The following is a 50022-nucleotide window of genomic DNA, read 5'->3' on the forward strand; positions in this document are numbered from 1 at the left end:
ATTCTTCAATCCGAACGTAACCAACACCTTCAACCTCGGTGGTGGTGGTACCTGCAATCTTCGCCTCGGTTATGTGTTCACAGTTCCTGCGAACACAAACATCGCTGGTGATGCATATGTTGGTCAAATTCTCACCAATGCTTACTACACTGGTCTATAATATTTAACCTAGAAACGTAAGTGAGGGGATTTGCGGGTTTGACATGACTCGAAATGTATCCCGTCAAGTCCCCTTTTTATTTTTATGTTTCCGAATGTGGCTGAATTAAGGAATGATAATCATTTGACTACGAAGATGAGAACAAGGTTTTTTTATTTTGTAATAATTGCAGCATTATTCATCATACCGATATGTGAAGTTGATGCTGGTGTTGTAGTACGTCCACAATATTTATTTATTGATGCACCATCGAAATCCGGTGTATTAACAATAAGTAATTCCGGGGATCAAACAATGGAAGTATCCATTGAACTAAAATATGGTTATCATTCAACAGACGATACAGGGAAAATATTAATTTTAATGCCTGACCAATTGCAGGCAGACGACCGTTCGATGGTTAATTGGATCCGTGCTTATCCATCGAGATTTATACTAGGTCCATCAGAGTCTCAAGGTGTAAGAATATTTGCTAACCCACCCAGTGGTATGCCACCGGGCGAGTATTGGGCAAAAATGATTGTTACACCCAAAATATCTAAATCAATACAGCAAAAAAATCGAAGAGGTCCTGCTATTGAAATGATTACAGTTGTTACCGTACCTCTTCATTATCGCGTAAAACCAGTAGTTGCCGGAATTGAGCTTGTTGGAATAAAAGATATTAACCGCGAAAGTGGTTTGGTTAAAACGCAGGCAAATTTTAAACGTGTTGGAAATTCTTCTTTCTGGGGTACATTGCAATGCAGAGTTCTTAATAGCTCTGGTAGGGTTGTTGGGACGTTGGATAGAAATCTTGTTATTTACAAAGACCTCAAAATGAATCTTGAAATACCAACCGATTTTACAGGAGGGGGACCATATACGCTTGAATTAACGGCAGTAACAAAGCGCACAGATATTCGCGCAGATTTATTGGTGAATGCAGAACCACAACGTTGGACATTTCCTATAACACTACAATGACCAAAATCTGGATACTTATAATCATTTTGTGTTTGCTTACTTGTTCATTCGGTACGAGTTTATATGCCGGAGGTGAAGGAGCAACAAGTTCTTCGAATGAAGAGTCTATTCCTGTCGAATTACGATTAAAGGGCGCGGGGAGTGTCGAATTGTTTATTCTCCGTAAAGATGGTCGTACATATCTTCCGGTAATCGAACTCTTTAAATTCTTACGCATTAATTTAAATGTATCGGCTGACAGGCGTCAAGTTAATGGTTTTTTTCTTAGTAAAGACACTGCCTATACGTTAGATTTTGATAATCGCATATCTACAATTCGCGGAAGAAGGATTTCTATAACAGATGAACTCTTTATTATTTCTACTCAGGATATTTATTTAGATACTGAGTTACTTTATGAAATCTTTGGCATAAAATCCGATTATAATGCGCGTCGTTTAGTTGTTACGATTACAAGTTCCAGGGAAATGCCTGTCGTAACAATATCGAAAAGACAAAAAAACCGTGAAAGAATGTTCCAAACCCAGGAAATGCCGACCGCTGGGTTAAGTTTAGATCGCTCTCCTTTTTTCTTTGGCGGAGCGAGAGTAGATTATCGGTTTAATACGATTGTTGGACAGCATCGAAAACCACTTCATCACTATCAAATAGGATTTGGAACGCATATTATTGGCGGGGATTTACAAGGGAAGTTCCAAGGAGTGCATAATAAAAAAGTTACCGAAAATAATTTTACAGGATTTATACGGTGGCCTTTTTTTGACGGTGAAATTGTTCGTCAAGTAATTGTAGGTGACTTGCAACCGGATTTGGAGCCTTTGTACATTGGAAGTATAAGAGGTATCGAAGTAACAAATCGTCCTGCGCCAAGACGTTTAACGCTGGCATCAGAACTTTTTTCTATTGATGCACCTGCATCGCAGGAAGTTGAACTCTATCAAGGTGGTAGACTTTTATCTTACTATCCCGGTTCGACCGATGGTCAATATAAATTTCAATTAGGTATCCCTTATGGCAATTCCGATATTGAAGTCCGTGCTTATGATGATTGGGGCGGACTGGAAATTCAACGATATCGGTTTAATGTTTCACAGTTAATGGTGCCACCCGGAGAATTCCAGTATAGTATAAAGGGGGGAGAATTACGTCGTTACAAAAAAGATTTTTATGCAAAAGGTAGAGTTGATTATGGTGCATCATCATCATTGACTGTTGGACTTGATGCTCAATATGTTGATATCCGGGATGATGGTCAACAATTTTACCCGGCAATAACTGCGGAAGCAGCATTGCGAGTTACTCCCGGTATTTTAGGTGAATTTGCTTTTTCTCCTCTGCTTGCTTCAAAGTTTTTATTGAACGGTTCATTTCCTTCGCAAGCATATATTACGTTCGCCCATTACTGGTATAAACGAACTTCACCTCTTAACTTAAGTAGGGCGATTGAACAAACGAGTTTATCTGTCAATGTTCCGTTTTATTTTAATACTTACGGTGTTGTGTTTAATGCACAAGCAGAGCAAAGCATTTATGAGGCTCTTCGTCGCCGTGCAATACTACCCCGACTTGAAGGTTATACTCAAGGATTGCGCTTGTCCATCAGTATGAATATCGGAAGGATTAATTATTCTAGTGACAGATTTTCTGATTTTTGGACAACACGGTTAAGTTCTTCCGTACGAGCCCCTTTGAGTTTTATTGTTTCGGCTGCAATCCAGTATGACCATAAAGCAAAAAAATTGCAAAATGTGCAGTTGACTGCAAGTCGTGGAATAGGGAAGAATTTGCTTGTGATAGGGTCGTACAATCGTTCGTTTTTACCGTCGTTTGTATCAGCATTCATACAGTTGTCCTATGATTTGCCGTTCTTACGTATTGATGTTCGTGGAATGCGTGTCGATGGAGAATTCCAGTATAACCAAGTGTTAAGTGGAAGTGCGCTAACTTCAAGTACTCTGACCGATTTCTTCTTTGATAATCGGTTGCGTCTTGGAAGATCTGCAATTCATTTTCGCCCATTCATTGACCAAAATTCTAATGGATTATTAGATGGTTCAGAAAGATATATTCCTGATGTTTCAGTGAAAACATATGGTCCTCAAGTTACTGGTATCGGCTACAAAACAAAGAGCGGTCTCATGATTCCTAATGCTGAGGCTTACCAAAATTACATTGGTTATTTACCAAAACAATCGTATGAAGACCCACACTGGATTCCGAGATTTGGTGCAGTATCTGTGATGCCCGACCCCAATATTTTGAAGGTGGCAGACTTGCCAATCGTTGTCGGTGGTATTATCAATGGAAAAGTGACACAAACCGTTGCCGGAATTTCAGGACAGGCAACTGAAGGAGTCACTGTCACAATCAGCGATGGTACATTCAGTATGAAAACAAAAACGTTTTCAACCGGTGAGTTTAGTTTTATTGGTGTGCCTCCCGGTCGGTACGTCATTTCCATCGCTCGTGATGAATTAACTGCCGCGGGTCTGCGTCCAATTCAATCAGAGGTAAATATTGAAGTTCGGGCTAGACCTGAAGGTGACATTGTTGAAAATGTTAACTTTGAAGTGGTTGAACGCTAAGAACCTACAATCATGAGTTTATCATCACATGTTATCTCTCGATATGTTACGAGGGGGAATTTATTTTTTATTCTTGCGTTGTGGTTTTTCATTGCGCTATCTACTTTGTTTGCACAAAATATTTCCAAACAAAGTGAAAAGCAGATTGAAATTATCAGTAATGCAGTTGATGAAAACCAATCGGTAATTTTTGAAAGTCAATACGATTCGGATTCTTTCGAGGAGCAAAGTTCCCGTCTTGTTTCCCCGAACGATTTATGGTTTTGGTTAAATCCATATCCACAGGGGAATGCGTTGTATGGACTTTCGATAACACCCTCAGGTAATATTCTCGCAGTTGGGCAATTTGGTTCTGCCGTTGGTTCTACCGACGCCGGAACAACATGGTCATTTCTTCCCGCCTCATTAGTATCACAAAACAGACTGACGTGCATAGAAATGATTGATGACAATATCGGTTTTGCAGGTGGACTGTATGGTACTATTCTCACAACTAATGACGGAGGCGCAAGTTGGTCAAAATTGCCAACCACGTTCAGTCATTCAGTGAACAATCTTAGCTTTTTAGATGCAAACACAGGATGGATTGTCGGAAACGCAGGTATGGTAGGACAAACCAACGATGGAGGTGCATCATGGTCCCTTCAATCACTTTCTATTACGAAAACTTTACGTGATATTGATTTTGTATCACCGGGAAATGAAGGTTGGCTCGTCGGTGATGCTGGTGAAATTTATTATTCGAATGATGGGGGTGGTACATGGACGTTACAAACATCGAATACATCCAACACACTATCCACAGTTTTTTTTCTTGACGCGAATACAGGATGGGCGGCAGGTAAAAGCGGAACCGTATGTCGGACTGTTGATGGCGGTACAACCTGGAATGTTGTAAATTCATTTCCGCAGTGGGTAACAGAAATATTTTTTATTGATGCTAACACGGGGTGGGTTGTTACAAGTAACGGAAAAATTTACCGTTCAAATAATGGCGGCGCAACATGGGTAACACAAAGTTCGGGCGTTTCATCATATGAGTGGCTGTCGAGTATTAAGTTTCTTGATGTGAATAATGGCTTTGCTGTTGGACTGAGCGGTAGTATTTTGAAAACAACGAATGGAGGAACTGCATGGACAAAAGCATCGCGCGGTTTTAATGCGGATATCTGGTCAATGCATTTTCCGGATACATCTTCCGGTTGGACGGTTGGCGCGTCCGGTTCTGTGTACAGAACGACAAATGGCGGACGTAACTGGACGAGTAAATCAATTACGCTTTCCGGGTATTTGCGCGATGTATTTGCATTTGACACTTCCAATGTTGTTGTTGTTGGAGATAGAGGAAAAATATACCAGTCAGTGAACGGCGGAGGAGTCTGGCTTTCACGAATTGCTGGTACAAATGCAAATATTAATGGAGTGTATTTTACCGATGCTTCAACCGGATGGGCGGTAGGTTCCAGAGGTACGATTTTAAAGACGACAAATGGTGGAACGAGTTGGGTATCTCAGTTATCCGGAATTCCGGCAACTCTGAACGATGTGTATTTTACAGATGCAAACACAGGTTGGGTGTGTGGATTTACGGGAATCATTCTCGGCACAACCGACGGCGGAGACGTTTGGACAGCGTTACCTTCACTTACTGGTAAACCACTATACGGGTTATCTTTTGCAGATGCTAATCTTGGAATTGCGGTAGGTGAGCGCGGGACTATTCGTCGAACAACCGATGGTGGGTTTAACTGGGATTCAGTTGCTTCTGGTGTAGCGGCATTACTCTATTCAGTGAAGATGACAGACCTTTCGAATGGTTGGGCAGTTGGAACAAAAGGAACAATACTCTTTACCAACGATGGCGGGTTGTCATGGTCAAATCAGTTTGCACCGACGACGCAACAACTTCGTGCAATCAGCGCTGTGGATAGCACTATTGTGTGGGCTGGCGGGAAAGCCGGGGTTGTGTTACGTTTCGGGACAGGCACGCTTTTGAACACTTCAACCTCAGCAATTACAAATTTAGAATCACGAAATTATCCCAATCCTTTTAATCCTTCAACTTCTGTTATTTTTGATTTACCTGAAAATGAATTTATTACTGTAAAAGTATTTGATATCCTTGGGCGAGAGGTACATACTTTGATACAAAACAAGGAACTTGAACGAGGAAACCATTCACTTAGTTTTACCGGTGATGATTTACCGTCAGGTCCTTACTTCTATAGAATAATTTCATTATCCGGAAAATATTTTGCCACTGGAAAAATGTTACTCCTAAAGTAACACCACAAGTCATCTAACCGCTCTGACGGCGATTGCATTGCCGTATTCATTATCATTTTATTTTTGCAATCAGGTTCTATAATTCATAATTATTTATAGAGAATATTTAAAAGTAATTCAATGAAAAAATCAATAGCGACCATTATTATTTTCTTATTTCTATTTGTCGTGCAAAGCCTTATTGCACAAGAACCTGATTCTGCTGATAAATCAAACCAAACTCAGGAAAATCCTATTGAAAAAATCAGTGAGAATACGTACCGTATTGGAAAACTGATTCTCAATAGTCTTGATGGTACTGTGAAACTCAATGGTACATTCAATATGGAAAAAGGAATAATTGAATTACTCGCGTGTGCGACAGGCGGCAAAACGCATGAGAGTGTCATTGTCCTCGATGTCGTTCCATATCATCTTCAAGTTGCAATGATTTTGCTGGGACTGAAATACAAGGGGGGTGTTGAATATCAGGGGGACCCAAGTACGCCCCAGGGCGACTCGGTAGAAATTTGGGTAACATGGAAGCATGAGAATAACGATATAACGGTTCGTGCTGAGGATTTAATTTGGGATGTCAAACAGTCAACTTCTATGGAACATACGCCATGGGTTTTTGTCGGGTCAAAAATGGTCGAAGGAAGATTTATGGCAGACCAGGAAAAATCGTTGATTACGACATTCCACGACCCATTCACAATTTTTGATAATCCTTTACAGGGTGGTTCGAATGACGAACTGTACACAGTGAACGAAAAACTTGTCCCGAAAAAAGGAACTCCGGTTACACTTACAATCAAAACCTTATCTAAAAAGTAGTCACCTGACTATTTTTGGGAATAATATTCTCAAATGAAAATTTGAGTTGCTCTTTCTCTCAGTTTTGCAGTCAACAAAAATATCACTACTCACAACATTTATTTAGGATTTATATGAAAACAAAATCTTATCTCTTAATATTTCTCTTGACTACACAAACAGTTCTCAGCGCTTACGATGCAAAAGAGTTGTTCTTTCGTCCAATCAATTCACAAACTTCTGTTCTCTTTCAAGAAATGACTGAAGGAAACTCAGATGTGCGTTTGGATTCTGATTCAGACAAAGTGTTTCCCCTTCCGCAAATGGTTATTACAGCAACCCGTACTTCACAAAACAGTTTTGAAATCCCCCGTGAAATCGTAACGGTTCAGCAAGAGCAATTTGAAAAGAGAGCCACGCGTTTTACACCCGATGCGCTGTCCGAATCGCCCTCCATTACTGTGCAGAAAACAAACTACGGCGCCGGCGCTCCGATAATTCGCGGGATGATAGGAAATCAGGTGCTATTATTAGTAGATGGAATCAGATTGAATAACTCCACATTTCGTTTTGGTCCGAATCAATACTTAAATACAGTCAGTCCGTTTCTTATTGATAGAATCGAAATTGTGGAAGGTCCCGGTTCGGTGTTATTTGGGAGTGATGCGTTAGGCGGAACAGTGAACCTCATTACGCGAGATATAAAAAATCAGTCTGTTTCTGGTGTGCGTTTACTGACCACGCTCTCAACTGCTGACCAGAGTGGTGTAAGTCGGTTAGATTATACAACGCATGTTGGAAATATCAGTATGAATCTCGGAGGCGGCTATCGAAAGCATGAGGATTTGCGGAGTGGTCAGGGAGTTCAACCAGCCACAGGTTTTTCCGGTTATGAAGGAGATGTGAAGTTACGATATTCTGTAAACGAACAGGATGAATTGAATGCCTCATATCAGTTTACACAATATGAGGATGTTCCGAGAACGGATAAAATTGCATCGGGCGATGATAAAAAATATATGTTCAATCCTCAGCGAAGGGAACTATCGTATCTTTCGTATGATGCGTACGGCATAACAGAGTTTGTTCAACTGATGAGAGTTACGTTGAGTTATAACCGTCAGGTGGAGGGGCGTGAAGAAATCACCACGAAGAAACCAACAATGGAAACACGAGACATGGATGAGATTCAAACAGTAGGGGCTTCAGTCGAACTTCATTCATCCTTGAATGAGCAGAATTTACTGACATATGGTTTGGAATGGTATTCAGATTACGTTTCCAGTCGAAGAGATACGGTGAATTTAGCAACGAATTTTTCCGGTTCGGTGAAATCTCAGTTCCCGGATGGAACACGATACAGAACATTCGGCGCATTTCTTCAAAATCAATTTTCATACAACCCATTTTCCGTTATTGCTGGTGTCCGATATAGTGCGTTCAAGTTCCAGGGAACACTAGGTGTACCGTTTGGGGAGACAGTGAGCACTCCGAGCGATGTAACATTCAGTCTCAACGGTCTTTATAAAGTAGTGGAAAATCATCTCAATTTTATTGCAGGAATTTCTCAAGGATTTCGCGCACCCAATGTTGATGATATTGCCGTATTCGGAAAATCAGGTTCGGGCGCGGGTGCACGGTTTGATACGCCGAGTCCTGAATTACATCCGGAAAAAAGTATCAATATCGAATCCGGGTTGAAATATCAGGATGAAAAATCGAACGCAACTCTGTTTTTCTATACATCAAATTATACAGACCTCATCGTTCCTAAACCCGGGATATATAACGGCGATGATTCATTATCCGGCTTGCGTGTGTATCAAAGACAGAATGTCGGTGAAGCGAAAATTCAGGGCATTAATTTTTCCGGGAGGTATAGACTTACACCCACCCTATCACTCCGTTCCGAACTAAGTTGGACGGAAGGAACCAATACTTCAGATAATGAACCGCTTTCAAGGATTCCGCCGTTTCGAGGAATCATTGGATTGACTTTCCAAGAAGAGAAATATTGGTTCGAGTACCAGAATTTATTTGCAACCGAGCAAACACATCTCTCGACTAATGATAAAAAGGATTTTCGTATCGGTCCAAACGGTACAGCCGGATATTGGATTGTGAATCTCCGAGGGGGATATTCTTTTTCCGAGCAATTATCGGCAAACATGATGTTGGAAAATGTCTTAGACCGGCATTATAAAATACACGGCTCTGGAGTTTATTCGCCGGGACGAAATGTTATTTTGAGTTTAAAAATTGGTTTGTGACTTCTGTAACACGGAGATAAATCAAATTATTGTATTTTTTGACAGATTTTTCGTGCTTGCTTGCATTGAGACATCAACAACGCTATTATGAAAACATTACAACAAAACATCCTTTTTCTATTTCTGGTTTACCTTTGTCTTTCTGTGACATCACAAGCGCAGGGGCAAATTGATATATCCTTGAGAAAAGAGGCTGAACATTCAATTGACTTCGGATTGAAGTGGTTCGAGAAGAATCAGGCAGAAGACGGTTCATGGTCTCATTATCCGGCAATTACTGCGCTTGCGGTTTCAACATTTCTCAACAGCCCGCAAGGGTACAGCGAAGTAAATAATACCTCCGTAGCGAGAGGGATAGATTTTATTCTTCAATGCCAAAAACCAAATGGTGGAATTTATATTGATGACCTTGCAGGATATAATACTGCAATTTGTTTGATGGCGTTATCGGAGACAAAAAATCAGAAATACACAGATGCAATTCAGAAGGCGCGCGACTTTTTACTTTCACTTCAATACAGCGAAGCAAGCGGAGTTACCGCCGAGGATGCTCGCTTCGGTGGTATCGGATATAAAGACAAAGAACGGCCTGATTTATCAAACCTACAGTGGGCGATTGAAGCAATGAAGGAATCGGAAAATTATAAAAAAGTCAGTGAAGCAAGCGGTAAGGAACAGGAATATTCCGGGACGAAAACAAATCTCGCAGTTAGCGCTCAGTTGTTTTGGGATAATGCAATTGTCTTTATTGAGCGATGTCAGAATTTCAAAACGAACAAACAATCATGGGCAGGGGATGACGGTGGATTCATTTACAGTCCGAGTGAAAGCAAGGCAGGCTCATACACCTCATACGGAAGTATGACCTACGCCGGTATGAAGAGTTTTATTTATTCCGGATTGGAAAAAGAGGACGAACGAGTTCAGGCAGTCTTTACATGGATTCAAAAAAATTATACTGTTGAAAAAAATCCTGAGATGGGTGAGCAAGGGCTGTTTTATTATTATCAAACAATGGCAAAAGCGCTTGATGTGTATGGCGATGATGTCATCACCGATTCATCGGGCAAACAGCGCAACTGGCGAAAAGAGATGATTGAAAAGATTATCAGCATTCAGGACGGCGAGGGTTTTTGGGTAAACAAAAACAATCGTTGGTGGGAAAATAAAAAGGAATTAGCAACAGCGTATGCTTTGTTAGCGCTTGAACATGCGCTGAAATAAATGGAGTTTTTAAATTTAGAACTTAAATAAATATTACTCATTCAAAACAATAGAGGAGAATCTCTTATGAAACAAGTGATACTTCGTTCATTAACAGCATTCATTTGTGTGGTGTCAATGTTGACAGGAACAAATATCTTGTTTGCTCAAAATCAAAATAGCATTCTACAGCAAGGACAAGATTTATTAAACAATTATGAACCTCCAAAGATGGTGACTCCGGTGGAAACTATGACACCGGAAGAATCGTGGAGAGAAAAGATGGTACAACAACAAAGTCTGATGTCGTCTATTCGATATGCATCAACGGTGTTGGCATATAGTACCCAGTACAGCGGGACGAGTTGGTCGGCGGCACGAGCATTAGGTGCGCCAGATGTATATCCAAATTACGGTGATAATAGCTATGCATGGGCTTCTGGCAGCCCTGACGGACAACGAGAATATCTTGAATTCTTGTTCAACAATCCTGCACCCGTATCAAGCATTGCAATTTGGGAAACGTATAACCCCGGTGCTGTTGATACAATCTACGTTAAAAATCCCAGCACTTCTTTGTGGGAAGTTGTTTGGTCGGGCAGTGCGGTAAGTGCGGGTAGTTCGTCAAGAATATTCAGTGTGAATTTTACATCAACAGCATACAATGTTTCAGAAGTACGAATCGCAATCAATTCTCCGGCAGTGGGCGGCTATAATGAGATAGATGCAGTAGGAATTTCATCCTCAGCAATTAATCAATTGCGCGTGAACACTATGCCAAGTTATACAACAAGTACAACCTATGGTAATGCGTTGGCTGGTCAACAGATAATGGTTTGGGGTAATGCGAACGGAGGGACGGGGCCATACTCTTACGTTCTTGATTTTGGAGATGGCACGAATACTACCGGAAGTGTTTCTTCACCGAATAATCGGATGATTGGGGCGAATCATACCTATGCCACTGCCGGAAACAAAATGATGAAATTGACGGTCACCGATGCATTAGGCGCTGTGAGTTCCGATTCATCCGTAATCCGAGTGTATGCCGCGGCAACCACCACAATCAGTGTTAACATGGCGATTGAAAAAGGATTGTTGTATCTCTATCAGAACCAGTATAGTGATGGTCATTGGGCTGATAATTCAAATGTAAAAGCATCTACCGGCGCGGCATTACTCTGTTTTGAGGAGAATGGTCACAAGCCGACAAACGATTTCGACCGTGATATTTATGCAGAATATGTACGTTTAGGTTTGAATTATCTTCTCTCGGGAGCTTCACAGTACAATATCTATGCACAAACTGCTGGTAATCCCGACACAGATGGTGATGGAAAAGGCGCATATCTGGAAGGTTCCAGTCATGCAACGTATGTGAATGGTATTGCAAATTTGGCTGTAATAGGTGCGCATAACAATGCTGCAAATGCACAACTTGACACTATAACTGTAGGAGTATATGCCGGGAAAACATTCTATGATTATGGTGTTGATATGGTTGACCAATGGGCGTTTAGCCAGACAGAAAGCGGAACTCCAGCATATCGCGGTGGTTGGCGATACGGTGTTGCAACTGCGAACTACGGAGATGCAGATAATTCAACAACGCAGTGGCCCGCTTTAAATTTAGAAGCCGCTGAAAAAAGTTGGGGAATTGTAGCGCCTTCATTTGTGAAATCGGAACTTGCATACACTCTTGCTAATACACAAGATGGCACAGGCGGTTTCGGTTATTCTCAAATGAGTTACTGGAACAATATAACAAAAACAGCTGCTGGTATCGGTTCGTTAGTCTATAAGGGGGAGAATTCATCCAGCGCTTCAGTTATTTCAGCAATTAATTTTTTAAATAACAACTGGAATTCCGGGAACTTAGATGCGTATAGTTGGTCAAATCATTTTTATGGCAATACATACGCTATGTATGGTGTAGCAAAAGGTATGCGTATCATGGATAACCATACCGGTTTACAATTCATCGGTACCCACGATTGGTATGCAGAATATGTTGACCATCTTTTGAATAACGCAACGTGGAAACAAAACTCGAATGGTTCATGGCCCAGAAATGCAAGTTATGCACCGACGAGTTATATGGGTGATCCATTGAATTCATCTTTTGCAATTCTTGTCTTAACACAGGGTGTTGTTATTCCTCCACCTGTTGCAGTTATTGACCCGGTTTCACCTCGTCCTTCGAATACAGCATTTCAGGTATTTGGAAATAGTTCCTACCATCAGGACCCGAATAAGTCCATTGTTTCTTATTCATGGGATTGGGACGCATCAAATGGAATTAACTTTACCACGCCGGACGCTTCCGGGCAAAACCCGATTAACCCCGGATATCCATCACCGGGCGCATATACAATTACCCTGCGTGTTGTTGATAACGGGGACCCGGCACAATATGATGATGTAAGTGCAACTGTTGAAATCAATGACACAGCAAATCACCCGCCTGTCGCGGTTGCTATTCCTCCGGGTTCGGGCGGGGTCTATGCCGGTCGTGTCGGAGAACCTATCACACTCGATGCAACATTTTCTTATGACCCTGACGAACCGAACGACTCTGTCGTTGCATATAACTGGGACACAGATGGTAATGGAATCTATGGTGATGCGACTACTCCTCAAGTAACTCTGACGTTCAATAACGAATACAATGGTCAGGTCGGAGTGAAAGTCTATGACACGCATGGCGATTCAAGCATTAACAATGCGTACATTACTATCTATGCATCACGTCGTGATTTATTTGTTGAATCTTTTACCTCGACGCCATATTATGCTTCCGTTGGTGGTCAGTTACATGTCGTTGCAGTATTTAAGAATAATGATACTTCCGATGCGGCGGCAAATAGTGTTCAGGTGAAGTTCTACGATGAAGACCCATACACGACAGGAAATCAAATCGGCAGTCCGTTCACTGTTGATTTACCGATTGGTGGTCGGGATACAATTGACACGTATCTCACTATTCCGTCACTTCCCTATGGTGACAGACAGTTCTATGTCTTCGTTGATGCAAACAATCAATTTGCTGAGTGGAATGAGCAGAATAACGTTATGGGTTCTGATGTCAACATCGGAACATGGTTAACGCTTCGTGGAATGAAGTGGAATGACCTTGATGGCAATGGCGTCAAAGATGAAAACGAACCCGGAATAGCCGGTTGGACGATATCTCTTGATAATGAAGGGACCACCACCACCGATGCAAACGGGAATTATGAGTTTGTCGGTGTACCCGCAGGTACGCATACTGTATCTGAGTTCAATGATACAGCATGGACACAGACGTATCCGCCTACAGGAACATATTTCTTCTCCGTTTCGGTTGAAAGTACGCTTACCGGTTTGAACTTTGGTAATAAGAGAATTCCTAACGGCGTTATCTCCGGATTGAAATTCTATGACAAAAACGGAAATGGACAACAGGATGAATTTGAAAACAGCTTGAGCGGATGGGTCATCGAATTGTTCTTGCCAGGCGATCCCGGACAAACATGGTACGATACGACAGATGCAAATGGTATGTACTCATTCAGCGGACTTGCACCCGGAACCTATACTGTTTCAGAACAGAATCAGTCAGGGTATGTACAAACGGCGCCGGTATCTCCCGGAACTTATACACTTACAGTTGATTTCGAGGCAGTATTTTCAAATAAAAACTTTGGAAATTTTGCATACGATAATTTCTTCGGTTATAAATTTGAAGATGTCAACGGTGACTCTACCGATAATGACGAGCCGCGTTTATCCGGTTGGACAATTTTGCTGATGAAGGGCGAAGATACAGTTGCAACAACTGTCACAGGCTCTGAAGGCGAATTCAGTTTTGATAACGTCGGTCCGGGAACATACACAATCCGTGAAGTCAATCAGGCAGGATGGGACCAAATAGTTCCCGGCTCTCCCGGTTATTACACAGTGAATGCGTACAGCGGTTCGGAACGAGACCCGTTTGTTTTTGGTAACAGGCATAGTGCTGGAATTTCAGGAATGAAGTTCAACGACCTGAATGGTAACGGTTCACGCGATGAAGGTGAACCCGGCTTAGCAAACTGGCAGATCGTTCTACGCGGCGCCGCATCCGATACGGCTATAACAGATGTGGATGGAGCATATTCATTTGCCATCACATCGAGCGGAAAATATCTGGTGAGTGAAATTCAACAGAATGGTTGGGTTCAAACGACAACGAATCCGGACTCCATCAGTGTTGTTCTCGGTCAGAATGTTAGCGGTGTGAATTTTGGAAACTATCAGACTGCCTCAATTTCCGGTATGAAATTCCTCGATGCCGATGCAGACAGTGTGAAAGACCAGAGTGAAAACGGTTTACAGGGCTGGACAATCAAAGCGACAAAGGGATTATCTCAGAAAACTGCAGTGACCGATGCTAATGGTGCATACTCATTCTCGTTCGGTCCTTCGGAAACGGGAACATGGATTATTAATGAAATGTTGCAAGTTGGCTGGACACAAACGTTCCCTGCAAACTCGACATATTCGATTAATATTCAATCAGGGACTGCAAGTGCAAATGTAGATTTTGGAAACTATCAGGGTAGTTCAATCTCCGGTAAAAAATTCGAAGATGTTGCCGGTGATGGAGATACTGCGGGTGACCCGACCTTAAACGGATGGACGATTGAATTGTACAGCGGTGAAACATTGGTTGCTTCTACAACAACTTCCGGTGATGGAGAGTATGAATTCGGAAATCTCGCCCCCGGAAGTTATATCGTTCAGGAAGTATTGCAACAAGGATGGTTACAAACATATCCGGAGAACGGTTCATATTCTGTTACCATCGCGTCAGGTTCAAATGTAACAGGGAAGGACTTTGCAAACTTTGAACTCGGCTCAATCAGCGGCGTGAAGTTTCTTGACTTTGATGGTGACTCGGTGAAAGATGCCGGTGAAGTTGGTTTGGCAAATTGGGAAATCACCTTAAAAGAGGGAGAAGCAACAGTTGCCACAGATACGACAGATGAACTCGGTCAGTATAGCTTCACGGGGTTAACCGCCGGTTCATATGTAGTCGCTGAAGTAATGCAGGATGGTTGGTATCAAACAACTCCTGTAAGCGGAGAGTATCAAATAGATGTTGTCAGTGGTACGGTTGAATCAGGGAAAAATTTCGGTAACTTTGAGTACGGTACAATCAGCGGTACGAAATGGTTCGACCGTGATAGTAGCGGAACGCGCAATATCGCCTGCGAAGGAATGTTACCAAATATCAAGATGGTGTTGTATGGAACAAACACTGCCCCCGATACAGTCACCACGGATGAAAACGGTGAATTTACGTTCAGCAATGTTCCAGCCGACGTATTTACATTGACAGAAGCAAGTAATCCTCTCTGGAACCAAACATATCCGTCAAATGGAACGCCGTATTCGATTACAATGGTGAGCGGTTTAGATACTACGGGATTGGAATTTGGAAATTTCTATGTCCCAGACACAGGTAAATTCCGCACATTTATTCTTACTGATTATAACGCCGCACGTCGATCCCCACAAAAATCAGGGTTCATTAGAAATCCAACGGCAGGTAATGTTCGTGACACAGTCTTTATTCGTAAAGGATTCGGTCTCGAAAATGCCAATGATAGTGGCTATCTCCGCATCGGTATCAAAAGACCCGATAGCGCATTAATAAATACGTGGGGATGGTTCTTCCATCGTTGGCAGGTTTATAAAGGACCTGCAGTGAAACATTGGATTTACAACAAGAAAGCGTGGGGAACAAAGCGTGACCCAAAAACAAAACAACAGGTTCCGCGTAATCCCGCATTCTATCTCAATGGAGTTGTCGGTGAACAAGTTACAGAAACATACTTTGGCAATGCCGGTAACCACCTCACAATGGAATTGACAACACTGAAAACAAACGTAGCGGCGAGCGATCTTGGAATCACTCCGAAAGGATTGGGTGATTTGATTTATGTTTGTCGTGATACTACAGCAGACAGTGTTTTTGTTGGAAAGTCAATCAGAACGATTATCGCTCATGCTGATACAGCATTAACGATGGGTCGGGCAATTCGGAATGTCAGCGCAAACCATATTGATACTACGTATCGTCATCCGGTTTCCTATCTCACGTTGCTCGATTCTGTTATCGCACGTATCAATCGCGAATTCAGAGCGACAAAAATTGATACAATATCAACCAAGCCTTTGAAATTGAAAGGCGTGAAAGGTTTGTACAAGGTATCATACTTAATGCGCGATAGTATCGCTCCGGTTCCGTTAGCACACTTCGAACCGAATTATGCGACAGAAGAAATTCCGGCAACGTTCAAGTTAGAACAGAACTATCCGAATCCGTTCAACCCGATGACGACGGTACAGTTTGAGTTGCAGGTTCCATCAAAGGTGACGCTCAAGATTTATAACCTTCTCGGACAGGAAGTTGCTACTATCCTGAATGATGTTGACATGGAAGATGGAGTTCAGGCAATCGAACTCGATGCAACAAGTTTCTCTTCGGGCGTCTATTTCTACAAACTTGAAGCGAATGGATTTGACGAAGATGGTCAGAAACATTCGTTCCAAAGTGTAAAGAAAATGACATTAATTAAGTAAGAGTAAAAAGGGCTGGTTGAACAAACAACCAGCCCTTCTTATTTTTGGAGGTACGCGGGGTAAAATTTTTGTAATAACTTCCTTGAAATTGTAAAAGGAAGTCAGTACATTCACAAAGCATATCATATGCCTCACTTATGAAAAATAAGTGACAGTCAGTTCTTTCCATTTAACTATCAGTTCTTTCCCCGATGTATCAACGTCGGAATATCATTCGTTGAGTCTCGTTAACGAACATTGCTAACGAGCAAGTATTACAATAAATATATTTTCATTTTTTTGCGCGGCAACGAAGTGTGCCGGCTATTTTTTTCTAACACTAAACAACAACTATTAGTTGAGGAAGTTATGAATACTGTTACTCGTTTACTATTTGCAACCTGTGTTGTTGCAACAATTGTATTTTTTTCCACGTCATTTGCACAGAAGCAACAACCGTCAAAAGACGTAATGTCTAAAGGCATGGAGTTACTGAAGAATTATAAAATTCCGGCGCCATCAAATCCGCCTGAAGTGGAAACTCCACAACAATCGTGGGAAAGGCGTTCTCGTGAGCAGTCGAAGTTCACGAACAAACCTACCGTCGTTCCTGAACAAAAAATTGAGCCAGCCGAAACACAATATCTCGGCGGAGGTTCAAACAAAAAACTGATAGACCAATTTCAGCAACAATCCAGTCAACAAACTCCTGAAAAAATGAGAGCGGTACTCGAAGAGAAAATCCGAAATGGAGAAGTGAAAGATTATCGCACACTTTCAATTGAAGAGCAGAAGAAACAACTTCAAGATAAAATTCAACGTGGGGAAGTGAAGGATATGCGCCAGTTGTCTGTGGAAGAAATGAAGTGGCAACTTGATGAAAAAATTCAGAAGGGTGAAGTGAAAGACTTACGTTCGGATGAGCAGAAAAATATTCAAGGCAACAATGTACAGGGAACTCGACGCGATGGAAGAACTTTGGGTGAAGAATTGAGTATTAAGCCCAAGGCGACAATCAATGAAAAAGGATGGACACCGATAGAGCCATTCAATGATATTTCAAATTTTCAGATTATTCATAATGCTGATATGGTAGCGGCGGGGTATGGAGGAATGCGAACAATAGGAACGGGAACATTGACGCTTGCAGGCGTAAGTGGAACAATTCAGAAGGCGTATCTTTATTGGAGCGGTCCGACATTATCACTGAACCCCAATGCCAATGCCAATGTGATGTTCGCAGGGAATCCAGTGACCGGTGTGAACATTGGCTTTTCCAACGATAATTGCTGGGGCGGTACGAACAGTCAAGCGTACAGAGCGGATGTTACTTCACTGGTGACGGGAAACGGAAGTTATAGCCTTGCAGGATTTTTACAATCGGATGCAGATATTAATGGAGTATCACTGATAGTATTTTTTAATGACGGTAACTCAGCCAACGACCGCGATTTTGTCATCTTCGATGGGAACGATTCAAACATTAATAATCCGTATGATGCAGTAGGTTGGAACGTACTTCTTTCGGGAATCAACTATACTTCAGGAACAGCAAACGTTGTTCTACACGTCGGAGATGGACAAAGTTGGGTAGATGATAATCTCTATATTAATGGTCTCGTGCTGGCTCCCGGACCACAAGTCTTTGCAGGAAACACCGTCCCGAACGGTCCTTCTGCAGCGAATACGAATGGAGGATTATGGGATATTAAGACATTTGATATTACGTCGTATATGTCACCGGGAATAAATAATTTTTTGTTGACAACCGGTTATGCAACTGATGGTGACTGCTTAGGACTCGTTGCTGCAATTGTTGATTTACCGGCTGGTTCAGCGCCACAAGAATTCGGCACGGCGAAAATTCAAGGAATGAAATTTAATGATACCAATGGCGATAGTTTGAAGGGTGTTGATGAACCGGGACTTCAAGGATGGATTATTCGGTTACACCAAGGGGATTCACTTGTCAGTACTGTAATAACCGATCCGATGGGTAATTACACTTTTGCGAACTTACTCCCTGGTACCTACACGGTAAGTGAATCGTTGAAAAATGGATGGAACCAGACTGTGCCTGCTACTCCGGGAACTTATACCGTCATTGTGGATAGTGGACAGATAGTTACTGGTAAAGATTTTGGAAATAAAATGGTTGCCACAAATTTTGTTTCCGGAATGAAGTTTCATGACCTCAACGCAAATGGTCAAAAAGACTCAGGAGAACCCGGCTTAGCAGGTTGGACGATAAATGCGTATGGATATTATTATGGTGGTCAATGGTCGGCAGTCACTGATAATAATGGTAATTACACAATTGCAATTGTTTCTCAGCCGGATTATTACAGAGTTGATGAAACAGGGCAAGCAGGGTGGCTCCAGACAGTTGGTAATTGGGGATGGGATTGGCTGACTGCTAACGGTGATACGATTCATGTTGATTTTGGAAATCGTCTCGCGTTTCCGAATTATTTTACGGGAATGAAATTCAATGACCTTGACAGGAATGGTCTCAAGGATAGTGGTGAACCGGGTTTGCCCGGGTGGACTATTACTGTAAACGGATATAATACTGGTGGTTCATGGTCGGCGGTAACGGATTCGAACGGAATGTATTTTATCACTTCGCATTCTTATCCTGATTATTATTTTATCAATGAGACAAACCAGACGGGTTGGACTCAGACGTTGGGTAATTATAGTTGGATATATCGTAATGCTGTTGGTGATACGGGAGTTTATGATTTCGGCAATCGTGCTAACTATCCGAATTATTTTACAGGCATGAAATTCAATGACATAAATCATAATGGTGTGAAAGACCAGGGAGAACCGGGAATGGCGGGATGGACTATTACGGTTAGCGGATATTATAATGGCGGTTCGTGGTCTGCTGTTACCGATACGAATGGAATGTATTTCATAGCGACTCATGCCTATCAGGATTATTATTTTGTCAATGAAACGAATCAACCGGGATGGTACAAGACGACACCCGCATACGACTGGTGGTATCAATATGCAACCGGAGACACTGCCTTTAATACTGATTTCGGTAATTGGCTTGTTCCTCTTGGCTCAATCCGCGGAATGAAGTTTCATGATTTAAATTATAATTATTCCAAAGACCCGGGTGAGCCGGGAATTCCGGGATGGACTATTCATGCAACGAAACAATCGGATGGTACTATTTACACAACCGTTACCGATGCAAATGGGATGTATGCCTTTGATAGTCTTACTATGGTCAGTTACTATACTGTTTCGGAAGAGCAGCAAATGGATTGGATACAAACATACCCGAATGGAAATTGGTCCTTCCAGGTTGCCGGCGATACGGTAGTAGATATTAATTTTGGTAATTACTTACCACCGCAAGGACCGCTTCGTGTAAATACGCTTCCAAGTTATAGTGTGAATACCAATTACGGTAACGCGTTAGCTGGTGTTCCTCTGGCAGTGTGGGGAAATGTCCATGGTGGAGTCGTGCCGTTACAATATGTTTTGGATTATGGTGATGGTACAATAGAATCCGGTACCGTAACGTATCGCCGGTATATCGGTACAAACCATACGTATGCTACTGCGGGGTATTATTCAATGACATTAACAATTACCGATAATCTCGGCGCTGTTGATGTAGATGGTTCGGTCGTCCGAGTGTTTGCCGGTTCCACTCCGGAGATACAAAGGAACATGGCAATTGAAAGGGGATTGTTATACGATTATCTGCATCAATATGCTGATGGGCATTTTACCGGTTCAGATGCACAAGCTGCAACCGGTGCATCGGTTCTGTCATTTGAAGAGAATGGGCATCTCCCGAATAACAATATCAATACGGACATCTATGCTGAATACGTTAAGCAAGGACTTGACTATTTGTTCAGCACGGCTGCAACATCAATTATTTATGCTCAAACAGCAGGTAACCCTGATAGCGATGGAGATGGAATTGGCTCCTTCTTGAGTGGTTCGGTGTACGCTAATGGAATAGCGCTCCTCTCTGTCATCGGGGCACATCCCTCTGCGATTAGCGCTCAGGCAGATATTATTACAGTCGGACCGTATAACGGGCAATCATATTATGAATTCATTGTGGATGCGCTTGACCAAATAGCATTCAGTCAGACTGATGTCGGGGAATATGGACGTGGCGGTTGGAGATACACGGCAAATTATGCATCGAATGGAAGCAGTGATAACTCTGCTGTTCAATGGCATTCGTTGGTGATTGAGGCGGCAGAAAAATTATGGGGGAGAACTATTCAACCCTTTGTAAAGAGTGAACTGTTAATCTGGTTACAGTATTCTCAGGATGGAAGTGGTGGTTTTGGATATACTGACCCGGGTAACTGGAACAATCCGGCAAAGACCGGTTCAGGTATCGGTTCGTATGCCGCCCTTGACTATCTCTCAACTTCAGCCCCCGTTACAAATGCAATTTCATTTCTCGATGCCTACTGGAATTATGATAACTTCGGCAATCTCTATGCGATGTATGCCGTCAAGAAAGGAATGAGTATCATTGATAACCGTTCCGGCGTTTCACTGATAGGTGCGCATAACTGGAGAGATGAGTATAATAGTTATCTCGTTAGTACTCAGGGTGCAGATGGTTCATGGTCGAGCACTTGGGTAAATGGTCCCGATGCTTTATCAACTTCATTTGGTGTTCTCATTCTTACACCTGGTGTTTCCCAACTTCGCCCGGTTGCTGTCATTGCACCCATAAGTTCAAAACCGCCGAACACCTCGTTTGCGGTTGATGGTTCAGGTTCACATCATATGGATCCGAATAAAACCATCATTGAATATTTATGGGATTGGGATGTGTCTAATGGTGTTGATTGGAACAATCCGGATGCTGTCGGTCCCAATCCGACCAATCCCGGCTACCCAAATAATGGAACATATACCATCTCACTTCGTGTGAAAGATAACAGCGACCCCGCGTTGTTTGATTATGACACAAAACAAGTAATTGTTCAAAGTACAAACAACCCGCCGGTTGCTGTGCCGATACCGTTTGCTCGTGGTCCGGTCTATGCGGCGAGAGTCGGTGAACCGATTCTCCTCGATGGACGAGATTCCTACGACCCGGATTACCCGGCTGATTCAGTCATTGCATTCAACTGGGATACGAATGGCGATGGAATCCACGGCGATGTTACGACCGATACAATTACCGTTGTGTTCAATAATGAATACAACGGTCAGGTTGGATTGCGAGTGTACGATACACATAATGATTCCAGCACAAACAATGCGTACATCACGATTGTATCATCAAGGAAAGATATTTTTGTTGAACAGTTTATCGTGAATCCCGGATTCGGTTCATCGGGTGATAGTCTTGATTTCTTTGCTGTGTTCAAGAACGATGACCTGTCGAACTTGAATGTAATGAATGTTCTCGTACGATTCTATGATGAAAATCCGAGAACGACCGGCAACCAGATTGGCGGCGACTTCTACGTTGATTTACCAATCGGTACACGTGATTCTGTTTCGACTCGTTTGAAACTTCCAACACTCCCTTCGGGCGCGAGAAGTTTATACGTCTATCTCGACGCGAATGATAATTTCGCAGAATGGGATGAAGTAAATAACTTTGGCTCCTTCCAATTTTCTGTTGGTTCGTTTGCTTCAATTCTCGGACAAAAATTCGAGGATGTGAATGGAAACGGAGAGAAAGATGTTGACGAACCGGGAATTCCCAACTGGAAGATATTCTTAGGCGGGGCGAGGAATGATTCAACAATCACCGATGTAAACGGAAATTATTCCTTTGGGTATATCACTCCGGGGACATACACAGTCAGTGAAGATGATGAATCGCTCTGGGTGCAGACAAAGCCAGCCAATCCCAATTACTATACCATCAATGCAAGTTTAGATAGCGCTTATATGGGGAATGATTTCGGAAACTTCCACGTCGGAACTATTTCCGGTATGAAGTTCCTCGATGTGAACCGTGATAGTTTGAAAGGTGAATCAGAACCCGGCTTGGAAGGATGGACAATCAATCTTATTGGTGTGAATGGAACTGTTTCAACCGTTACCGATGCGAATGGAAATTATTCGTTCACGAACGTTGGGCCGGGCGAGTACGACATCGAAGAAGTGATTGAACCGGGCTGGTTCCAGACATTCCCCAAGAGCATTGTCTATGAAGTTTCGATGCTCAGTAACAGTAATTTGTATGGTTATGACTTCGGAAATTATCAGAGCATGACCATTAGCGGAATGAAGTTCAATGATTTGAACGGTAACGGTGTCAAGGAAACAGGCGAACCGGGATTACCAAACTGGAAGATTGTGCTTCAAGGCGCAATTGCAGAAACAACTTCGACGGCAATTGATGGAACATATCAATTCACCATCACCTCAGAAGGAACATACACAGTTACTGAAATCCAACAAGCAGGATGGGTGCAAACAACGCCGTCGTATCCTCCGTTTACCGTAGTGTTCGGACAAAACGTTACCGATGTTGATTTCGGAAACTATAAACAGCCGAAGATTACCGGAATGAAGTTCGAAGATTTGAACGGCAACGGAATAAAAGAGCAAGGTGAACCGGGCTTGAGCGGCTGGACAATCAAAGGAACAAAAGGTCAATCAACAAAAACGACAGTGACAGGAGGAGATGGTTCCTACACCATGCTGTTTGATTCAACGGAAATCGGGTCGTGGACTATCAGTGAAATCCTGCAACAGAACTGGCAACAAACTTTCCCGGCGAACGGAACATATTCAGTGAACATCCAATCGGGTGTTGAAGTGAATAATCTCGATTTCGGGAATTTTTTGCCTGCTTCAATTTCCGGTCAGAAATTTAACGATATGAACGGTGACAGTTTGACCTCAGGCGACCCGACGTTGAACGGATGGACAATTCAATTATGGAAGGGTGAAGTGTTAGTTGGAACTGTGGTTACTTCCGGTAATGGAAATTATTCATTCGGGAATTTGATGCCGGGAAATTACAATGTCATGGAAGTGGTTCAACAAGGATGGGTACGAACTGCGCCGCAAGGCGGAGTCCACCTCGTTACACTTACTTCCGGAATGAATGTCACCGGAAAAGATTTTGCCAACTTCAAACTTGTTTCCATCAGCGGGATGAAGTTCCACGATTATGACGGTGATTCAATCAAAGATGTGAACGAAAGCGGATTACCCGATTGGCAAATTCTTCTTCAGAAGGATGGAGTTCCGTTTGATACGGCAATCACCGACGCGAATGGAAATTATTCGTTCACAGAATTGTTTGCAGGTGAGTACAATATCTGTGAAGAAGTTGTTGAAGGATGGTATCAGACAAAACCTACATCCGAATGTTATTCGGAGACGATTGTCAGTGGCGGTAATCTTGCAGACAGAGATTTCGGCAACTTTGAGTTCGGTACGATTGCCGGTTACAAATTCTTCGACCATGACAGCGCCGGAGATTTTGATACTCAGTTCGATGACTTCTTGGACAGTTTGAGAGTTGTACTTATCGGTACTCATACTCAGCCGGAAACTGTGTTAACGGATGCGAACGGACAATTTCTGTTCGGGCAAGTCCCGGCTGATAATTATACAATAAAAGAAGTTCCGCGGGCATTGTGGAGACAAACGTACCCGACACTTGGCGCCTCCTATTCATTAACGATGGTGAGCGGGTTGGATACAAGCGGATTCGTGTTTGGAAATTTCTACATGCCTGATACAGGGAAGTACAGAACGTTTATGCGAACAGATTATTACAAAGCCGCTTCTGCGAAACCGAGAGGCAAAACACAAATTAAGAAGCCGAACGCAGGAAATATTCGCGACAGCGTTTTTCTCAATCGCGGCTACGGTTGGGATTCTCCGATTGACAGCGGGTATCTCCGTGTCGGTGTCCGGCGGTATGATAGCACCGATTGTTACGGCTGGTTCTTTTTCCCGTACGATAGCATCCGGGAAAAGACTCAACGGAAACGCGGCTATCACGCTCCGTCAGTCTCGAAATATCAATTTGCCAAACCATGGAAGAAAGAACCGAAGACTAACTACTCATGGTGGACAGGTGAAATCAATACGTCATCGCAGTTTGCGAATGCAACGAATCATCTTGGCTTTGAGTTGCTCACACTGAAAACAAACGTGGCCGCGAGCGACTTAGGACATACGCCTGTCGGTTTGGGTGATTTGGTGTTCGACAGAATTTCCGGTCCCGATACAATCTTTAACAACATGACCATCAGGCAAATAATCGCGCAGTGCGATACGGCATTGACGATGGGAATAAAACATTGTCCCGCTCCGGCTCCGGTTGATACCATGATTCCGATTTCGCGATTGATTATCATGGATAGTGTTGTCACCAGATTGAATCGCGATTTCTGGAAAGCGCTTGATTCGAGAAAGTTTACCGACTCGATTTCAACAAGTCCGTTGCGGTTCAAAGGAGCAGTTGCATTGTACAAAGTACCATACCTGAAACGAGATGTTACGAAGGTAAGTGCGCTGACTAGATTTATTCCGACGGTTACGCAATCTGCTATTCCGTATGAGTATTTGTTGGAACAGAATTACCCGAATCCGTTTAATCCCAAAACTGTGATTCGTTATCAATTATCCGTTACAAGTACTGTAACATTGAAAATATATGATATGCTCGGAAGGGAAGTTGTCTCAATGGCAGATAATGAAATAATGGATGAAGGTGATTACGAAATGGAATTCGATGCGTCCGATTTAGCATCCGGTGTTTACTTCTATCGCTTGTTAGCGAACGGTACGGATGATAACTCAGCAACATTCGTTGATGTAAAGAAGATGTTGCTTGTCAAATAGTGACAAGTAACACTCGGGTAAAGACCCGATATAACTTAAGCCCAAGAGGTGCGGAATACAACCCGCACCTCTTTTTTTGATTTTGAGTTAGAACACATAGCCCAAAAAAACCCTTGTAAAACCTACCTAATCTCTCTACATTTACATCAAATAAAAGCAATCTAACAATTTTCAAGGAACCAGCTATGAAATCTTGTAAACAATTTCTTTTTCTTTTGATATTGGCGGGCATCATGATTGAACCCCTGAGCGCTCAATATGTGCGGCAATGGGTCGCCCGCTACACCGGTCCGACGAAAAAGACAAACGAAGTCGCCTCGATGATGACAGCCGATGATTCGGGCTTTGTCTATGTTACGGGGTGGACAAAACGTAAATCCACAAACGTAGATTATGTAACACTGAAATATTCTCCCGATGGAGAACTCATCTGGCAGGCATTTTACGGAGCGACAGGGAAAGGTGACGATAAAGCGCTCGCCGTCGCGGTTGATACTTCACATAATGTCTATGTGACGGGAACATCGGCAACAACAAGCAGTGGTTTGAATATCGTGACGGTAAAATATGATAGCAACGGGGTTATTCTCTGGACGAAATCGTATAGCGGCTCCGGCAACGGAGAAGATGTACCGGTTGCTATCGCCGTGAATGATTCTCAGCATGTTTATGTTTCCGGCTACAGTGTGGGTTCGGGGACGAGTTATGATTATGTAACAATCAAATACGATTCACTCGGAAATGAGGTATGGGCAAAACGATACAACGGTCCGGCGAATGGCGATGACCGTGCATACGCGATGGCGTTACGAGGAACTACCGATGTCTATGTTACTGGTGCAAGCACCGATACGATGTATGATTATTTCACCATCAAATACAACGCGGCGACAGGTGATTCATTATGGGCGGTTCGATACAACGGCTCAGGCAACGGAGATGATATCGCGCGAGCGATTGTGTTACGAACCTCGACCGATGTAGTCATCACCGGAAGCAGTAAAGATTCTGTCAACGGTTTTGATTATGTCACCATCAGATATAGTTCTGCCGGAGCGGAAGTTTGGAACGCGCGATATAACGGCAACGCAAACAGCGATGACCATGCGTACGCAATTGATATTCACAGCAATAGCAGGATATATGTCACCGGGAGAAGTTTACAGGTGGGAAGTTTCAACGATGCGACAACAGTGAAATATAATTTCAGCAATGGCTCGGAAGATTGGGTGCAATCATTTAACGGCGCCGCGAACGATGATGATAAGGGATTGGCAATGCTCGGTGGCGGTACGCCGTACATTGCAGCGGCAAGCAGTGGTTTCGGTGTCGGGTATGACTACGCGTTGATTTCCTACAACGGAAGCAACGGCGATGAAAATTGGAATACAACGTACAATGGGACAGGAAACCTCGACGATGTTCCGGCAGATATACTTTCATCCGGCGGAGCGATTTACGTTACCGGGAAAAGCAGTCCTGACAGCAAAACAACCGATATTGTTACGATTAAATATGTTGACCAAAATAAACTGAAGTACCGGACAGTAATTCAGGATAGTTTGGCAGGAAAGGCGAACAATGTAACGAAGGTGGCGGCAAATTATGGGAACTTCCGCGATACGGCATTTGCACGGGCATTTCCGAAAATCAAAAAAGGATTTCCGGGCGCGCCGGGAGGAATGGTTCTTGGCAATGCACGACCTGACAGCGCGCTTGCATACGGATGGGTTCGCATGACAAGCGGGAAAGCGATTACGAAATTTATTCCTCAAACCGGTACGCCGCGCGGGTTTGATTTGTATGGCGGAGTTACGTTTGTCGGTGAGAAAAAAGACGCGAAACTCGATAAGTACAACAACAAACTTGTCGGCAACCTGATTGCATTACGTCTCAACATCGGGGCGAGCGATGCGGAAGTTACGCCACCGACCTTTGGTGATTTAACCTACGAGGGATTTGATACTGTCGGCGGATTAGTATTAACGGGAATGTCGTTGCGACAGATTGCTTCACTGACGGATAACTTCCTCACATACTGGCAAAAATATCCGACTCTCGAATGGAGCCGGCTTGATTCAGTTCTTGATAGAATCAACTCTGCATTTACCGGAGAGTTGAAGGTCGTCAGTGCGCAGCCATTAGTGTTTACGGGTGTAAAGTTGATTGACAGTGTTGCGTTCTTATCACCCGGAATTGCGCCAATCGCTGAACCGTTGAAATTCATTCCCGGCTCGCTCGATGAAACGCCGAACACGTTTGCGTTGAGTCAGAACTATCCGAACCCGTTCAACCCGACAACGGATTTCGGATTTCGGATTTCGGATTTCGGATTAGTGAATTTGAAGGTGTATGATATGATTGGAAGAGAAGTAGCAATCGTTGTTGATAATCAGGCAATGGAAGAAGGAGAATATGAGTTTTCCTTCGATGGTTCTTCGCTTGCAAGCGGTGTCTATTTCTATCGGCTGACCGCGACTTCTCTTGAGGACGGAACAACGTTTTCCGAAACAAAGCGGATGTTGATGATGAAATGATGCAGTCGTTTCATTGGAAGTTCCGTACAGCGGGACTGTTAATGAAATAACACAAACGGTTTGAAATGCGACTCATTTTTCTCACAGGATGTTCTGAACATCAAAGCAAGATAATCCTCAGAAAGAAATGAGTCGCACTTCCGGTACTCTGAAACTATACCGAACAAAAATAGTTACTACCATTACAGCATTTAGTTCAAAGGTTGGTGTGGTTATGAAACCCGCCTTCTGATTTTTTTAATTATCATTTAACATGTTTTAGGGATATTACAATGAAAAAAAGTTACCAATATATTTTACTACTTATTAGTTTTGCATTGTTGAGCGCATACACAGATGCTCAATTAGCCCGTGAGTGGAAAGCACAATTCGGGAGTATTAAAAAAGGAACCGACGGTGGAACTGCAATCACGGTGGATGATTCGGGATATATCTATGTCGGTGGATATTCACAAAGGAAAACGACCGGGATTGATATGGTTGTTCTAAAATATCATCCGGATGGTGAAGTTCAATGGACTGCATATTACTCTTCGGGAGGAAAACTTGCTGACAAAGCGTTGGCAATTGCCGTAGATACAGGCAACAATGTTTACGTAACAGGAACAACACTCACTTCCTCAAACGGATTAGATTACGTGACGGTCAAGTTTGATACTTCCGGCAGTTTGCTTTGGTCTGTTACATATAACGGAACAGGGAACGGAGACGATGTCCCTGTTGCCATTGCTGTAAACGATTCGCTGAATGTTTATGTGACCGGTTCAAGTCAAGGAAGCGGAGGAACGGGACTTGATTTCGCCACAGTGAAATATGACCGAGACGGTAATCTTGTTTGGGCAAAACGATTTACAGGAGATGGACATGGCAATAAACGTGAAGATAAAGCAACTGCAATGGCGCTTCGCGGCACAGAGGATTTATACGTGACCGGGTATTGTACGGAAGGAACAGCCAACTTCCTGACGATAAAATACAATGCAATCACCGGCGATACTGTGTGGACAGCCCGCTATAACGGACCGTCAGATTTGCAAGATATGGCAACTGCGATTGTTCTTCGAAGTACCAGCGATGTTTTTGTGACGGGCTCCAGTCAGGATGTTGCCAATGGCTATGATTATCTTACCATCAAATATGACACCGCCGGAAATGAACAGTGGGTTTCCCGGTATAATGGAAATGCAAACTCCGATGATATGGCGTGTGCGATAGCGATCAGCGGAACTACGAGAGTCTATGTTACCGGAAGAAGTTTACAGGTAGGGAGTTCCAATGATATTGTTACGGTAAACTATAACATGTCAACGGGAGCGGAGGATTGGGTCTCAATATTAAATGGAACGGCAAACGATGAAGATGCCGGTGTAGCAATTCTTGGAGGAAATAATCCTCATGTGATTGGAAAAAGTACCGGGTACGGAGTGAAATACGATTATGTGTTTCAGGAAATAAAAGGAAGCAACGGCGACGAAAACTGGAACACGCGGTACAATGGTTCGGGGAATGCAGATGACATCCCGGCGGCAATTGTTTCCTCCGGTACAGCATATTATATCACCGGCAGTACGAGCCCGGATGGTAAGACAACAGATATTCTTACTATCAAATATAATGATAAGAAGAAAATGAAATTCAGAACATTCCTGCAGGATAGTCTCTATCAAAAAGGAGTGGCGCTGAAAACATTAGCGGTTGTTCCTAATTACGGAAATTTCCGGGATACATCCTTCGCACGGGCATTCCCGAAAATCAAATCCGGAAACCCCGGTGCGCCCGGTGGTATGGTGATTGGCAATCCGAGACCCGATAGCGCGACGCAATACGGGTGGATGCGGATAACGAAGGGACCTTCCATCATCAAGTTTATCACGCATACATCTGCGCCCCGCGGGTTTGATACATACGATGGAAATCCTTTTGTCGGTGAAAAGAAAGACCCGAAACTTGAAAAATACAATAACAAACTTGTCGGTGAACTGCTTGCGTTAAAACTCAATATCGGAGCCAGCGATGCGGAAGTCACCACGCCGATGTTCGGCGATTTAACATACGAAGGAGAAGATACGGTAGGCGGCGTTGTGCTTACCGGGATGACGTTACGGCAAATCGTCTCGCTCACCGATAATTTCCTTACGTACTGGCAAAAATACCCGACGCTCGAATGGGTAAAACTTCATTTGATTTTGAAGACAATTAACAATTCATTTACAGGTCCGTTGAAGATTGTCAATCAACAGCCGCTTGCTTTTACCGGCGCGGTTCATATTGATAGTGTTCCGCTTTTTGGCGCGCCGACCATTGCACCGGCAAATGAGCCGTTACGGTTTGTCCCCGGCTCGCTCGATGAAACGCCGAATGCGTTTGCATTGAATCAGAATTATCCGAACCCGTTTAACCCGACAACGAATTTCGGATTTCGGATTTCGGATTTCGGAGTAGTGACGTTGAAGGTGTATGATATGATTGGACGGGAAGTGGCAACCGTGGTGAACAATCAGACAATGGAAGAAGGGGAATATGAGTTTTCCTTTGATGGTTCTTCGCTGGCAAGCGGTGTCTATTTCTACCGGCTGACCGCGACTTCTCTTGAGGACGGAACAACGTTTTCCGAAACAAAGCGGATGTTGATGATGAAATGACGCCAAAGATGAACGTGCGACTCACTTCTCCTTGATAGTTGTCTGAACATTCAATTTCAGATGTTCTTTCGAGGGGTAAGTGAGTCGCACGTTTTTTTCATTCGTCCTCGTTATGCTTTGTGTGAGGTGAGATTGAAAAGGAAAGTACGTGGCACCTTTGCTTTTCCATTTCAAATGTTTGAATAGGTATTGTTAATTGTTGAAAAGTTATTTATACTTGCAACGTTTTGACGTGTAAGTAGTTATAGTAATAATTGTTAAATCATATTTTCTAACTTGTTAAATCTTTCAAGCCCGGACGTTCAATGCCTGAAGCCAAATTCAGACGTATTTTCAAGGGGCAAGTGAGTCGCACTTCTGTTAGGGAAGCACAATTTTTTGAAATATTGGTTTTTTGAGCCAAAATGAAGGGAATAGTGACTTACATTGAAGCAAAGGTAATCTACATTGCGATAAATACAATCTACATAGCCATAAAATCAATCTAAATGAAGGGAAAATCAATAATTTCAATGGCTATGTTTGTAAACACAACGCCGAAGTTTGTCAACACAATGGCGAAGTATGCCAACACAACGCCGATGTCAATCTACACATTGGTGAAGTATGCCGACACAACGCCAATGTTATTCAACACAATGGCGAAGTATGTCAACACAACGCCAATGTTATTCGACACAATGGCGATGTAACGCACTGCAACGCCGATGTCTCTTAACACAATGACGATGGGTTGAGACTCAACAACGAAAACAGCCAAGACAAGGGTGGGTTGAGAACTGCATTCTCTTGACCATCACAGGTTAACAGTTTTTTGAACAACCTTCCAACGTAGGTGTACAATGCAATTTCTCCTTTGTCACCTTGAATAAAATAGTTACATTGTAGCCGTACAGACTGACAAAGTCAACAATTTCCTAACCAGCAAACTTATTTAGAAAGCGTTTTTTATGAAGAAATCATTCTTCAATGCTATTGTGTTCTCTTTTCTGTTTTTTGTGATGGGTGGAGGCGTAACTCAGGCACAGCAGGTAATTATTAATGAATTATTTAATAGTGGTAATTCAAATGACGAATGGGTAGAACTGCTTGTTGTCCAAGATGGAGTGGATATGAGAAGTTGGGATATTCGCGATTTCAGTTCGGGGGGTGTTGCTCAAAATCCCCTTAGATTTACAACCAGTACACTTTGGGGTAATTTGAACAAGGGAACACTCATTGTAGTAGGAAAATCAGGTATTACAACAGCAGAAGATACAGATCCATCCGATTATGTATTAGTGATTAAAGCTAACAACTCACTTTATTTTGCAGTTGATTCCAGTTTTCTTTTTGCAGGAACCAGCGATGCTGTTCAACTTCGGGATGCTTCTGATACTCATATTTTTGGAGTTTCATGGGGAACAAGTAATGCTTCAAGCCTTCCTTCCCCAAAAGTACATTTTACAGGTTCTTCAACATCGACCACTGCTATTTCTTTTAATGAAGACTCAACACCAGAGCTAACGACAACAACGAACTGGACATTCAATGATGCAACGCCAACGCAGGGTGCTGGCAACGGCGGCAATAATACTTCATGGATTACTTCTCTCCGCGCTGTCACCGATGGCGCGGGAACTGCAACCATCAATCCCGACACAGTTAATCATGGCGTGTTGACAAATTTTGAAATTACGTACGCGACTGATGCATCAGTCATCATCACCGATATGAGAATTGTTGTCCCTTCAAACTTCAGTTGGTCGCACGATGCGGCAGATGTTGATTACACCGACATGACTGCAACAGAAAGCGTTTCCGGCGATACAATTTATTTTAATAACATCACGTTCAATGCTTCATCAACAGTTATTACTATTAATAATGTAACACCGCCGGATAGTACTTCATCGTATCCGTTCAGAGTTCAGACAAAAGCGGTAACAAACTACGCGACGATTGTTTCTCCGACGAATGTTGTTGTGTTCGGTGTGCCTGTGGATATTGCAACCATTAAAACGAACGATGCGAATGGCGTTCCGCTCCGGCTTGGTCAGTTAGTAACGGTTCGCGGAATTATGACTGTCGGAAATGAATTCGGAGGTCCATCATACATTCAGGATAACACGGCAGGGATGGCAATTTTCGGTTCTGCTCTTTCTTCGGTTGTAGCAGTCGGGGATGAAGTGATTGTTACAGGAAAGATTGAACCGTTCAACGGGTTGTTTGAATTAGTAAGTCCATACGTTAATCAGATTGTCAGTTCGGGGAATGAAGTTATACCACTCACAGTGAATTGCTCTCAAATTGCCGGCGATGGAGTTGGTGGAATTGAATTGTATGAAGGTCTGTTGGTACGATTAAATGGAGTCACTGTCACCGGTTCGGGTTCTTGGGCGTATCAAAATTATCCGCTTGCAGACGCATCCGGAAGTACAGAAATACGAATTGATAACACTACCAATATCATCGGCACGACTATTCCGGGAAGCGCCTTTGACCTCATCTGTGTAGTTTCCCAATTTGACAACTCATCACCATTTGCAAGCGGCTATCAATTGATGCCGCGAACAACGACTGATATTATGGCTGATGGTCCATTGATTGTCACAACACCGTATGAAAGCGATATTACCTCCTCGTCGTTCAAAATCAATTGGACAACATTTAACAACGGCACAAGCAGATTGCGTTATGGAACCACATCAAGTTACGAACTTGGAACAGTTGCACCGGACAATACCGAACGAACATCGCACGTGGTTGATGTCTCCGGACTTTCCGCCGCGACGATGTACCATGTGCAGGCGTTTTCCGTTGCAAGCGCGGAAACAAGTTTTGCCGGAGATATGATTGTCAGTTCCGCTTCACCTGCCGGTTCGACCGGGCAAATCAATGTCTATTTTAATAAGACGGTGAACACGTCTGTTTCAAACGGTGAAAATGCAAATGGAAATTATGATTTGTTATCGAAAGTTATATCAAAAATCAACAATGCAAAGCGTTCGATTGATGCGTGTATTTACAGTTTGAGCGCGGCGAATTACGGAGATTTAGTCGCGGCGGCGTTGATTGCGGCAAAGAATCGTGGTGTCAAAGTTCGTGTCATTAGCGAATACGACAATCAATCGCAAAGCGGATTTCAGGATTTAGTTGCAGGCGGCATTACTCCGATCACCGACCGGTTTGATGCTTCATGGTTTGGCGCAGGGTTGATGCATAATAAGTTTATCGTGTTTGATGCGCGAGGCGGCGCGCCGGAAAGTATTTGGGTGTGGACCGGTTCATGGAATCTCACACAGCAAGGAACTGCCGATGACCGGCAGAACGTCATTGAAGTTCAGGATGTTGCGTTGGCGAACGCGTACATGGAAGAGTTCAACGAAATGTGGGGAAGCAACAATGACACACCGAACGCAAGCACAACACGCTTCGGCGGAAGAAAACTCGACAACACGCCGCACCGGTTCAACGTGAACGGTGTTTCGATGGAAATGTATTTCAGTCCCGAAGATAAAACGACATCGAAAATCGGGAAGACATTAAGCAAGGCGCAGAGTTCTGTTTCTGCCGCGCTGTTAACATTTACGCGTGATGAACTTGGCGATACGGTCGTTGCGATGAAGAACAGGGGAAATAAAGTTCGGGTCGTCATGGATAACAACACTGACACGGGAAATGAATACAGCAAACTCCAGACGGCAGGTGTAGACGTTCATCTTGCCGCAGGGAGCGGATTGTTGCATCATAAATATGCATTAGTTGATGCAGAGAATTCCGCAGGAACGCCATACACGATTACCGGTTCGCACAACTGGTCGAGCAGTGCAGAAAACTCGAACGATGAAAACACGCTCATTGTTCAGGATGCGCGTGTAGCGAATTTATATTTACAGGAATTTGCCGCACGATATTATGAAGCGGGCGGTTCGGATTCGATACGACTTTCGTTGTCGGCATCGTTCACTCTTTCAGCATCAAGTTTTGATTTTGATAGCATTGATGTCGGAACGATTGTGCAGGATAGTTTCACGGTCACGAATGACGGTCCCGGAATTTTGAACGTAGCAAGTGTTACTTCTTCCAATGCTCGATTTAGTGTCACTCCGACGAATGCAACGGTTCCGGTTTCTTCATCACAAAAATTCTTTGTGACGTTCGCACCGACTCAGCCCGGAAATCAAACAGGAATAATCGTTCTTGTTCATAACGCTCCGGGAAGTCCCGATACCGTTAGCGTCGTCGGTTATGGAATTGACACGACAACGTACGCCTCAATTCAGTTAGGATTGAAAAACGGGTGGAATATGGTTTCTATGCCGGCAACCCTTTCAAGCACGGATAAAGATTCTGTGTTCCCGACTGCACAATCTCAGGCGTTCGCATATCAGGGGACGTATGTGTATCATCTTTCCTTGTTCTATGGAAGAGGATATTGGGTGAAATTTTCCGGCGAGCAAACCCGTTCATTCTCCGGTGTCGCAATTCAGCAGGATACCTTCGATTTGATTTCCGATTGGAACATGATCGGTTCAATTTCATACCCGGTACTTTCAAATTCCATCGCGCAAATTCCCGATGGGATTGTTCAAACAAGTTATTTCGGTTATGACAATGGATATTCGATTGCCGATACAATTCAGCCCGGAAAAGCATACTGGGTGAAAGTAAATCAGGCAGGAAAATTAGTGCTTGCCGCTTCTGCGTTCAGCGAAATGACGAAGCAAACAAGTCAGTTGGAGAGTTTGAACAAAATTGAAATTGTTGATGCGAACGGAAATTCATCCACGATGTATGTTGGCGCAAAACCAAATGAAGAATTTACAACGTTAGCATATGAACTACCGCCGCTTCCGCCGAACGAAGCGTTTGATGTTCGTTTCAGAAACGGAAATATGGTCGCGCTCATCAATCAGGAAAACGGAAGAAAAGAATTCCCGATTTCTGTTCAAGGTGCAACGTTGCCTTTGACAATCAAGTGGACCGTGAACGACAAATCAAATACGTATTCTTTATTGACAGGAAAAAATAAATCTGTTAAGATGAATGGAGCTGGCGAAGCGAAAATCAATGATGCGCAATCGCTCGTGCTGAAAGTTTCCGATGTTGCAATTCCGGAAGTGTATTCGCTCGGACAGAATTACCCGAACCCGTTCAACCCAATGACGACCGTTTCGTTCTCGCTTCCGTATCATTCACTCGTTTCATTGAAAGTGTACAACTCGCTTGGTCAGGTTGTACAGACGGTGTTTGAGCAACTGCAATTCGATGCGGGCTACCATGATGTAAAACTCGATGCAAGTTCGCTTTCATCCGGCGTCTATTATTATAGATTCGATGCCTCGGCGATGGGCGATGCAGCGAGGGAGTTTCATCAAACGAAGTCGTTGATGATTGTGAAGTAAAATTGTATATCGGTTGGGGCTGTCTCACAAGTTAGATTTATTGTAGACGCAACCTTCATGGTTGCGTTTCCAAATCAAAAACGCAGACGTAAAGTCTGCGGCTACATCATATCAGACTTATGAGACAGCCCCCAATGAATAAATGATGTGGAGAGTCCGATTTTGAGATGGAATCTACGATGGGAAATTTGGGTATTTTCTAAAAAGGATTTATGAAATTCCCTTAAAATCAAACAAAACAAAGGAGATTCGAGGATTCTCAAAAATCTTCAACTTTGAAAAATATTTTTTCTTGGAATGTAGATTTTGATAAAAATTTCTATTATATTCCTCAGCGAAATATCAGTAGCCGACTTGAAGAAGAAAATCGAGATTCATCTTCTCGTTGGTGCTGTGGTTTCGCACCTTGACAATCTTGAACAGGAAGTCGTATTGAAAATTTGGGACAAGTATTGTGTGTATGAAATGCGAACTGTGTGGGTGAAAATGAACTTCTATTGTTCAGGAGAGTTTTACAGAAACAGAAAATACAAAACGGAGAAGCGCGTTTCTGCGCGCCGGTTTCCGCTATTCGTTCAATTATCTAACATAATTTTTTCACAAAAAGTTTAACAAACTTCGAGAGTAGAATGAAAAAGTCTATACTACCTTTGTTGTTGTTGACCCTCTTCGTGGGGCAAACTCTCTTAGCCGATTGGCCCTGCCAAACAACTCAAAACGTCGTTGTCTCAATTAACAGTGGGATACAATGGAACCCGCGCATCGCTTCCGATGGAAAAAGCGGGGCAGTTGTGGTCTGGCAAGACCGTCGCACAGGAATCGTTGACAAAGTCTTTGTACAACGAATCAACAATCTTGGAAATGCAATGTGGCAGGATGGAGGAATTCCTCTTTCACTCAGTTCCGCCTATCAGGTGTTTCCACAAATCTCCGGCGATGGAACCGGCGGGTCGTTTGTCACGTGGATGGAAAACCGTAATGCCGTTGACTATGATATTTTTGTTCAGCGTGTCACATCGAACGGATTAACGCTCTGGAATCCGGGCGGCAACATCGTTTCCAACTACGGCGGTCATCAATATTACCCGATGATTGTCCGCGACCTCGGTGGTCAGGATGGAGTGATTATCGTTTGGCAAGACCAGCGAAGCGGGAACTATGATATTTACGCTCAGAAGTTTACCGGACTCGGACAGGCAATGTGGTCATCCGGCGGTGAAGTTGTTATTCAAATGAATGGCGACCAGGTGAATCCTTCAGTCATCAGCGATGGTCTCGGCGGCGCAATTATTACATGGACAGATTTTCGTTCCGAAAGCGGAACTTCGGATGTGTTCTGTCAGAGATTACTTTCTGACGGGCGATTAGCATGGGTTCGTGAAGGTGTTCCGATTGCTGCGTTGACCAACGACCAACTCGCGCCACAATTAGTAACAGATGGAAAGAACGGCGCTATCATCGCATGGCAGGATAGACGCAGTGCAAGCATTGACAAAATTTTTGCACAACGAATAGATAAAGACGGAATTCAGCGCTGGATGGAAAATGGTGTTCCGCTGGCTTACTCAGCCGGAATTCAGGCAACACCGAAACTCGTCAGCGATAATCTTGGCGGCGCAATTGTAGTGTGGCAAGATAACAGAACCGGGAATGATTATGATATTTATGCCCAATATATCAATCAATACGGGCAGATGAAATGGTCAACGGAAGGATTATCGGTTTGTGTGATGAACGGTCAGCAATATAATCCTACGCTTGTCTTTGAAGGTTCGTCCGCGCTTATCACATGGCAAGACAAACGGAATGAGGTAGATTTTGATATTTTTGCACAACGCATCAATTTATTCGGAGTTGCGTTGTGGTCACAAAACGGAAATCCGTTGCATACGAATTCATTCGACCAGGTGAACCCCCAACTCGACACCGATTTACTACGCGGCGGAATTGTCGTCTGGACTGATTACCGTGTCGGCGGCGGAAACACAGATTTATTTGCACAACGCATTGGTTCGAACGGAAAAATGGCGGGCGGATGCTACCGTTCGTTTACACAGGATAGTTTAGCGCAACGTTCGCTCCGTGTTCGTACGCCGATTCCCGGTACGCGTGCGCTTCGCGTTCACATGCCGAACACGGGAAATGTTCGCGATACAGTTTGGAAACGGGGCGCATTTCAGGATGGACTGATTGTTGGTGTTGACCGCCCGATTCGCTCTCGCGATTATGGTTGGATTTGGATTTCCATTCCGCATAACGTCCGACGAGCATTACCGATGCGCGGAACTCCCCGACCTTTCCGGTATCTTTCTTATCGTGATTTTAATAGTGTGTTGAGAAATCCACATGCTGCGCGCTACACAAACAGTCTTGTCGGCGAGTTGATAGCGTTGAAGCACAATATTGCCGCAAGCGATTCCCGTGTGACAGATCCGGGATTTGGAGATTTAGTCTATCGTGACCCAACGGGCAGACCGAACCCGTTAACGAACAGGTCAATGAGACAAATCGTCCCGTTCCTTGATAGTGCATTGACGTTCTGGCGAGAATACACGTGGCTGAACTATGCACAAGCAGATACTGCATTGAAAGCCATCAATAAAGCATTCAGCGCCAGAGTGGATACGTTCTCTACGATTCCTTTGAGAATCAAGCCGGTGAAAGCGCTTTTCTCTGTTCCGAATTTAATACCGAATCCCGACACTGCGCTTATGGCTCCGCCGATTGTTTATTCTCCCATGACAATTGATGAAGAAGACAACATCACAGAGCCGTTCGAGTATGACTTACTTCAAAATTACCCGAATCCATTCAATCCGGCAACAACGATTGAGTTTTATCTGACAGAACGTGCAAAAACGTCGCTTCGCGTCTATAATACGCTCGGTCAGGAGGTAGCGGTACTACTGGATAATGTAGATTTGGAAGCAGGAACACAGACCTTCGATTTCGATGCCTCCTCTCTCACTTCGGGTGTGTATTTCTATCAGTTAGTGATGGAACAATTTCCGACAAATGCAGACGAAGAAGTATATCCGGTAACGGTTATGAAAAAAATGGTCTTGATGAAATAAAATATTTTTGTAAAAAATTTTGTAGTAAAAAAAAAAACACTTATATTTGTGTGGTGTGAGTGAGGCCCCCCCTGTCGTAATCAAGTCGCCTCCCCTTGGTTCGACCGCCTCGCTCGCACCTTTTTAGAGTCGGGTCTTCATACCTCTTGGAGCCCGACTACTTTTTTATAGGGGCTGTCTCATAAGTAAGATCAATTGTAGGCGCAACCTTTATGGTTGCGTTTCCAAATCAAAAACGCAGACGTAAAGTCTGCGGCTACATCATTATCAGACTTATGAGACAGCCCCTTCGTTTTTCCCTTGGTTCCTTCTTTTTTTATTGTAGAAAAACTCAATATTGTTCTTGCATATTAGAACTGATTTTCTTACAATTGTGCTGTCTCCACTCTGCCCTTCAATCAACCTTTAAATCACTCAACGGCAAGCGGAATCAATTTAATCTACCACAATCAACCATGAAGTTGAAATACGAAGAGTTACCTCATTTCGTTTACACTCACATTTCTTTTTGGAGAAATCTATGAAACGTCTTATACCTTTTTTTATTCTCATCCTTATTCTATTCACACAAGTTGTCAGCGCCGATGTAAAATTTTCCAAGCGATATAATCGCCTGACGAACTCGTGGCACATGTATCCTGAAGTTACTATTCATGATATACAATACAATCAACTTGACTCATTACTTCAGGCAACAACTATACAACAGGGGAATAATTCAAGATGGCATCTACAAACAGCAGATAGAGTCGAATCTGCTACTACTATAGATGATACTGTTACAATTGTAGGTTTGTGTGTAGTTCCACCAAAGATAATTGGTTACACAGCTGTTGGATTTACTATGGTCCTGTATGATACAACAGCGAACCCCAGTGAATGGGCTGGAATAATAGTTAGATGTAATGTGTCAAGTACCTCGCCGGGAGATTCTGCACAAAATATTATTGATGGATTTCTAAATGTTGAGCGCGGTGATGTTATCCGAATTACTGGAGTACTTTCTGAATTTCCAGTAGGGAATATGAATAGTTTAACTCAATTCCAACCGGTACCCGGAATTTCTATAGACATTATTGATTCAAAACCTTTACCTGCTACTATTTTAAAAGGCGACAGTATTGAACAATTTTATCAAGGGACATATATCTCAACTGGTCCGTATAACGTCCAGTATCATACTGCGGAAAAATATGAAGGGATGATAGTTGAATTTCGTGACCTTGTTATTACGGGCTATGCAAATGTAGGTGGAAGAAATGCCATTATCATGAATGACCCTGATGGTAATACGCTGGCAATGCATGATGCTTCACGTTGGTTTACTGTTACTGGTTCATGGAAAGATCCCTCGTCAACATGGACATTACCCCCTGTGTTCGCTGTAATAGATACCATACGCGGGGTCATGATTCAAATATCAGGAACGAGTGGGACGTATGGGTATGTTATTGCACCATTGTTTCCCGGAGATGTCGTTTTTGGTGTCGCGAAACCCACACTTAACAGTCATTCCCGAACACCAAATATTATTAAGGAAGAACAAACATTTAAAATACAAGCGCGCGCACGGATGACAACTGGAGGATGGCCCGTAGAAAGTGTGGCTGTCAAGATGAGTATCAATTATGGTTCATTCGAAAAATATCCGATGGAAATGATTACCTTGGACTCAATCTATGAAGCATCGTTCCTGGATTTACCTCCGAATTCATTTGTCAGATACTTCATTGAAGCAACAGATACGGGTGGACAGAAGTCACGCCTTGCGTATCAAGGCGTAGGAATCCTAGGAAGTGATACGTCGCTTGGCTTTTTCAATTTTACAGTTCTCAATCATGACCCCACGATTAGAGATATTCAATATACTCCATATTCACATGGAGTAAGCCCATACTATGGTGCAACTACTACTTTGCGCGGCATTATTACCGCAGACTCTGCAGACATGGAATTAACTGCACATTCGAGTATTTATGGCACGAATGCCTACTATATGCAATCCGGAACTCTGCCGTGGAGCGGTATCTGGCTTGTCTCGGCAGTCGGTGATACTTCATTAGGTAAAGTTAGAAGAGGGGACAGTGTTTCTGTCAGTGGTACTGTAGGGGAATTGAATAATGTCACTCAGATATATAACATACTAAACACAGCAACAATTATCTCGTCGAATAACCCATTACCTTCTCCACTTACTCTGCCAAGTAACACTTTTGCAATTGGCAATCCTGCCGCCGAGCAGTACGAGGGAATGTTAGTCAGAATCGTGAATGCGAAGGTAAATAATTTAGCTCCGATATTTTCTGACCAAAAGTTATTTGAAATTGATGACAATTCTGGCGGTGTATTGATTGACCCGGATGGAAAAAATATGTATACAAATATTCCAGGAGATTCTACGGTTGGTAGAACGAATATTCTTTACCTCAATGATAAAGTTGATACCCTGATTGGAGTAGTATTTTTCTCCGGAGGAAGCAGGTATGCTATCTGTCCTCGACAAAACTCTGATTATGTTGCTGGCGAACCGTACGAATACAGTCAAGGATGGAATCTTGTCTCGGTCGCACGTGAGCAAACGCCCGGACAAACCGGCTACAACGTTTCCCGGCTCTTCCCGACGGCAACTTCTCAGCCATTCATGTTTGCCGGCGGTTATCTTGCCGATACGGCAATCTGGCAGGGAATAGGATATTGGTTGAAGTTCGGTTCCAATCAGGTGGTGCGACAACTTGGAAAACCGTTTACGCTCGATACCATTGAAGTCGTTTCAGGATGGAACCTTGTCGGAATGTTGGGAGAAGCAATTGCGTCCAGCACGGTTGATGCACTTCCCGAAGGAAATGCTCTTTCGTCATTCTTCGGTTACGATAACGGTTACGACGTTGCAACAACGCTCAACCCGACACAGGGCTACTGGGTGAAATCGGATATGGATGGAAGTATTATCCTTTCAACAACAGGATTTGAAAAATCCAATCGCCCGGTTGATATGAACCAATTCAACTCGATTACCATTACATCGAAGAACGGAACGAAGCAGACGTTGTATTTCGGAAACAATGCGGAAGGAACAATCAACCTGAAAGCGTACGAATTACCACCGACTTCTCCCGAAGGGACGATGGATGCGCGATTTATCTCCGGCAGAATTCTCGAAACATATCCGTCGCGGTTGATTTCTCCGGCGCAGTTTGCTATCGGTTTGAAAAATGCCGAAGCGCCGTTGAAGGTGCAATGGAACATTGCTTCCAATGATTTGAAGCAGTTCGTTCTCGCAGAAGCGAAAGGCGGAAAAACAATCACCATGAAAGGTTCAGGCGAAGCAAGCATCTCGAAAGCGAGTGACTTGTTGTTCCTCACCGTTTCGGATGGCGGAGTGATGCCGAAAGAATTTTCACTCAGCCAGAATTACCCGAACCCGTTCAACCCGTCAACACAGTTCGTGGTCGGAGTGCCGCAAGCCTCGCATGTGGATGTTGGCGTGTATAATATTCTCGGACAAAAAGTCGCAACGCTCGTGAACGAAGACCGCGATGCAGGATTCCACACAGTGGTGTGGAACAGCACGCTGGAAAACGGTATGCTCGCATCGAGCGGCGTCTATTTTGTGAAGATGAACGCCGGCGAGTTTTCTGCGGTGAAGAAGATTGTGTTGATGAAATAATCCTTTTTTTCACTCACGCAAAGCAGCGAAGTCGTAAAGGGTTTCTTCCCTTTTTGCCCTGCGATTTAGCCGCTTTGCGTGAGGATATTTAACACAAATTTAACTTGGCTCTTTACCAATTTTTTCATAACTTTACACCGAACATTTAGTACCCCAAACGCTTCTCAGCAGAACAATCAACAACAGCATGACAATGTACAGCATTTTTCAGGAAGTAGTGTCTCCGTATGCAAATTGAGAAAACCATACGACGACAAGAGAACACAGGCGAGGCGGCTGAGAGCATTCCACACGATTTTTACAAACCTATTTTTTTAAGACAATTCACTAATTCACTAACCATAAACAACCAAAAAGGAACGTTTATGAAACAACAACTAAACATATTTACACGGCTCTTCGTTGTCGCTGTAGTTGCTATTCTGACTATGGGAACGATGGCGCAAGGGCAGTTATTAACAAACGAAAACTTCGACTATAGTACGGGCCAACTGACCAACGTAAATGGTGGAGGTAATGTCAGTGGTGGTAACTGGGTAAGCTATTCCGGAACAACACTACCATTACAAGTAACAAGTGGAAGTTTGACTTTCACAGGTTATGCCTCTTCTGGTGTTGGGAATAAGGTTGTGACTCAACCTGGCTCAGCCGAAGATGCCTATCGACAATTTACAACGCAAACTACGGGAACAGTTTATTTTGGTTTCCTTCTTAACGTAACATCAACAACTGGGATGGTTGCAAATACTAGTACAACGGGGGACTATTCTTTTGCACTTACTCCAAGCAATTCAACCTCAGCATTGAACGCCCGAGTTTCTGTTAGAGTAGGAAGCGTTGCCGGTACATATAATCTAGGGTTACGCGCTTCATCTTCGAACACGACATCTACATTTAAATCTACAGATTATGCCACAGGAGTTACCCACTTAATTGTAGTCAGTTATCAAATTGTTGATGGTGCTACAAATGATATTGTGAAAATGTGGATTGATCCTGCTATTGGCGGAAGTGAATCTACTTCAGATTTATCTCAGACAGCGGGAATAGATCTAGCCGATGTTGCTCGAATGGCAATTAGGCAAGGTACAAACTCTGTTAATTCAGAAGTTGATGGTATTCGCATCGGTACAACTTGGGAAAGTGTTACCGGTGCTACCGGTGATGCAAACTCCGACATCGTTGCCGCAGGAAATGAAACATCAAACATTGATTATGCTTCATTCCAACTTGGCGCAATCGGTGCAACAACCGATGCTGTTAAAGTTTGGTCATTCACCATTCGTGATGGCGGCGGTGCTGCTGACGCTGATGCATTGCCAACTATTTTGACTGGGGTTACAATTGATAAAGGTGGTATTGGAAATCCATCGTGGGCAAGTACTATTCGTCAAGCCGCATTGTACAACGGTTCAACGGAAGTTGGAGAAGTCAGCGTAACGGGTGAAACAATTTCTTTCTCCGGATTAAGTCTTTCAACGCCGGATGATGGCTCGACTACTCTCGATTTATATCTGACGTTTGAAACAAGCGCAACAGATAATTCTCAATATCAATTTCAAATCACAAATGCGAATGTAACAGCACAAGGATTTAATGCTTCAACGTTCTCTGCATTCTCTGCTCAAACAAGCAGTACAACAAGCGATGCAAACAGAGTTGAAGTCACTGCAAGTAAATTGACATTCACTACCAATCCGGCGGCATCAGTCGCACAGAACGTTAATTTTGCCGCGGCTGTTACTGCCTACGATGTGAACAACAATGTTGACCTCGATTTCACGGGCAATGTTACTGTTGGTGTACAAACGGGAACAGGCGCAGTTTCTTCAGTTGCTGGCTTAACACAAGCGGCAGCAAGCGGCGTTGCTTCATGGAGTGATTTGCGATATAACACAGCAGAAACAGGTGTCCAGTTGGACGCAAACTCAGGCGTTTTAACAGAAGGTGTCTCTTCATCGTTTGATGTTGTCGGTCTTTCTGCGGCTTCTGATATCGTTGCCGGACCAAACAGCGACCTCGCTTCATTTTCTTCATTGATTGATTCACAGGGGGAACAAGTTGAAGTCTATGATATTACCATTCGTGATGGCGGCGGTTCAGCCGATGGCGATGCTGTTGGTACTATCGTTGACCAGATTGTGTTTGGTCAAAGCGGCGCAAACACCGCGGCAGACTGGTCACAATATATTCAGGGCGTCGAACTGTTCAACGGGCTTACGAGTCTCGGAACAGGAACGGTTGGCGCAACAACTCTTACGTTCAGCGGCTCACCGTTGGTAGCAACAACCGATGGCGGAAGTGTTGATTTACAATTAAAAGTCTATTTGAATACTTCGATGCCGGCAGGCGCAGAAGGAATTGTGCTTGGATTCAAAGTCAATCAGAATACCGATGTGACAACAAATTCATCCGGTTCACTCTTTGCCGCAGGCGGTTCTGATGTCGCAGGTTCATCAGCGATTAGCGTTGTTGCAACGCAGTTGGGTTTTGGCGCGAACATTGCCAACCAAACATCAGGTGTAGCGTTTGCAACATCCGTGAAAGCAACCGACGTGAACGGCAACCTTGATGAAGATTATGCATCAACAGTTACGTTATCAATTTCTTCCGGTAGCGGCGCATTATCAGGAACAACTTCAGGAGCGGCATCCGGCGGAACTGCCTCGTTCAGCGGTGTTATCGTTACCGGTTCCGGCGACCATGTGTTGGATGCAGGCGATGGTTCATTGTTAACTTCATCGAACATTTTCAACGTAGTATTACCGGCGGCTCCGGCAGTGTTTAAGATTGCCAATTATACTCCGCCTCTCAAATCAAGAACAGTAAGCACTGTTGATACGCTTGATTGGGATGATGCGAATTCGTGGACACAGATTTCAGGGAACGATTTAAACAACATTCCTGATGGTGATGATGATGTTATTCTTGATAACACATTTAAATCAGGAAGTTATGTCTTGTTACTGGCAAATATTCGCCGTGACACAGTGAAAACACTCACGATTGGATATGCAGGAAATACAAACACGATTGAAGCATTGATTCCGTCCACAAGCACACTTTCCTCACCGCTCAGAATCGGAGACGGTGTTGCAGGAAATCATGACTTGTTAATCCTTCAAGGCGGTGTACTGAATAACAGAACAACAACAACATCAAGCACAGCAATTTTTGTCGTTGGTTTCAGCAGTCCCGCACGTGATACAATGACCATCCGGTCGGGTGGTACATTAATTCATGCCTCGAAAACCGGAACGACATACATGTTCCGCGGTAGTCAGGCAAAAGATGGAGATTACGGAACATTTATTTTCGACGTACCGGATAGCAATACAACCTATGCCGCGGTTGCAACAAGCGGCGCATGGTATCCGAATCTTATTTATAAATCTACCAATGCAGGCGGAAAGAAAGCATACAAACCTTCCAACTCAACCGGATTTGGTGATCAGTTTGTGAAAGGTAATTTAACCATTGAAGCCGGCGTTACCGATACAGTCGGCGGCGTATTCAATGAAGCATTGGAATTACATGGCGACCTGATCAACTACGGTACGTTGATGTCGGTTGCTTCTTCATGGGTAGAATTTGCAGGAAGCGATCAACAGGAAATTAGCGGTAACCCCGTAACATTCTACAATGGTTTTGTTATGAACAATCCAAATGGAGTTGCATTGCAAACGAACGTGACTGTTGCAGGTGGAACAGCAACATTCACCAATGGTGATATGTTAACAGTGACAAACTCTGTTTCACTTGACCCGGCAGGAACATTGCTGGAAACAAATGGAACAATCAAAGGAACCGTTACTGCGACGCGTACACTTTCACAAAGCGTGAATAATACATTCGGTGATATCGGAATGGAAATCAATGCACTCAGTGCAGCGCCCGGTGTGACCACAGTAAATCGTACGACGGGTACATTCCTTACAGGAAATGATAATCAATCAATTCGCCGCTTCTTTGATGTTACGACAGCAGGAACACCACCGTTCAATGCAACCGTTGTTCTCAAGTATGCTGAGTCCGAATTGAACGGCAATGATGAAGCAACGTTATTCCTCCACAAATCAACCGATGGTGGAACGACATGGAGCGGAAAAGGCGGTACGCCGAACACTTCGTTAAATAAAGTGACGACGACTGGAATTAATACCTTCTCACGATTCACACTCGCATCGTCATCAACTCCGTTATATGCAACTCATACAATTACAATGCGCAAGTATGAAGATGCGGACGGAGATTTAGGAACTGCCGGTACATTGAAGAAATGGTACATGGAATTATATGAGAATTCCATTGCTCCGGAAAACCTTGTCAACTCAGGGAACTTCAATACAGTGACGACAGAAAATCTCGCCGCAGGTATGTACATTGCCAAAGAAGCTGACAGTTCAGGCTGGGTACATGTCGGTACAATCGTTGATAATGGTTCAGGTGCGGTTTCCCGTTATGGTTCGCACAGTTACGATACAATTGTTGTCGGTGGCGCTGTTCCCGGTACAGTTGATTTCTATAATTCACGTGTTAGCAGTATTACGATTAATAAATACCGCGACCGTGACGGTGATGCAGGCACAACGGGAGACCAGACAGCAAAAGAATGGGGTCTTGCACTCTATAAAGATGCAGTCAGCGGTTCACCGATTGCAGAAGGAAATACATCTTCCCTCGTTGTTGAAAATCTTGCAGGCGGAACGTATATCGCCGTAGAAGCAGACAGCGCAGGATGGTTCCCTGTCGGCGGTTCAAACTACGATACCGTCACCATTGCGTCGAATGAAAATGTTACTATCAATTTCTACAACGTGAAAGCAAACACTCTCACAGTCAGAAAATATCAGGATGATGATGGCGACCCGCTTACGGTTGCAGACCAGACATTAAAGTCATGGTATCTCGAAGTTCACAGCGGTTCTGCATCGGGACCGGTTGTGTTCAGCGGTACAGCATCAAGCATCTCCAACTCAATGTTGGCTGATGGTATGTATTATGTCACCGAAGCGGACAGCACTCCGTGGGTCAGTCTCGGCTTCAAAGTTGATGGAGTGTATGCAGAAAATTCAGCAGGACAGTTTACCGGTAGTGTTGAATTACTCGATGGACAAAGTTCAACATTCGATTTCTTCAACGCACCCGCAATTTACGGAAGCAAATTCCGTACGTTCAATCCGGATAGTATTGCGACTGCACGCGATAACTTCGGAAAGATGGGGAAAGTTGTAAAGAAGAAAGCAGATAAAGTAGAATTCGTATTGTATACGGTCAATGACCAAACCGGTGTGAATGCTTTACACATGGAATTCACGGTTGCAGTTGATACTGCAAAAGAATTCTATACAGAACCTACCTCGTCAGCAGTCGAAGTAGTAAAATCGGGACTCAAGAAATGGAACTTTACCTTTAATTCTCCATTGAATAACGGCGATACAGTTCGTGTGTATGGATGGGGAAAGAAAGGTTCCATCCAGAAAGTTGGTAAATACTATTGGATGAACGGAACAACGAAAGTCGGCGTAGATAAAAAGAATCCAACCTTTACGCTGAATCAACTCCGTCTCCCGATGCCGAATCGCATCAATGTTGCTGAAGAAACATTCGTGCAGGGTGCATTCACTGCAACCAACGGAATGTTGATTGGTGCACGCACGGACAGCGCAAAAGCATACGGCTGGGTCATTATGAAAAAGGCAGGTGACTTGCTCACATCACTTGGTAAACCATCAAAAGACATAGTGAATTTCCATGACAGTGCAGCACATGGCTTTGACAGACTTTCCAACGGAAAAGTTTTCCTTGGAAAGAAAACCTCATTGCCGGCAAAGACTCAGGACAACGTCTTGTTTGCAAACCTTGCCGCATTGAAGTTAAGTATTGCCGCATCTGCTCTTGAAAAAACTCCTATTGGTTTGGGTGAATTGATTCTTGCAGATACGCAAGCAAACGTATTGAACGATATGACGCTCGCACAGATTGCCGTAAAGGGCGATTCCATGATGAGCGGCGGTGTCGGTCGCACGTTTGAATCAGCAGACGCATTTGCGAACCTCAGCAACACCATCCGCCGGGTTCTCGATGCGTTTGAAGGTGATATGGATACTGTGACTTTCGGTTCAAAGTTAGTAACCAAAGGCGCACAGCGTTTGATTGATTGCACAATTCTCCGTGCAAACCCGACGGCAATTCCGGCACGCATCATTCCGACGACAGAAAACATACTGCCCGAAACGTATGCGTTGTACCAGAACTATCCGAACCCCTTCAACCCGGCAACAACCATCGCATTCGACTTACCGTTCGTTTCGAACGTGACCTTGAAGATTTATAACATTCTTGGTCAGGAAGTCGCAACGTTGCTTGACAAACAGGAACTCGAAGAAGGCGCGCAGGAACTCTCGTTCGACGCCGCCAACTTCTCTTCCGGTGTGTATCTCTATCGCATCACCGCCGAATCGGTAGATGAAGATGGAATCAGCAACACGTTCACCTCTGTGAAGAAGATGGTGTTGATGAAGTAACGCATTGGAGTACTGGATAGGTGGAGTAATGGAGTATAGAAATACTCCTATACTCCATAACTCCAACAATCCAAATGTTCATTGATTCAATAGTAAATCCCGTCCCGCTTTTTTGCGGGACGGGATTTTTTTTTAATAGCCTTTCTTTCATCTTCTTCTGTAATGTGTGCTTCATGTGTGTTGTTTTACTGTCCGGTATACTTGAAGGTAATAAGGGAACGATATTTTTATTGTAATAGTTACTAAGGTTTTCATTTGTCGTACTTGTTTCTTAATTTCACATTTCAACTTATCTTCTCGTACTCGTTTGCTTTTTGGACAAAGATATTTTCTATTTGAAACCTTAGTAACACTAGAAAATACCTTATCCCCGCTATAGACACCCCAATAATCATGTAACCTATTGAACAATAACGCGTATGACTGTTAGACGAATTCACCGGATGGGTGAAATATCAGGAAAATAGAACTTTTCACATTGATGCGAATACAAATAGTACCAA

General features: G+C 43.5%; 17 protein-coding genes. All 17 read left to right on the plus strand.

Annotated elements, in window-relative coordinates; all coding sequences use genetic code 11:
- Nucleotides 1-160 (plus strand): hypothetical protein (locus HY960_04620; GenBank protein ID MBI5215013.1); only part of this gene is annotated, 160 nt, incomplete at its 5' end.
- A 96-nt stretch (nucleotides 161-256) separates the two neighbouring features.
- A complete protein-coding gene (locus HY960_04625; protein MBI5215014.1) occupies nucleotides 257-1126 on the plus strand; it encodes a hypothetical protein in 870 nt (289 codons plus the stop codon).
- Nucleotides 1123-3711, plus strand: coding sequence for a hypothetical protein (locus HY960_04630; GenBank protein ID MBI5215015.1), 2589 nt, complete (start codon nucleotides 1123-1125; stop codon nucleotides 3709-3711). Before HY960_04625 ends, HY960_04630 begins: the two co-directional genes overlap by 4 nt.
- Nucleotides 3712-3723: 12 nt before the next feature.
- Nucleotides 3724-5997 (plus strand): T9SS type A sorting domain-containing protein, encoded by a 2274-nt coding sequence (locus tag HY960_04635; GenBank protein MBI5215016.1) that lies wholly within the window; start codon nucleotides 3724-3726, stop codon nucleotides 5995-5997.
- Nucleotides 5998-6117: 120 nt separating this feature from the next.
- Complete coding sequence (locus HY960_04640) at nucleotides 6118-6813, plus strand: hypothetical protein (GenBank protein ID MBI5215017.1); 696 nt, start codon at nucleotides 6118-6120, stop codon at nucleotides 6811-6813.
- Nucleotides 6814-6926: 113 nt separating this feature from the next.
- On the plus strand, nucleotides 6927-9062 hold the full coding sequence (locus HY960_04645; protein ID MBI5215018.1) for a TonB-dependent receptor: 2136 nt from the start codon (nucleotides 6927-6929) through the stop codon (nucleotides 9060-9062).
- Nucleotides 9063-9206: 144 nt separating this feature from the next.
- On the plus strand, nucleotides 9207-10286 hold the full coding sequence (locus HY960_04650; GenBank protein ID MBI5215019.1) for a terpene cyclase/mutase family protein: 1080 nt from the start codon (nucleotides 9207-9209) through the stop codon (nucleotides 10284-10286).
- A gap of 66 nt (nucleotides 10287-10352) precedes the next feature.
- Nucleotides 10353-16874 carry a T9SS type A sorting domain-containing protein gene (locus tag HY960_04655; GenBank protein MBI5215020.1) on the plus strand — a complete coding sequence of 2174 codons (6522 nt, stop codon included), beginning with the start codon at nucleotides 10353-10355 and terminating at the stop codon, nucleotides 16872-16874.
- Nucleotides 16875-17222: 348 nt separating this feature from the next.
- Nucleotides 17223-25685, plus strand: a complete 8463-nt coding sequence (locus HY960_04660) for a T9SS type A sorting domain-containing protein (GenBank protein ID MBI5215021.1) — start codon at nucleotides 17223-17225, stop codon at nucleotides 25683-25685.
- A gap of 185 nt (nucleotides 25686-25870) precedes the next feature.
- A complete protein-coding gene (locus tag HY960_04665) occupies nucleotides 25871-28222 on the plus strand; it encodes a T9SS type A sorting domain-containing protein (protein MBI5215022.1) in 2352 nt (783 codons plus the stop codon).
- Between the two features lie 272 nt (nucleotides 28223-28494).
- Nucleotides 28495-30864 carry an SBBP repeat-containing protein gene (locus HY960_04670; protein MBI5215023.1) on the plus strand — a complete coding sequence of 790 codons (2370 nt, stop codon included), beginning with the start codon at nucleotides 28495-28497 and terminating at the stop codon, nucleotides 30862-30864.
- 512 nt (nucleotides 30865-31376) lie between these two features.
- A complete protein-coding gene (locus tag HY960_04675; protein ID MBI5215024.1) occupies nucleotides 31377-31556 on the plus strand; it encodes a hypothetical protein in 180 nt (59 codons plus the stop codon).
- 258 nt (nucleotides 31557-31814) lie between these two features.
- Nucleotides 31815-36251, plus strand: a complete 4437-nt coding sequence (locus tag HY960_04680) for a DUF1573 domain-containing protein (protein ID MBI5215025.1) — start codon at nucleotides 31815-31817, stop codon at nucleotides 36249-36251.
- Between the two features lie 354 nt (nucleotides 36252-36605).
- Nucleotides 36606-36863, plus strand: coding sequence for a hypothetical protein (locus HY960_04685; GenBank protein MBI5215026.1), 258 nt, complete (start codon nucleotides 36606-36608; stop codon nucleotides 36861-36863).
- 17 nt (nucleotides 36864-36880) lie between these two features.
- Nucleotides 36881-39325, plus strand: coding sequence for a T9SS type A sorting domain-containing protein (locus tag HY960_04690; protein MBI5215027.1), 2445 nt, complete (start codon nucleotides 36881-36883; stop codon nucleotides 39323-39325).
- Nucleotides 39326-39845: 520 nt separating this feature from the next.
- Nucleotides 39846-42992, plus strand: coding sequence for a T9SS type A sorting domain-containing protein (locus HY960_04695; protein MBI5215028.1), 3147 nt, complete (start codon nucleotides 39846-39848; stop codon nucleotides 42990-42992).
- Nucleotides 42993-43357: 365 nt separating this feature from the next.
- Nucleotides 43358-49519: a T9SS type A sorting domain-containing protein gene (locus HY960_04700; protein MBI5215029.1), complete on the plus strand. Its 6162-nt coding sequence runs from the start codon at nucleotides 43358-43360 to the stop codon at nucleotides 49517-49519.
- Nucleotides 49520-50022: the final 503 nt, after the last annotated feature.

The organism is Ignavibacteriota bacterium, assembly GCA_016212665.1.
Classification (GTDB): Bacteria; Bacteroidota; Ignavibacteria; order UBA10030; family SZUA-254; genus FW602-bin19.

What these genes read in the sequence shown, in the direction of transcription:
- HY960_04630 (MBI5215015.1), top strand. Translation starts at nt 1,123, where the DNA reads ATGACCAAAATCTGGATACTTATAATCATTTTGTGTTTGCTTACTTGT.
- HY960_04635 (MBI5215016.1), top strand. Translation starts at nt 3,724, where the DNA reads ATGAGTTTATCATCACATGTTATCTCTCGATATGTTACGAGGGGGAAT.
- HY960_04640 (MBI5215017.1), top strand. Translation starts at nt 6,118, where the DNA reads ATGAAAAAATCAATAGCGACCATTATTATTTTCTTATTTCTATTTGTC.
- HY960_04645 (MBI5215018.1), top strand. Translation starts at nt 6,927, where the DNA reads ATGAAAACAAAATCTTATCTCTTAATATTTCTCTTGACTACACAAACA.
- HY960_04655 (MBI5215020.1), top strand. Translation starts at nt 10,353, where the DNA reads ATGAAACAAGTGATACTTCGTTCATTAACAGCATTCATTTGTGTGGTG.
- HY960_04660 (MBI5215021.1), top strand. Translation starts at nt 17,223, where the DNA reads ATGAATACTGTTACTCGTTTACTATTTGCAACCTGTGTTGTTGCAACA.
- HY960_04665 (MBI5215022.1), top strand. Translation starts at nt 25,871, where the DNA reads ATGAAATCTTGTAAACAATTTCTTTTTCTTTTGATATTGGCGGGCATC.
- HY960_04670 (MBI5215023.1), top strand. Translation starts at nt 28,495, where the DNA reads ATGAAAAAAAGTTACCAATATATTTTACTACTTATTAGTTTTGCATTG.
- HY960_04675 (MBI5215024.1), top strand. Translation starts at nt 31,377, where the DNA reads ATGGCTATGTTTGTAAACACAACGCCGAAGTTTGTCAACACAATGGCG.
- HY960_04680 (MBI5215025.1), top strand. Translation starts at nt 31,815, where the DNA reads ATGAAGAAATCATTCTTCAATGCTATTGTGTTCTCTTTTCTGTTTTTT.
- HY960_04690 (MBI5215027.1), top strand. Translation starts at nt 36,881, where the DNA reads ATGAAAAAGTCTATACTACCTTTGTTGTTGTTGACCCTCTTCGTGGGG.
- HY960_04695 (MBI5215028.1), top strand. Translation starts at nt 39,846, where the DNA reads ATGAAACGTCTTATACCTTTTTTTATTCTCATCCTTATTCTATTCACA.
- HY960_04700 (MBI5215029.1), top strand. Translation starts at nt 43,358, where the DNA reads ATGAAACAACAACTAAACATATTTACACGGCTCTTCGTTGTCGCTGTA.